Source organism: Hydrocarboniphaga sp. FW305-C-57, from assembly GCF_058783045.1.
In genome coordinates, this window is the sequence record NZ_JBYSYG010000007.1 from 225,611 (window position 1) to 281,012 (window position 55,402).

Genomic DNA, 55,402 nt, shown 5'->3' on the forward strand with positions numbered 1-55,402 from the left:
GCGAGTGGATGATCGCCACCGTGCTGTTCACGCTCGGCTCGATCGGCTTCCAGGCCGGCACGAGCTTCTACGATTCACTGATCGTCAACGTCGCGAGCGATCGGCAGATGGACCGCGTCTCAGCGCTCGGCTACGCGCTCGGTTATCTCGGCGGCGGATTGCTGTTCACGCTCAACGTGCTGATGGTCCTGCATCCGGACTGGTTCGGGCTCGCGAACGCGGCTTCGGCCACACAGGTTTCTTTCTTGCTCGTGGCGATCTGGTGGGCGCTGTTCTCCTTGCCCTTGTTCCTGAAAGTGCCCGAGCAACGTACACGCGGGCACGGCGTGCTCGGCGATGTCGCCGCCGGTGTCGCGCAACTGCGCGACACCATTCGCGCATTGTCCAAGCTCAAGCCCGTGTGGATGTTCCTGTTCGCATACTGGCTCTACATCGATGGCGTCGACACCATCGTGCGCATGGCGGTGGACTATGGGCTCGCGCTCGGCTTTCCGTCGTCGAGCCTGATCACCGCACTGCTGATGGTGCAGTTCATCGGCTTTCCGGCCGCGATCGCCTTCGGCTGGATCGCGGGCAGGATCGGCACCAAGCGCGCCTTGTATCTGGCCTTGAGCGTCTACATCGGCGTGACGGCCTGGGCCTATCTGCTGCAGACGGTCGCGCAGTTCTATCTGATGGCGGCCGCGATCGGGCTCGTGCAGGGTGGCGTGCAGGCCTTGTCGCGCTCCTACTACGCGCGGCTGATTCCGCCCGACAAATCCGGCGAGTTCTTCGGCTTCTACAACATGCTCGGCAAGTTCGCGGCCGTGCTCGGCCCGCTCGCGGTCGGCTTCACGAAGCTGCTCACGGGCGATGCGAGGCTGTCGATCCTCGTGCTCGTGGTGTTCTTCGTCGTCGGCATGCTGCTGCTGTCGCGCGTGCAGGAGCCGCGTGAGCGCAGCCTTACGGAAGGGCTCTGACCGCTACGCGCAGCTCGCCGATCAGAACCGCGTCGGCCGCGGCTTCGTAGCGCAGTCGCAGGTAAAGCTCCAGCACACGCTGCATGCGCTGCGCGAGTTCGGGTTGCTCGCGAGCGACGCGCATCGCGAAATCGCGCGGGCCTTCGGATGGGGCGCGATGCAGGCCACGCCGGGCCAGACGCGCTTCGGCCAGCTTCCATTGCTCGAGCGCCGGGTCGTCGATCGCAGCCGGGCGCGCCTTCCACAGCAGCACGCCGCCGAGTAGCGCGAGCGAGATCGTCACCGCGGCCGTCAAGGCGAGCAGCATGCGACTGAAAGAGCCGAGACCGATGCGATCGAGCAGCTGCTGCTGCAGCTCGGTTCCATAGCCGAGCACGAAGCCGTTCCACTGTGCGTCGACCCAATCCCAGGCGCTTTGCGCACGCTCGTAAGCCGAGCGCCAGTCGAGCGAGCCGAGCAGGCCTTCGCGCTGATCGCCGTTTCGCGCACTGCTTTCGGAGAGTGTCTGCTCGACCCGGCTCGGTGATACCGCCGCGGTCGGATCGACGCGTATCCAGCCGCGGCCCGCGATCCAGACCTCGGCCCAGGCGTGCGCTTCGGACTGACGCACGCTGTAGTAGTCGCCGAACAGATTCTTCTGCGCGCCGAGATAGCCGGTGACGACGCGCGCCGGAATGCCGGCCGCGCGCATCAGGAACGTGAAGCTGCTCGCGTAGTGCTCGCAGAAGCCGCGCCGCGTCGTGAACAGGAACTCGTCGATGCTGTCGCGGCCGAGCCTCGGCGGTTCGAGCGTGTAGTAGAAGGCCTGCTCGCGAAACAGGCGCAGGGCCGTATCGACGACGGCCTGGTCATTGCGCGCGACCTGTCGCCATTGCCGGGCGAGCGCCAGCGCACGCGGGTTGAACCCACTCGGCAACGCGAGCTGCACCGCGCGTTCGCGCGCGCTCAGCGATCCGACCTGCAGCTTCGCATCGGGATCGGAACGCAGCCGATAGCGAAGGCGATCGCGCAAAGGCTGCTCGTACAGCAGCTCGTAGAAACCGCTGATGCGGCTGCGCTCGGGCAGCTCGCGCGCATCGGGACGGTCGAGCGCGAGCAGCCACGGCATGCGGTGCGCTTCGAGCGTGATTTCGTAGCGGTATTCGGTGGTGCCCGCTTCGGCCGTTGGCACGTTGAACAGACGCGATGGCGAACTCCAGGTCCGTCCATCGAAGGCCCAGAGCACCGGGCCGCGCCAGTAGCGCTGCTCGGGCGGCGGCGCGGCGCCCTCGAAGCTCACGCGGAACGCGAGTTCGTCCGAGGCCGCGAGCCTGGCGATGTCGCCCGGCGCCATCGTTTCGGACAGACCCGAGCGCGCGCCGCCCGAGTCGTCGGGCATCGTCCACAGCGGCCCCGGAATGCGCGGGAACAGCACGAACATCAGCAGCATCAGCGGCAAGGACTGCGCGATGAGCTTGCCGCCGGTGGTCAGTACGAGCCGCGCGGGCAGGGCGCCTTCGGCGTGATGCGTATCCGCGAGCACGGCGGTCACCGCCACGACGCAGACGAGCAGGTACAGCAGCGTCCAGATCTCCTGCGAGAACAGAAAGTGCGTGAGCAGCAGGAAGTACGACAGGAACACGGTGACGACGACATCGCGTCGCGCACGCAATTCGGTGAGCTTGAGGGCGAGCATGATGACGAGCAGCGCGACGCCCGCATGCTGGCCCCAGATGCGGCCATAGCTCGCGTAGACGCCGATGAACGCAGCGATCGCGAGTGCGCCCTTGATCGCGCCGTGCGGCATGCGCCACTGATACAGGGTCGCGGCGATGCGCCAGACGCCGATCGCGAACACCGACGCGGTTTCCCATAGCGGCAGGCGCAGCAGATGCGGAGCGACCACGAGCAGCATCACCGCGAGCAGGCGCCAGAGGCTGCGCTGCGGCAGCGGGTCCTTGCCCTCCGGCTGCTTCATGCCGGACCTCGCTCGGGGTTGCGCGCATCGCTGCGGCCGTCGAACAGGGCCAGCGCTTCGAGGCAGAGACTGCGATGCGCGGCGCCTGCGCTCAGCGGCAGCTCGCATCCAGGCAATCGCAGGCCATAGCGCGATCCGGCGACATCGGCATCGAGTACCCAGCGCGTCAGTTGCGACAGGCGCTGCTCGGTGTCGAGGTCTGCGAGCGCCTGCCAATCGAACCAGATCTCGGTGGCGACGCCATCGTCGAAGCGCTGTACGAGCGCCCGCCCGGTGCGTGGCAGGCTTTTCCAGTGGATCAGGCGCGGCGAATCGCCCGGCACGTAATCGCGAAAGCCCGCGAAGTCCTCGCTGCCGATGCGCGGCAGCGGGCTCATGAGCTGGCCTTGCGACGACGGCGGAGGCAGGCGCCCCGCCGCTGCGGGCTTCGGATAGACCAGCAGGCGCGCGTCGACCGCGAGCCAGGTCCAGGCTTCGAACAGACCCAGCGGCGCTTGCGTGCTGAGACGCAGCATCGGCGCCTGCAGGCGACCGCGCCGCGTCGTCGGCAGGCGCAACGCGAAGCTCACGCTGTCCTGCGCGGGCAGGTCGTGCCGAATGCCGTCGGTCTGCGCAGGCCAGCGTAGTTCGAGGCTCAGTCGCGGTGCGCGCGATGGGTTGCCGGCGATGAATTGCAAGGGCGCCTCGTCACCGGCGAATACCGCGTCGCCGCTCGTTCCGCCGAGCGAGCGCAGTGAAATGCCGACCAGATTCGCATGCGTGTGATGCATGCTCACGAACCCGAGCGCGGCGAGCAGGAAGGTCAGCGCGAAAGCCATGCTGTTCGAGTAATTGATCGCGGCGACGAGCATCACCAGCGTCATCAGCGCGAAGCCGAGTCCGAATCGCGTCGGCAGGATGTAGATGCGCCGCCGCTCGACCTGCGCCTCGCGCCTGAATGCGCCGGCGCGCCTCTGACCCCAGAATTCGGCACGCGCGCGCAGACCGCGCAAAGGATTTTCGAGCCGGCCGCCGCGCATGAGTCGGCGACGCTACGGAATGGCGACCGCGGCGAGCAGCTCTTCGGCCGATGGTGGCCGGGCAGCGGCGCCACGCTCGCGCGGCTGCAGGCGATGCGCGGCGACGGCCGCGAACACCGCCTGCACGTCTTCGGGCAGCACCGATTTGCGGCCGTCGATGTAGGCCCAGGCCTGCGCCGCGTGGCGCAGGGCGAGCGCCGCGCGCGGAGACAGGCCATGCGTGAATGCGGTCTGCGTCCGCGTGTGCTGCACCAGCGCGAGGATGTAGTCGACCAGCGCGGGCGCGGTGTGCACCTGCAGGGCTTCCTGCTGCAGTTGCAGCACGCTCTCGGCCTGCAGCACCGGACGCAGATCGAACAGCAGATCGCGCCGGTCGGGCTCGACGAGCAGCGCACGCTCGGCGGCGACGCTCGGATACCCCATCGAAATGCGCATCAGGAAGCGGTCGAGCTGCGACTCCGGCAGCGGGAACACGCCGACCTGATCGGCCGGGTTCTGCGTGCCGATGACGAAGAACGGTTGCGGCAGCGCGCGCGTTTCGCCGTCGACGCTGACCTGCTGCTCGGCCATCGCCTCGAGCAAGGCGCTTTGCGTCTTCGGACTCGCGCGATTGATCTCGTCTGCGAGCAGCAGCTGCGTGAACACCGGGCCCGGGCGGAAGCGGAAGCTGCCGTCGCGCGTCTCGTAGATCGAGACGCCCAGAATGTCGGCCGGCAACAGGTCGCTGGTGAATTGAACACGCCTGTACGTCAGGCCCAGCACCTGGGCCAGCGCCAGCGCCACGGTGGTTTTGCCCATGCCTGGAATGTCCTCCACGAGCAAATGGCCGCGAGCCAGAAGACAGCTCAAGGCAAGGCGCAATTGCCGATCCTTGCCGAGGATGACGCGGGACAGGCTGGCGAGGGCCGCCTGCAGATCAGCTGGCAGATTGGAGCTCATGTGGGTCCCGGGGCTGTCATCGCCGAAGTGTCTCATGCTGTCCGTCAGGTGGAGATGCAGGTGCATCGACTTTGGTCATAGACAAGGCCCTCGACCGCGCAAGCGGTAGGGCGTGCCCGATGAGTGCACTTTTTACCGATTGCGGCTACCAGCTGAATGAACGACCATTCAGCTCGAAATGAAGCCGCCCAGAACGAGAGGACCATCCGTGAATGCCGAGCTGCGATCAGCGCAACAGGCCATGCTGGATGCCGTTGACTACAGGAGCTGGCGCGACGCTGCGGCCGAGCTCGACCGCATCGAGGGCCTCGACGAGTGGAAGCTCGAGGAAGCCAGCGAAGAGTACGACTGGCGTCTGATTCGCAGCCGCCTGCGGCAGATCCGCCAGCTGCGCAACGAGCGCGATCCGATCCGTCTCGCGCACCACCTGCGCCAGGGCCTGCACTGGAATCTCGGCAACATCGGCAACCCCGAGCTCTATCGCGTCGCCCGCATCGGCACCAAGAAGCTGATCCACGATTACGTGCAAGAGGTCTGCGACGCGCTCGAATGGCTCGTCGAGGCCGAGGGCGAAAACTGGGCGCTCAGCGACAAGCTCAAGTTCTTCCACGACGTCGCGCTGAGCTACGGCCGCTCGGCGCTGATGCTGTCGGGCGGCGCGACGCTGGGCCTGTTCCACGTCGGTGTCGTGCGCGCGCTCTATCGCGAGGGCGTGCTGCCGACGGTGATGTCGGGCAGCAGCGCGGGCTCGATCGTGGCGGGCACCGTCGGCACGCGCAAGGTCGAGGATCTCGAAGACCTGCTCGACCCGCAGAACGCGTATTACCACTTCTGGCGCGTGCTGCCGCTGCGGCAGATGTTCAAGCGCGGCTCGGTCATGGACCAGACCCAGCTGCGCCGGGCAGTGGCCAAGAACATCCGCGACCTCAACTTCGAAGACGCCTACAAGGTGTCGGGACGCGTGCTCAACATCACCGTCTCGCCCGCGGGCGTGAACCAGCAGCCCAAGCTGCTGAACTACCTGACGCTGCCGTATCTGTTCGTGCGCGAGGCCGTGCTCGCGAGCTGCGCGGTGCCGATCCTGTTTCCGCCGGTCATGCTGATGACGGCCGACGAAACCGGCTCTCGCGTTCCGTACATGCCGCTGCTGCGCTGGAACGACGGCTCGCTGAAGTCCGATCTGCCGATGCTGCGACTGCGCCGCCTGCACAACGTCAATCACTTCATCGTCAGCCAGACCAATCCTCACGTATTGCCGTTCATCAGCGAACGCGGGCCGGGCGGACGCGGGCTGTTCAATTCGGCGCGCGACTACACCTATTCGACGGTGCGTTCGCAGGCGACGAGCCTGATCAGCTTTGCGCGCGCGAACCTGCCGATCAAGCAGCTGCATCGCCCGTTCGACGTCGCCACGAGCATTCTCGACCAGGACTATCGCGGCAACATCAACATCACGCCCGAAGCGAGCCTCTGGCGCTACGCCAAGGTGACGAGCAACCCGACGATGGACAACGTCTATCGCTTCATGCTCGAAGGCGAGCGTGCGGCCTGGGCGCGCATCGAGATGATCCGTACGCAGACCGCCATCAGTCTCACGCTCGAGCGCTGCCTCGAAGCGGTGGAGCTGCAGGCGACGCAAGGCGTGGGCAATCGCCGCACGGCGACCCGGGCTCGCCTGCACGTCGTGCGTCGCGGTTAAAGGCCCCGCCGCGTTTCGCTTGCTTGCGTAGCGAATGAGCGAGCTGTCGGAACTCGAATCGATTCGCCGTCAACGCGGCTACAGCCGCGTATTTTCATCTTCGCTCGAGAGCAGTTACCGGGCCACCAAGCGACGCACCTACCGGCTCTCGCGCAGCCTGTTGTTCGCGATCCTCGGTGTCATGCTGGCCCTGTCTCCGGGCTTTCTGCCGATCTTCCGCGTCAGTGACGCGGTTTTGTCGCCGCTGCGCCTCGGTGGGGTGGCGCTCGCGGCCTTGCTGTTCGTCACCGCCTGGACGACCTACTACCAGCGCGATCGCATCGTGCTCGTGCAGGTCCTGCAAAGTGTTTCGATCGTCGCGGCGGGTCTGGCGCCGGTATTGCTGCGCGGACTCGCGCTCGCCGGGCAGATGTCGTTTCCGACGGATCTCGTGAGCTCGGTGCTGATCTCGATCGCCCTGTTCGGCGGTTTCGGCTGGAAGCGCATCGCGACCGGGCTGTCGACATGCTTCGCGCTGACGGCCTGGCTGCAGTACGCGATGGCCGAGCCAGGTTCCGAAACCTGGATGCAGCTGTACTCGCTCGGAGTACTCACGCTGATCGCGGTCGGCGGCGTCTATGTGAACGAATACATCTCGCGCGTCGCCTGGGTCGCGAGTGCGCATGCGGCCGCGATGGCGCGCACCGATCCGCTCACGGGGCTGTCGACTCGAGCGGAGTTCAACCAGGCCTTTCTGAGCCGTCTCGCGCAGGCCCGCCGCGACAGGCGCCTGGTGGCCCTGATGCTGCTCGACATCGACCACTTCAAGCAGGTCAACGACGGCCACGGACATCTGTTCGGCGACGAGGTACTGCGCGCCGTGGGCGCGCTGATCCTGTCCGAGGTGGCGCGCAGGCCGCTCGATCTGCGCGTGCGCTACGGCGGCGAGGAGATCGCGGTGCTCTGGTACGACATCGAGCTCGCGAGCCTGCCGATGGTCTGCGAGCGCCTGCTGCGCAGCATCCGCTCGCTCGAGCTGATCGATCCGGTCTCGGGCGAGCGCGTGCCGATCAGCGCCAGTGCGGGCGTGACCTGGGTCGAGCCCGGCAGCACGGCCGAGCCGATCGCGGTGCTCCAGCGCGCAGACGAGCTGCTCTACAAGGCCAAACGCGAAGGACGCGATCGCTACATTCTCGGCGCGTTCGCCGAGTAGATAGCGCTGGCAAGCCCTAGGACTTGCGACGGTACTCGCCCTCTAGCGTGACCGGCTGCTTGAGATCGGGACGCGCCTTCGCCATGCCCTCGCCGAGGCGCACCGCGAGCCGCTTGCGCAGCCCGAACAGCAGCAGCGACAGTCCGACGATGTCGGACAGAAAGCCCGGCATGATCAGCAGGATTCCGGCGATCAGCACGATGAGTCCTTCGAACACGAGCCGAGTCGGCAGTTCGCCGCGCGCCACCGAAGCCTGCAGCTCGCGGAAGGTACGCAGGCCCTGCTGTCGGATCACCAGCACGCCCACGACGGCGGCGCCGATGATCCAGGCCGCGACCGGCCAGCCGCCGATGCGCTCGACGGCCTGCGTGACGAGCCAGGCTTCGAGCGCGATCCAGACCGCCATGATCAGGAACGGCATCTGCGATCTCGATCAGAGCGCCGCGATGCGTTCGCGCTGATCGCGCAGCGCGGCGAGATCCTGCTGCTGCTTGGCGAGCAGATCGCGCGCCTGCTGCTGCACGGCCTCGGGCGCCTTGCCGAAGTTCGGATTGTCGACGCGGGCCTGCACTTTCACGACATCGCTTTCGAGCTGCGCGATGCGCTTTTCGAGGCGCGCGATCTCGGCGTCCTTGTCGATCAGGCCGGCCATCGGCACGAGCAGCTTCATCGTGCCGAGCAGCGCGGTCGCGCACTGCGGCGCGTCTTCGGCGCCGAGCACGCGCGGCGTTTCGACACGCGCGAGGAATTCGATGCTCGCGGCCAGGCGCGACAGGCGATCGGCATCGGAGTCCGACGCGTTCTGGATCAGCAGCGGCAGGACCTTGCCGGGTGGAATGTCCATCTCGCCGCGGATCTGGCGCACGCCGAGAATGAAGGCCTTGAGCCATTCGATGTCGGCTTCGGCGGCTTCGTCGATCTTATGAGCTTCCGCTTGTGGGTACCGCTGAACCATGATGCTTTCTTGTTCCAGCGTGGCCTTGAACAGCCCGGCCGGTGCCTTGACCTGCTGCCAGACCTCTTCGGTGATGAAGGGCATCAGCGGATGCAGCAGGCGCAGCCAGGCTTCGAGCACGCGCACGAGCGTGCGCCGCGTGCCGCGCTTGGCGGCCTCGTTGTCGCTCTGCAGCGCGGGCTTGGACAGCTCCAGATACCAGTCGCAGTACTCGTTCCAGACGAACTGGTACAGCGCGGTCGAGAGTAGGTCGAAGCGGTAGTTGCGGAAGTGTTCGGCCGCCTCTGCCTCGACTTTCTGCAGGCGCGAGATGATCCAGCGATCGGCGGCCGACAGTTCGACCGGCAGCGCCGCGTCGAGGCCGGTGTCCTGGCCCTCGCAGTTCATGAGCACGTAGCGCGCGGCGTTCCAGATCTTGTTGCAGAAGTTGCGATAGCCCGCCGCACGCGCGGCGTCGAAGCGCACGTCGCGGCCCTGCGTGGCGAGCGCGGCGAAGGTGAAGCGCAGCGCATCGACGCCGACCGCTTCGATGCCCTTGGGATAATCCTTGCGCGTCTTGGCTTCGATCTTCGGCGCGGTCTCGGGCTTCATGAGGCCGGTCGTGCGCTTCTTCACGAGTTCGTCGAGCGCGATGCCGTCGATCACGTCGAGCGGATCGAGCACGTTGCCCTTGGACTTCGACATCTTGTTGCCTTCGGGATCGCGCACGAGGCCGGTGATGTAGACCTCGCGAAACGGCACGTCCTTCATGAAGTACTGGCCCATCATCACCATGCGGGCGACCCAGAAGAAGATGATGTCGAAGCCCGTCACGAGCACGCTGCTCGGATAGAACTTGGCGAGCGCCTCGTTCTTCGTCGGCCAGTCGAGCGTCGCCATCGGCCAGATGTCCGACGAGAACCAGGTGTCGAACACGTCCTCGTCCTGCTTGAGGCAGAAGCGCTCGTTGCCGCTCTCGCGCAGCTTGTCGTTGATGGCGTCGGTGCTGTCGTCGCTCGCGACCTTGAGCAGCGAGAGCAGGGCGAATTCGCCTTGCGCGCCCATCGACAAATTGAAGGCGTCGAAGGCGCTGCGCGCGACGAACACTTTGCCGTCGACGTCGTACCAGGCCGGAATGCGATGGCCCCACCAGAGCTGGCGGCTGATGCACCAGTCCTGGATGTTGTTGAGCCACTGGTTGTAGGTGTTGATCCAGTTCTCGGGCACGAACTGGATGCGCCCGCTCGTGAAGGCATCGAGCGCCGGCTGCGTGATCGCGGTGTAGCCACCCGGGCGGCCGTCCGGCTGCGTCTTGCGCGTGAGATCGACGAACCACTGGTCGGTCAGGAAAGGCTCGACGACCGCGCCGCTGCGGTCGCCGCGCGGCACCTTGAGCTTGTGATCGTCGATCTTCTCGAGCAGGCCCAGCGATTCGAACTCGGCGACGATCTTCTTGCGCGCCTCGAAGCGATCGAGCCCCGCGTAGGGCAGGCGCGAGAGCTGTTCGGCGATCTGCGCGTCGTCGGTCTTGTGTACGCCGCTCGAATGGAATTCGGCGTAGTCGCGAATCTTCGCGTCCGGCGTCAGCACGTTGATCATCGGCAGCTTGTGCCGGGCACCGAGCGCGTAGTCGTTGAAGTCGTGCGCCGGCGTGATCTTGACGCAGCCGGTGCCGAATTCGCGGTCGACGTAGTCGTCGGCCACGATCGGAATTTCGCGATTCACGATCGGCAGGCGAATGCTCTTGCCGATCAGTGCGGCGTAGCGCTCGTCTTCGGGATGCACGGCCACGGCGGTGTCGCCGAGCATGGTTTCGGGGCGTGTCGTCGCGACGACGAGATGGCCAGAGCCATCGGCGAGTGGATAGCGGAAATGCCAGAGCTTGCCGTTCTCTTCCTCGCTGACGACTTCGAGATCGGAGATCGCGGTCAGCAGCACCGGATCCCAGTTCACGAGGCGCTTGCCACGATAGATCAGGCCGTCTTCATGCAGCCTCACGAAGTGTTCGACGACGGCTTTCGAATAGCCCTCGTCCATCGTGAAGCGATTGCGGCTCCAGTCCACCGAACTGCCCATGCGGCGGATCTGGCCTTCGATCGTGCCGCCCGAATAGCGCTTCCATTCCCAGACTTTCTCGAGGAATTTCTCGCGTCCGAGATCGAGTCGCGCGGGTTCGCCGGCGAGCTTCAGATTGCGCTCGACGACCATCTGCGTGGCGATGCCCGCGTGGTCGGTGCCGGGCTGCCAGAGCGTGTCGTAGCCGCGCATGCGGTGATAGCGGATCAGCGCGTCCATCACCGTGTGCTGGAACGCGTGGCCCATGTGCAGCGTGCCGGTGACGTTCGGCGGCGGGATCATGATGGAGTAGGGCGAACCAACGCCGCTCGGCGCGTAGCAGCCGTTCTGTTCCCACCACTGTGCCCAGCGCGATTCGATGGCGCCGGCTTCGAAGGTCTTGTCCATGGGGCTCGTTGCGCCGCGTCGGCGCGGTGAAAACGTCAGAGATTATGCGTGGAGAGTTCGTAGCCGCGGTCGCGGTAGAACTTGAAGCGGCTGCGCGACGAAGCGCGGTCGGCGACCGTGGCCGGCACGATCTCGAGCACGCGATCGAAGCGCGAAAAATACAGCGGCACGTCCTCGCCGAGATTCACGAGGATGCCCAGATGCGATTCGGGCGGCTCGCCATCGCCGATCAGCACGGCCGGATGCGGTTCGCCGACGCTTTCGCCGCGGTGGCGTTCGTGCGAAATGAAGCTGCCCTGGTTGAACGTCCACAGGCTGCTGTCGATTTCATCCGCCATCGCCGGCTGCGTCACGCGAACGTAGACACGCGCCCCGCCGCGCGTGGCCTTCTCGCAAAGCTTGCTGATCACGAAGGCCGGGGCGGAGGTCCCGCCTTCGCCTTCGGGAAGGATGTAGAAATCGATGCGGGTCATGGGCGTGAGGCGTGAGGCGTGAGGAGTGAAAAGCTTTTGACGCCTCACTCCTTACGCCTTACGTCATGTCAGTCGTCCTTCTTCGCCGCGACGTTGATGAGGTACTGCACGATCAGCGGCACCGGGCGGCCCGTCGAGCGCTTGCCTTTCCAGGCGGTCGCCGCGATGTCGAGGTGGGCCCATTTCATCTTCTTGGCGAACTTGTGCAGGAAGGTGGCGCCGATGATGGCTCCGCCGCCGTTGCCGCCGCTCGTCGCGATGTTGGCGATGTCCGCGAACTCGCTCTTGATGTGCTCTTCGTACTCGGGCCACAGCGGCAGCTCCCAGACGCGGTCGCCGATCTGTTCGCCGGCCTGCGTAAGCGCGCGCGAAAGACCCGCGGTGTTCGAGAACAGGCCGCTCGGATAGGCGCCGAGCGCGACCACGCAGGCGCCGGTCAGCGTCGCCATGTCGATGCAGAACGAGGGCTCGTACTGCTGCTCGACGTAGGTCAGCGCGTCGCAGAGGATCAGCCGGCCCTCGGCGTCGGTATTGAGGATTTCGATGGTGATGCCGGCCATGCTCGTGACGACGTCGCCGGGCTTGTTGGCAAGGCCGTCCGGCAGGTTCTCGCTCGCGGCGACCACGCCGACGAGGTTGATCGGCAGCCCGAGTTCGGCCACCGCCTTGAACGCGCCGAGCACCGCTGCGCCGCCGCACATGTCGAACTTCATCTCGTCCATGTTCGCGGCCGGCTTGATGCTGATGCCGCCGGCGTCGAAGGTCAGGCCCTTGCCGACCAGGGCGATGGGTTTTTCGCCCTTCGGACCCTTGAAGTACTCCATGACGATGAGCTTGGGTGGCTGGCGGCTGCCGCGCGCCACCGACAGGAACGAGCCCATGCCGAGCTTGCGCATCTCGGGCTCTTCGAGAACCTTGACCTTGAAGCCGTGCGCCGCGCCGAGCTGCTCGGCGCTCTGGGCGAGGTAGCTCGGCGTGCAGATGTTGCCGGGCAGGTTGCCGAGGTTCTTCGCCACCGCGACGCCCTTGGCGATCGCGAGCGCCTCGGCCAGGCCCTGTTCGCCGGCCGGCAGGTCGGAGCGGCGCGGCACGTCGAAGGTCAGGCGCTCGAGCTTGTAGCTCGGCAGGTCCTCGCGTGCCTTCTCGCCACGGCAGTCGTCGAAGCGGTAATAGGCGTCCTCGAAGCTCATCGCGGCCTGCAGGACGTTCCACTGGAAGTCGCGGCCCTTGAGCGGCAGGTGCGTGAGGTAGGAGACGGCGTCGATCGAGCCGGTGTTGCGCAGCGCCTTGGCGCTCGCCGCGTTGGCCTTGCGGAAGGCGTTCTCGTCGAAGCTGCGCTCGCGGCCGAGGCCGACGAGCATCACGCGATCGGCGAAGGTGCCCGGCACGTTGTGCAGCACCAGCGTCTGGCCGAGCTTGCCGTCCAGATCGCCCCGGCGCATGACCGCGCCGATGGCGCCGTCGCTGACGCCGTCGATGACCTGCGCCGCTTCGGTCGGCGAACGACGGTCGAAGATGCCCACGATCACGCAGGAGACGCGCTGCTTCTCCGGATTGCCGCTCTTGACGAAATATTCCATCGCTTCCTCGGGCTGTAACCCTGCTCTGAAAGTCGGATTATGCAAACCTGAACAATCTGGCGGGAGCCCTTGTTTTCCATGGCTTCCCGTTCTCCTCGCCCTACCTAAGTCTGGTGCCTGACCGGCTTTGGCCGTTCAGCGGGCGCAAAGTGTAGCGATAAGTGAAGAATGTCCCAAGTCCGGGTGCCCGTACGTCCTCCCGATTGCGCCAGCGTTCGCAAAAGACAGCGTTCACGTAAACCCCGCATAATCGCGCCCTCATGAATGGCACCACCCTCGATCGCTATCTGCTGCGCGACGCCGCCGCGTCGTGGCTGGCGGTCATCGTCGTGCTGCTGCTGATCATGCTGTCGACGCGCTTCGCGAGCCTGCTCGCCGACGCCGCGGCCGGCGAGCTGCCGCGCGACCTGCTGTTCAAGATCGTCGGGCTCACGAGCCTGCAGTACCTCGTGATCCTGGTGCCGGTGTCGCTGCTGCTTGGCGTCATGCTCTCGCTGGGCCGGCTCTACAAGGACAACGAGGTCGCCGCAATGACCGGCTGCGGCGTGAGCCTGCTGCGCCTGTACCGTCCGTATCTCGTGCTCGGCGGCCTGCTGGCCGTGTTCACGGGGTTGCTGGCTTTCCAGATCGGGCCCTGGGCCGGGCGCACCGCGGATTACCTCGTCAAGGACGCGCGCCGCCTGATCCAGTACCTGCCTTTCGAGTCCGGGCGCTTCAACAGCGTGGCGGATGGTCGCGGGGTGTTCTACACCGCCGAGACCGACAAGGATCGCGAGAAGCTCAACGCGGTCTTCGCCCAGATCGAGCGCGGCGAGAACGGCATTTCGATCGTCATCGCCAACGAGGGCCGGCAACGGCTCAACACGGTCACCGGCGATCGCGAGATCACGCTCTACGGCGGCTGGCGCTACGACGGCCAGCCGGGCAGCAAGATGTACGAGATCGTGCGCTTCGACGAGTTCATGACGCGCGTGACGCCGCCGCAGTTCATCTATGCGAACAACAAGCGCCGTGTGCTGAGCACCTCGGCGCTGCTGGCCTCGAGCGATCCGCAGGATCGCGCCGAGCTGCAATGGCGCATCGCGGCCCCGATCTCGGTGTTCCTGCTCACGCTGCTCGCGGTGCCGCTCTCGCACGTCGGGCCGCGCCAGGGGCGCTACGGCAAGGTGGTGCTCGGGCTGGTGGTCTACCTGTTCTATTCGAATCTGATCGGCCTGGGCCAGTCCTGGATCGGCAAGGGCAAGATTCCCGAGGCCGTCGGGCTCTGGTGGATACACGCCATCGTGCTGGTCTGGGCGCTGGTGCTGATCGGCAAGCGGCAGAACTGGTGGACTCGCAAGCCCAGCGCGCCCCGGGCGGTGGCTGCCGCTTGAACCGCATCGACCGCTATCTGGTGCGCAACATCCTGACGCTGAGCGGCATCGTCGCGCTCGCGCTGGTGACCATCTACACCTTTACGAGCTTCGTCGCCGACCTCGGCGGAACCGGCAAGGGCGACTACGGGCTCAAGGAGCTCGCGGTCTACACGCTGCTGAACATGCCGGCCGGGCTGCACGTGCTGCTGCCGATCATCGCCATGCTCGGCACGCTCATGGGCCTCGGCAACCTGGCCGGGCAGGGCGAGATCACCGCGATCCGCGCGGCCGGCGTTTCGAACCACCGCATCGGCTATGCGGCGCTGATGGCCGGCGTGGTGCTCGGCGTCATGGGCTGGGTGATCGGCGAATGGATCGCGCCAGGCAGCCAGCAGACCGCCGAGCGCTACAAGAGCCGGGCGCGCTACGGCGTCGACGTCGGCGAGGCGAAGAAACCGGTCTGGTTGCGCGACGGCAATCACATCGTCAACGTGCGCAAGCTGATCGCCGAAGATCACGTCGGCCCGTCGGTGATCTACACGCTGGCCGACAACCTGAGCCTCAAGTCGATGATGAGTGTCGAGGACGGCCGGTTCGAGAACGGACACTGGACGTTCTCGAACGTGCAGCGCACCGAGTTCGAGGCCGATCACGCCGAAGTCAGCCGGCTCGGTCGCTACGAATGGGACGGCGGCCTGCAGCCCAAGGTGCTCAGGCTGTTCGTGCTCGAGGCGCGCAGCCTGTCGACGACGGGCCTGATCGAGCTGATCGCCTACCTCGACAACAACCAGCTCGATTCGTCGGAGCAGCGGCTCACGCTGTGGCGCAAGCTCATCGAGCCGCTGACGGTGATGGCGATGATGTTCTTCGCGGTGCCGTTCGTGTTCGGCTCGCTGCGCAACAGCGGCGCCGGGCTGCGGCTCATGATCGGCGTGCTGATCGGCGTGGGCTTCTACGTCATCAACGAAGTCACCGCCAATTTCGGTCAGCTCTACGGCTGGCCGCCAGTGCTCGCCGCGAGCGCTCCGACCGTCGCGCTCGCCTCGCTGGGCTGGTGGCGGCTCAACAAGGTCGGTTGAGCGCTCAGCGATTCAAGCGGCTTTCTTCGGCAACTCGACCACTTCGGTTCCGGCCGCCCAGTCGCACAGCGCCCGCTTGCGGCCGTCGAGCACGATCATCACGGCCGCGATGGCCGCAATGATCACGGAGACCGCCGTCGCCTTGCCGGCGTGCACGTGCGAGGCGATCTGCGGACTCTGCATGAGCGCCGGAACCACCACCGCGGTCCAGGTCAGGATCATCACGCTGTAGCGCACCGCCGCGATCGGCCAGCGCAGCGGAGAGCCGTCCGGCCGGCGCACCTGCAGGCGCCAGACGCGCATGCCGAGCGTCTGGCCGCCATGAATCCAGAACCAGCCGAAGAACAGCAGGCCGATGCTGAACTCGAGCACCTGCAGGGCCGCGAAATTGCGCGCCAGCTTCACGGCGTCGCGGATCATCACGTCGAACAGCGAGGTGACCATCCACAGCGCGACCAGCAGCAGGCCGTCGTAGATCGCGGCGGCGAGCCGGCGCCAGACCGGCGCGGGCCGAACGGTTTCGGACATGGATTGTGGGGATCGGATATGAAAAAGGCGGCGCATTCTAGCGCCGCCTCCGGCCGCATCGGCGGCTTCATTCACCAGCGCGCGAGCACCGCGCCCCAGGTCATGCCGCCGCCGACGGCTTCGAAGATCACGTTCTGGCCGGCCCGGATACGGCCGTCGCGAACGGCGATGTCGAGCGCGAGCGGAATCGAGGCGGCCGAGGTGTTGCCGTGCTTCTCGACCGTGGTCACCACCTGCTCGGGCGACAGGCCGAGCTTTTCGGCGGTCGAGCGGATGATGCGGATGTTGGCCTGGTGCGGAACCATCCAGTGCAGGTCGGCGCCCGTCAGGCCATTGGCGGCGAGCGCCTCCTGCGTCACTTCGCCGAGCACGCGCACGGCGTGCTTGTAGACGGCCTGGCCGTTCATTTCGACGAACGGATTGCCGACGACCACGCCTTTCTGGACCTGGCCCGGCACGCAGAGGATGTTGTTGAGCCGGCCGTCGGAATGCAGATGGCTCGACAGGATGCCGGTCTGCTCGGACGGGCGCAGCACCACGGCGCCGGCGCCATCGCCGAACAGCACGCAGGTGCGGCGATCGTTCCAGTCGAGGATGCGCGAGAAAGTCTCCGCGCCGACCACGAGCGCGCATTTGGATTGGCCCGAGGCAACGAACTTGTCGGCCGTGGCGAGCGCGTAGACGAAGCCGCTGCAGACCGCCTGCATGTCGAAGGCCGCGCCCTGCTTGACCCCGAGCTTGGACTGCAGGATGCAGGCGGTGGCAGGAAAGATCATGTCCGGCGTCGAAGTGGCGACGATGATCAGGTCGACCTCGTCGACCGAGGCGCTGGCCGCTTCGAGCGCGCGCTGGGCGGCCATGAACGCGAGATCGCTGGTCTGCTCACCGTCGGCGGCGATGTGGCGCTGGCGAATGCCGGTGCGCTCGAAGATCCAGTCGTCGCTGGTTTCCACAACCGCTTCGAGATCGCGATTGGTAAGGACTTTCTCCGGCAGATAGCTGCCGGTGCCGACGATGCGGGAATAGGGCATGGATGCGATCGGGATGCCGGCGAAAACGGGTCGCCGAGATCATTGTGGATACGGTTCGAGGGGCGACAGTTTGGCGGTCGGCTGACCCGAACACAACTTCCGCGACGGCTGCGGGCGCGGCTCCGGGCGTGTCAACCTGGGCGCCCTGCGGGCGTTGTAAGGAGGGGAAAGGGATTTCCGGAGTGCGCGCATGAGCGTCTGGGTTTCACCGCTTTGCCTCGCGATCGGCCTGTCGTTCGTGGTGGGTTTCAGCGCCGGATCGGCGCAGGCCTCGCGCTTGGCCGTCGACGGCTTGACCCCGCGCGATGCCTGGGCATTCTCGCGGCGCGTCGGATTCGATTCGGGCGTCGTCGGTCAGCCCGCGAGTGTTTCCAGGCGCTCCTTCGTCGAGCTCGTCGATGCCGAAGTCGACGCGGCAGCCAGACACACCGTGGCGGCAACCCCGCCGCCCGACTGGGTGAACGAGCCGATCGCCGAGCGCTTTCCGGATGTGGGGCTGACGCCGGAGCAGCGCCAGGAGCGCGTCAGGCAGCTGCGCCCGCGCGTGGCCGAGCTGCAGGCCTGGTGGATGCAGGAGATGCTGGACACGCCGACGCCGCTGGCCGAGCGCATGACCTTGTTCTGGTCCAACCGTTTCACGTCGTCGTTTCAGAGCGTGCGCTGGATGCAGCTGATGTACCGGCAGAACGTCATGCTCAGGCGCAACGCGCTCGGCAACTATCGCGCGCTGCTGCACGAGGTGATTCGCGATCCGGCGATGGTCACGTACCTGAACGGCCAGCAGAATCGCAAGCAGTCCCCGAACGAGAATTTCGCCCGCGAGTTGCTGGAGCTGTTCACGCTCGGCGAAGGTCATTACAGCGAGACCGACATCCAGCAGGCGGCGCGGGCCTTCACCGGCTGGAAAGTGGTGCCGCCCGGGATCGCCGAACTCAATCCGCGCCAGTTCGACGAGGGCCGCAAGAGCTTTCTCGGCCGGAGCGGCAATTTCGATGGCGACGATATCGTCGACCTCATCCTCGAGCAGCCGCGAGCGGCCGAATTCGTGGTCGAGAATCTCTGGCGCGAGTTCGTTTCGCCGACGCCGGATGCGCGGGCGGTCGCCGGGCTCGCCCGGGATTTTCGCCGCGACTGGGAGATCGCCCCGCTGCTCAAGGCCCTGTTCAAGCAGCCGGCTTTCATCGAGCAGGCGCGCGTCGGCTCGCTCGTGAAGTCGCCGGTCGAACTCGTCGTCGGCACCGCTCGCGGCCTGCGGTTGCCGATCCCGCCGAGGCAGCTCGCCCGCGCGGCCGATCGCATGGGCCAGCGCTTGTTCGGGCCACCGAACGTGAAGGGCTGGCCGGGCGGCGAAGAGTGGATCACGAGCAACTGGCTGTTGGAACGGCGCAACTTCGTGCTGATGATCACGGGCGATGTGCCGACGCCCGGCGAGCGCGAAACCGCCGGACCGTCGACCGCCCCGGACGACGACGGGATGGTGATGGCCGAAAAGCCTGCAGAGCGTCCCAGGCGCCCGCAGATGCTCCAGTTGCAACGCCAGTTCGGTGCGATCGCCGAAGAGCTGCCGCCGCGTGGACCCGAAACCCAGCTGCTCGCGCTCGCGCCCGTACAGCCGCCCGTCGAAGGCGCCAAGCCGCCGGATCGCCTGCAGGCCTGGCTGCTCGATCCGGTCTATCAGCTGAAATAGGAGCGCGCCATGAACCGCCGCGACTGTCTCAAGAGCGCTTTGCTTGCCCCATTGCTCAGCCTGCCATCGGCCGGATTCGCCGCCGAGACCGGCCCGGATATCCGCCGCCTGCTGCTGATCGAACTCAACGGCGGCAACGACGGGCTCAACACCGTGATCCCGTATGCCGATCCGCTCTACGCCCAGCTGCGACCGAAGATTGCGATCCCGCGCGATTCGGTGCTGCAGCTCGACGAGCGCACCGGGCTGCATCCGGAGCTGGAAAACCTCATGCCGATGTTCAGGGGCGGCGAGCTCGCGATCGTCCAGGGCGTCGGCTATACGCCGGCCAATCGCTCGCATTTCCGTTCGATCGAAATCTGGGACACGGCGACCGACCCGAACGTGCTCGGCGACGAGGGCTGGCTGTCGCGGCTCGACGTCAGGCGCCAGTTCGGCCGCCCGTTCGCGGCCGATGCGATCGTGATCGGCCGCAATCCGAAGCCGGTCAGCGGGCCGGGCATGCAGCCGGTGGTGATGGCCGATTCGGCGAGCTTCGTTTCCGAATCCGCCGGCGTGCAGGCCCTGCAAAGCCGGAGCGGAAACGCGGCGCTCAGGCGCATCCTGAGCGTGCAGCGCGACATCGAATCGGCGAGTCACGGCCTGACCGCAAACCGCCCGCATCCAGCTGGCGAATTCCCGCAAGGCGCTTTCGGCCGCGACGCACGCGAAGCCGCGCGCCTGCTGATCGGCGATCCGGCCACGCCGATCGTGAAGATCGCGCTGACCGGCTTCGATACGCACGTGAACCAGCCGCAGCGCCAACAGGCTCTGCTGCGCCAGCTCGGCGACACGCTCGCCGCGCTCAAGCAGGCTTTCACTGCGGCCGGCATCTGGGATCAGGTGCTGATCGTGACCTACTCGGAATTCGGACGGCGCGCGCAGCAGAACGCGAGCAATGGCACCGATCACGGCAAGGCGGCTCCGCATTTCGTGCTCGGTGGGCGCGTCAAAGGCGGTTTGCTCGGTGAGCGGCCGAATTTGGCGGCGCTGGACGAAGGCGATGTTCCGGCGACGACGGATTTCCGCTCGCTCTACAACGGCGTGCTCGGAGGCTGGTGGAGCGTCGGCAGCAGCAGCCTGTTCGAACCGCAGGCGCACAAGCCGCTCGCGATCGTTTGAGGCTCGTCGCTCAATCCGTGTCAACGCGGTTCGGGTTTCCACGTTGTAGGTCGCATGGAGAGTGTTTCACTTGCAATGAACAGGAGAGTTCTCATGATGATCCGAACCGCAGCTCGCTCGATACTGATCGCCGCCCTGGCCGCCACGTCGAGTCTTTCCGTTTCGCCGGCTTTCGCCGAGGACGCGGGCGACCGCGTCGACCAGCGACTCGATCAGCGCGGAGAGCGCATCGATCGGCGCCTCGATGCCCGCGGCGAACGCCAGGACGATCGGCTGGACCGCAGGGGTGACGTCGCGGAGAACCGGCTCGATCGCGCGGCCGACCGCTCCGAGGATCGCGGCAACGAAGTCCGCGCCGATCGCCTGGAGAACAAGGGCGATCGCATCGACCAGCGGCTCGACGCTCGCGGCGACCGCCGCGAGCAGAAGCTCGACCATCGTGGCGACGTCGCCGAGCGGCGTCTCGACAACAAGGGCGATCGCGTCGAGGACCGCTATGACCGCCGCAACGAGCGCCGTCAGCGCTGAGTCGCTCAGCGCCGGGCCGAGGCCGGCCTACACTGCGCAGGTGCAGAACCGCTCGCAGACCCTCGACGCCTTTCTCGCCGGAGTGGAGCGGCGTGCCTTCCGCATGGCCGAAATCGCCACGCGCGATCGCGACGAGGCGCTCGACATCGTGCAGGACTCGATGATGCAGCTGGCCCGGCGCTACGCCGACAAGCCGGCTCAGGATTGGCCGCCGCTGTTCTATCGCATCCTCGAAAACCGCATTCGCGACTGGCAGCGCCGTCAGGCGATTCACCGTCGCCTGTTTTTCTGGCGCGATTCCGCGATCGACACGGACGATGACGGGCGCGAGGCGCTGATCGAACGCATCGCCGACGAAACACGGCCCGATCAGGCCGAGCATTTGCAACAGCGCGAGTCGATGCAGGTGCTCGAATCGGCCTTGCGCGCGCTGCCGACGCGCCAGCGCGAAGCCTTCGAGCTGCGCATCTGGCAGGGTTTGTCGGTGGAACAGACCGCGCAGGCGATGGGCTGCACGGATGGCAGCGTGAAGACGCATCTGTCGCGCGCCTTGCAGGCGCTGCGGGCTCGTTTGGATGGAGTGTGGCGATGAGTGAGGAAACGCAGGGCAAGGATCGGCAGGCGGGCGGCGAGGGTGCTTTCGCCGATGCGCTGCGCGATCGGCTACGCGACTCCGAAGCACTCGATTACGTCACCGCGTCGAAGCTTGCGGCGGCGCGCAAGCGGGCGCTCGAGCCGGCTTTCACGTCCTGGCGCTGGTGGCTCGCGAGCGGTGGCAGTGTCGCGGCTGCGGCGCTCGTCGCGATGCTGATGTTCGGGGCGCCCAGGCAGCAGGCGATGCACGAGCCGGTCGAAGTTTCAGCGGCCGATGCGCTCGACCTCATGACCGACGAGGAGGACGCGGATTTCTACGAAGACCTCGATCTCTATCGCTGGCTTTCCGAAGCGCCGGCCGGCGACCCCGACGCCCATGTTTGAGGCGCTGATTTTCGTCGTCGGCGCGCAGGCCGCTGCTCAGTCGGCGCAGGCGCCTTCGCCGCCGGCGGAATTGCTCGAATTCCTCGGCGACTGGTCCGAGCAGGATGCCGAACTGCTCGACGAAGACCCCAGCCATGTTCCCGCCACACCACGCCCGCAGCGCCGTCGCTTGCGGCTGGAAGAGACGCAAGATGAAGCCCATTCCGATGCGCAAACCGATCGTTGAAACCTGCATCGCCGTGGCCCTGCTGCTGTTTGCGCCCGCGCTGTGGGCGGCTCCGGCCTGGAATGAGCTCGATCCGAAGCAGAAAGAACTGCTCGCGCCGGTGCAATCGAACTGGGATTCAATGCCCGAAGCCCGGCGCGAACGCCTGCTCAAGGGCGCGGATCGCTGGGAAAAGATGGACCCGGAGCAGCGCGAACGCGCCAGGACGCGCCTGCAGCGCTGGCAGAAGATGACGCCCGAGCAGCGCCGCTTCGTCATCGAGCGGCGCGAGCAGTTTCGCCAGATGAGCCCGCAGGAGCGCGAGCGCGTCCGCTCGCGCTATGCACAGATCAAGACGCTGCCCAAAGAGGATCGGCAGCGCATCCGCCAGCGTTTCCAGGAGCTCAGCAGGCAACCCGGTGGAATCGACAATGCCTGCCCGGGTGACGCGGATCAGCGGCTCGATTGCCTGGGGGTGCCGAAAGCGCCTTGAGGTGAGGCGTGGCGTCGTTTGTTACTGTATCGGCCGCGTCCGCTCGAGGAATCGAGCCGGCCGATCAACTGCAGACGATGCGCAGGCCTTTCCGGCAAGCGGAGACCCTTTCCAATGTTGCAACGAGTGGCCAGACTTTTGGCCGTGGTCGCGATTCTTTTCGCCGGCGCTCCGGTGGCTTGCGCGGCCGATGCGCTGTACGGCCCGGTGCGCCCGGGCGAGAGCTTCTGGGCGATCGCCGACGCCCTGCGCGACAAGCCGCGCGTGAGCCAGGAGCAGGAGATGCTCGCGCTCTACCTGTACAACACCGAGGCCTTCGTCGGCGGCCTCGACGGACTGCAGAAGGGTGCGACGCTGCGCGTACCGACGGCCGAGCAGGCGCTCGAGATTTCGCAGCAGGACGCCGGGCGCTACATCGCCAATCTGCATCGCTACAAGGGCGTGCCGCCGTCGATGCGGCATCTGGTGCGCAAGGCCGGCGCGGCGGCTCCGGCGAGCCCGGCTGAAGAAAGCGCGGTCGCACCGCAGCCCGAGCCGGCTTTGCCTGCGGTCGCGCCGGCTTCGGAGACCCGGCCCGAGCCCACGGTGGCGGCCGCGACGCCCGCTCGGCCCGAAGAAAATCAGAGCCCGGCCGCGACGGGCGGAGCGACGCCGGCAGCCGAGACGGCCGCAGCTGCCCCCGCGTCCGAAGACGCGAGCGCCGTCGAAGCGCTGCCCGCAGCCGAGGCGGTCGGTCAGCAGGCCGCCGCCGAGCCCGAAGCTGCGCCCGCCTCGGCCAGTCCCGCGATCATCGAGTCAGCCGCACCGCGGCCCGAGCCGGAAGCCGAGGGCGGCACCGACATTTTCGGCGTCCACGTTCCGCTGCCGGCGGACCAGCTGGTCATGGCCGGCTTCGGCGCCGTATTTCTGTTGCTCGTGCTCGCGCAGATCCTGCGTGTCGCTCGCTCGCCGCGCGAAGACCCGCAGCCGGCTCCGTCCGCGCCGCCGCGTCGGGCTCCCGTCGAACCGCTCATCGCGCCGGTCGCCGCGGCCAGGCCCGAGCCGGTCGAGGAGCCCGCTCCGGAGCCGGTACGCGAACCCGATCCGGTTTTCGTCACCCCGGAATCCGAAGCCGCCACCCCGATCATCGAAACGCCCGAGCCGTTGCCCGAGGAGCCGCCGGCGCTGAACGATGCGATCGCCGACGCCGACTTCCAGCTCGGCTACGGCCATTTCGACGAAGCGATCGCCGGGCTCGAAGAGGCGCTGCTGATCACGCCGATGAGCCGCGACGTGATCATGAAGCTCGCCGAAACCTACGCCGAAGCCGGCCGCGCGGCCGAATTCGAGCAGCTCGTCGCGCGTTACAACGGCAGCTTCAGCGATTCCGACTGGATGCGCGTGCAAAGCCTCGGCCGGCAGTTGCGGCCGGAGTCGCAGCTGTTCGGCGGCTGGGTGCCGGTGCCGCTTGCGCCGGCCGGCTGGCTGCAGCCCGTGCCGGACGATGCGCTCGACCTCAGCACGCCGGCGGCTTCGCTCGGGCAGGCGATTCCGGCCGACCAGCTGCCGCCCGAATTCGGCGACTTCGATCTCGGCAGCCTGGAGTCCGAGGACGGCCCGTTCACGACCGACGATGTCGGCACCAAGCTCGATCTCGCGCGTGCCTATCTCGACATGGACGACCAGGAGATGGCGCGCAGCCTGCTCGACGAGGTGATCGAGCAGGGCAACGACGCGCAGAAGCAGGAGGCGCAGGTCTTGCGCGATCAGCTGCCCGCGCAAAGTCCGAATCCCGGCGCATGACGCGCTGGGCGGCGGCGGTCGAATACCTCGGGACCGCGTACTCAGGCTGGCAGTCGCAGTCGCACGCGCCTTCGGTGCAGGGCGCGCTCGAAGCCGCCTTGAGCAAGGTGGCCGCGCATCCGGTGGCGGTGTCGGCGGCCGGTCGCACCGACACCGGCGTGCATGCCTTCTCGCAGATCGTGCACTTCGACAGCGAGGCCAGACGCAGTGACTATGCCTGGCTGCTCGGCACCAATTCGAACCTGCCCGAAGACGTTTCTCTGCGCTGGGTGCAGCCCGTGCGCGCGGATTTTCATGCGCGGCACAGCGCGATCGCGCGGCGCTATCGCTACGTGATCCACAACAGCCGCTCGCGCTCCGCGCTGCTCGAAAAGCGCGCGACCTGGATCAACTGGACGCTCGACGCCGAGGCCATGCATCGGGCCGCGCAGGCGCTGGTCGGCGAGCTCGATTTCTCGGCCTTTCGCGGCTCCGAATGCCAGTCGACCACGCCGATGCGCTGCGTGACCGACATCGGTGTGCGCCGCGAGGGCGATTTCGTGCTGCTGTCGATTCGCGCGAACGCCTTTTTGCATCACATGGTCCGCAACATCGCCGGCACGCTGATCGAGGTCGGGCAGGGCAAGCGGCCCGAGGCCTGGGTGGCCGAGGTGCTCGCGAGCCGCGATCGCACGCTTGCCGGCGTGAACGCGCCGGCCGCGGGTCTATACTTCGTCGCCGCCGATTACCCCGACGAGTTCGGGCTGCCGGCGACACCCGATTTCTGGTTGCCCTGACTCCAAGATTCCCGTGCGTACCCGCATCAAATTCTGCGGCCTGACCCGCCCCGACGATCTCGATCTCGCCGTCTCGCTCGGCGTGGACGCGATCGGCCTGGTGTTCGATGGGCGCAGCGAGCGTGCGCTGTCCGCCGAACAGGGGCGAGCCTTGCGCGACCGCGTGCCGGCCTTCGTCTCCTGCGTGGCCTTGTTCCGCGATGCCGAGGCCGGCTGGGTCGAGCGCATCGTCGACGAGGTGCAGCCCGACCTGCTGCAGTTCCACGGCAGCGAGACGCCCGACTTCTGCCGGCGATGGCGACGCTCCTATGTCAAGGCCGTGCCGATGGGTTCGCCGCAGGATCTCGAGGACTGGCGCCGCCAGTTCGCCGATGCCCGTGGCCTGCTGCTCGACAGCCACGCGCCCGGAGAACTCGGCGGCACCGGCCAGCGCTTCGACTGGTCGCAGGCGCCGAAGCGCTTCGGCCACTTCTGGGTGCTAGCCGGCGGCCTGTCGCCGGGCAACGTGGCCTCGGCGGTTACAATGGCGCGGCCCGATGCGGTGGACGTTTCCAGCGGAATCGAATCCGCTCCCGGACTCAAGGACGCGCACAAGATGCGCGCCTTCGTCGAGGCGGTGCGCAGCGCCGACTCGCAACTCGAACGATCATGACCAAAGAAACTGAACAGCAGTACTTCGAGCAGTACCCCGATGCCCGCGGCCACTTCGGCCCCTATGGCGGCCGCTTCGTCGCCGAAACCCTCATGGAGCCGCTGCGCCAGCTCGAGGAAGCCTACGCCAAGCTCAAGCACGATCCGGCCTTCCTGGCCGAACTCGACAAGGATCTGAAGCACTACGTCGGCCGGCCGTCGCCGCTGTACCACGCCGAGCGCCTGAGCGCGGCCTGGGGCGGAGCGCAGATCTGGCTCAAGCGCGAGGACCTCAATCACACCGGCGCGCACAAGGTGAACAACACGGTCGGCCAGGCCCTGCTCGCCAAGCACCTCGGCAAGACCCGCATCATCGCCGAGACCGGCGCCGGCCAGCACGGCGTGGCGAGCGCGACGATCGCCGCCCGCCTGGGCCTCAAGTGCGTGGTCTACATGGGCGCCGACGACGTCGAGCGCCAGTCGCCGAACGTCTACCGCATGAAGCTGCTCGGCGCCGAAGTGGTGCCGGTCACTTCGGGCACGCGCACGCTCAAGGACGCGCTCAACGAGGCGATGCGCGACTGGGTCACCAACGTCGACGACACCTTCTACGTGATCGGCACGGTCGCCGGCCCGCATCCGTATCCGATGCTCGTGCGCGACTTCAATTCGGTGGTCGGCCGCGAAGTGCTGGTGCAGGCACCGGCGCAGATCGGCCGCCTGCCCGATGCACTGGTCGCCTGCGTCGGCGGCGGTTCGAACGCGATCGGCCTGTTCCACCCGTTCATCCCGCACACCGAGGTCAGGATGATCGGCGTCGAGGCGGGTGGCGACGGTGTCGAGACCGGCCGTCATGCGGCCCCGCTGTCCGCCGGCAAACCTGGAGTCCTGCACGGCAACCGCACCTACATCATGGCCGACGACAACGGCCAGATCCTCGGCACGCATTCGATCTCGGCGGGTCTCGATTATCCGGGCGTCGGTCCCGAGCATTCCTGGCTCAAGGACATCGGCCGCGTGCAGTACACGGCGATCAACGACGATGAGGCGCTGGCCGCTTTCCACGAGCTCACGCGCCGCGAAGGCATCATCCCGGCGCTCGAGTCCTCGCACGCCGTGGCCCAGGCCAAGAAGATGGCCCCGACCATGAGCGCCGATCAGCACATCGTGGTGAACCTGTCGGGCCGCGGCGACAAGGACATCTTCACGATCGCCAAGCGCGAGGGCATTTCGCTGAGCTAGCGCCGCAGCCTGTCAAAACAAGAAGCCCCGCACTGCGGGGCTTCTTGTTTTGCAGCGGGTGACCGACGTGGGCGACTAGGGCGTACCGGCCTTGGGCGCGGCCTCGGTTTCCCACTTCGGCCGTTCCGGCTTCGTCGTCTGGCCTTCGGCCTCGGGCGTATCGACCACCGCGACGGTGGCCGGCAGGTTCTGCATGTCGATCGTCGAGCGCTCGATCTTGAGCGCCACGCGCTGGACCTCGCCCGGAGCGAAGCTGCCGCCGATCGTCGAGCCGAAGTTCTTGTCCTTGTTGCAGTCGTCGATGCCGGTGCGCCCGAGATCGAGCTTCTGCTTGCCTGCGGGCAGGTGCAGTTCGGCGGTCTCGGCTTCGGCGAGCACCGCAGCCGGCCTGCCGCCGACGCTGACGATGATGAAGCATTCCGAATCGCGATCACCGGGCTGGCGCACGAGCACGAGCGTCGCGCCGCCTTCGATCGGCTCCTGGTAGGCCAGCAGGCGCTCGGCCGGTGCCGGATGGGCATTCAACGGCGGCGTCGGGGCGCTCGCGCAGGCGCTGAGCAGGACGGCGCCGCAGGCAGGGGCGAGGCGGTTTTTCATTGGGTTGAAGGTCTCTTCCATGATGGGTGATGGCTCCGTCAGTAGCAAAACTCGGCCCAGGTCGGCGGCCTTTGCGCGTGGCCTACTAATAAGGAGTGCGCGTGTTACAATTTAGCGCATAAAATTTCTCCTCCCTCAGTACCGCGCGCGGTGTCCGGACCCCCATCCGTCACGCCGCCGAGCCTGCTCATGACCGAATTCGCCAAGGAAGTCCTTTCCGTCAATCTCGAAGACGAGATGCGGCGCTCTTATCTCGATTACGCGATGAGCGTGATCGTGGGAAGAGCGCTCCCCGACGCGAGGGACGGCCTCAAGCCGGTGCATCGCCGCATCCTCTATGCGATGAGCCAGCTCAACAACGTCTGGAACCGCCCGTACATCAAGTGCGCGCGCGTGGTCGGCGACGTCATCGGCAAGTATCACCCGCACGGCGACTCGGCCGCCTACGACGCCCTCGTGCGCATGGCGCAGGATTTCTCGATGCGCCACGTGCTCGTCGACGGCCAGGGCAACTTCGGCTCGGTCGACGGCGACCCGGCCGCGGCGATGCGGTATACCGAATGCCGCATGGCGCGGCTGACCTCGGAGATGCTTGCCGACATCGATTCCGAGACCGTCGATTTCGTCCCGAACTACGACGAAAAGGACGAAGAGCCCGTCGTGCTGCCGACGCGCGTGCCGCAACTGCTCGTCAACGGCAGCGCGGGCATCGCGGTCGGCCTGGCCACCAACATCCCGCCGCACAATCTCTCGGAAGTCATCGACGGCTGCATCGCCGTGATCGACAACCCCGAAATCGACATTGCCGGGCTCATGCAGCTGATTCCGGCGCCGGACTTCCCGACCGCCGGCCTGATCCTCGACGCGCATGGCCTCGCCGAGGCCTATGCGACCGGTCGCGGCCGCATCGTCATTCGCGCGCGCACGAGCTTCGAGACGGTCGGCAACGACAAGCAGGCGATCATCGTCACCGAGCTGCCGTACCAGGTGAACAAGGCGCGCCTGCAGGAGCGCATCGCCGAGCTCGTCAAAGAGAAGAAGATCGAGGGCATCTCGGAGATTCGCGACGAGTCCGACAAGGACGGCATGCGCGTTTACATCGAGCTCAAGCGCGGCGAGAACGCCGACGTGGTGCTCAACAACCTGTTCCAGCAGACCCAGCTGCAGGTGACTTTCGGCATCAACATGGTCGCGCTCGACGGCGGCCAGCCGAAGACGTTGTCGCTCAAGGCCTTGCTCGAAATCTTCGTGCGCCATCGCCGCGAAGTGGTGACGCGCCGCACGCGCTACCTGCTGCGCAAGGCGCGCGAACGCGCCCACATCCTCGAAGGCCTGGCGGTCGCGCTCGCCAACATCGACGAGATGATCGAGCTGATCCGCAGCTCGCCGAATTCCGCCGAAGCCAAGGTCCGCATGATGGCGCGCACCTGGGATGCCGGCATGGTGACGGCGCTGCTCGCGGCGGCCGACTCCTCGGTGTCACGCCCCGAAGATCTGTCGCTCGAATTCGGCATCATCGACGGCGACGGCAAGGCCGCATACCGGCTGTCGGACGCGCAGGCTTCGGCGATCCTCGAAATGCGCCTGTCCCGCCTGACCGGCCTGGAACAGGACAAGATCCACGACGAGTTCAAGGAGCTGCTCGCCGCTATCCTCGATTACCTCGACATCCTGGCCTCGGAAACGCGCCTGCTCGGCGTGATCCGCGGCGAGCTGCTCGCGATCAAGGAGCAGTACGGCGAGGAGCGTCGCACCGAGATCACCACGGCCGCGCTGAACATGGCGCAGGAAGATCTCATCGCGCCGATGGACATGGTCGTCACGCTCTCGCACGAGGGCTACGTGAAGTCGGTTCCGCTGGCCGAATACCAGGCGCAGAAGCGCGGCGGCCGCGGCAAGCTCGCGACGGCCAACAAGCAGGAAGACTTCGTCGACCGCCTGTGGGTCGCACACACGCACGACTGGCTGCTCTGCTTCGGCTCGACCGGCAAGGTCTATAAGCTGCGCGTGTTCGAGCTGCCGACGGGTTCGCGCGGCTCGCGCGGCAAGCCCTTCGTCAACCTGCTGCCGCTCGAAGCGGGCGAGAAGATCAGCGCCGTGCTGCCGATCAAGAAGTTCGAGGACGAGCCCGAGCAGACTGAAAGCAGCAAACGATTCATCTTCATGGCGACGCGCCTCGGCACGGTCAAGAAGACCGAGCTCGGCGCCTTCGCCAATATCCGCAGCAACGGCATCATCGCGCTCGACCTGCGCGTCGACGATTCGCTGGTCGGCGTCGCGCTGACGACGGGCAACAACGACGTGCTGATGTTCAGCGACGCCGGCCGCGTGATCCGCTTCAATGAAAACGATGTGCGCAGCATGGGCCGCACCGCGACCGGCGTGCGCGGCATGCGTCTCGTGCGCCGCGACGAATCGTCCGATGAATCCAGCGAGGCACCGGTGATCGATGGCGAGGCCGAAGCCGCCGAGTCCGCGGACGATCCCGCGCAGGCGCAGATCATCGCGCTGATCGTGGTTTCGCCCGAGACCGAAGGGCAGGCGGCGCCGGACATCCTGACGGTGTCCGAGAACGGCTACGGCAAGCGCACGCCGATCGAACAGTTCCCGCTGCGCGGGCGCGGCGGCATGGGCGTGATCGCGCAGGCGCTGACCGACAAGACCGGCAACCTGATCGGCGCGGTCGAAGTCGGCGACGAGCATCAGGTCATGCTGATCTCCGAGTCGGCCAACCTGATCCGCTTCAAGACCACCGACGTGCGCAGCATGGGCCGCAATACGCAGGGCGTTCGGCTGATGAAGCCGAACGCGGGCGATCGCCTCGTGAGCGTCGATCGCATCGCCATCGAGGCCGATGACGATGCGGCTGCCGACGACACCACGGCTCCGCTCGAAGGCCCGGCCGACGACACCGGCGAATAAGCGCTTTGCCTTCCTCTCCCTCCCGGAGAGGAAGGTATGGGGCGTCGTCATCAAACTGCCGCGTCGCCGTGGGCATGATGGCGGTTTGGTCGCCGACGAACGCGTCAGGGGCCTGCAACTCCAGGGAGTCTGTCGATGTCATCGATGTCCGTCGCGGCCGGCGTTTTGAACGCCGAGTCGAACCGCCGCCGTTTCCTCAAGGCTCTGTTCTTCAGCGCCGGCTCGGCGAGCCTGCCGGCCTGGCTGGTGGCCTGTGGTGGCGGCGGGGATGGCGACGGTGAGTCCGATGGCCGCGGCGTCGAGGGCCTGCAAGGCCGTTTCGCCTCGCTCGGCCCGCTGCGCCCCGAGCCCGACGCCAACGGCGTGCGCACGCCCGAAGGCTTTTCGACGCGCGTCGTCGCGATCGCCGGCGAACTGCCGCGGGCGGCCGGCATGTCGGCTTCCGGGCCTCAGTTGACGGGCGGCGTCGGCTCGCGCCCCTGGCACATCCTCAACGACGGTGGCGGTGTCATCGCGCGGCCGGGCGGCGGCTGGATCTACGTTTCGAATTCCGAAGTGCCCGGTACCGGCAACCTGTCGCAGCTCGGCTCGCAGTTCTCGGTGCTCGGCAACCTGCTCGAATCGCTGGTTCCGGGGCTCGGCGGCGTTGGCGTGCTGGTGTTCGACGCGGACGGCACGATCGTCGATTCGTACTCGATCCTGCGCGGCACCACGTTCAACTGCTCGGGCTGCATCACGCCCTGGGGCACCTGGCTGTCCTGCGAGGAATTCTCAGGCGGGCGGGTCTGGGAATGCGATCCGTTCACGCCGGGGCAGGGCGTGCCGAAGCCGGCGCTCGGCTTCTTCGATCACGAGGCCATCGCAATCGATGCCTCGCGTCGCATCCTCTACCAGACCGAAGACCGCCGCGACGGCCGTTTCTACCGCTTCGTTCCGAGCGCGAGCGACTGGCCGGCTTCGGCCGCGCGTCCAGTGCTGGAGAGCGGCCAGCTGCAGGCGATGGTCGTCGGCGGCGCCGGTGTCGTGGGCGCCTTGACGTCTCCGCAACCCGTGAGCTGGAAGAACGTCACCGACCCGCAGCGCGCCCAGGATCAGGTTCGCGATCCCGAAACCGCGGTGTTCGATGGCGGCGAGGGCATCTGGCTGTTCCGCAACGTGGTCTATTTCACGACCAAGAACGACGAGCGCGTCTGGGCCTACGACAGCGTGGCCGAAACCATCGAGGTAATCTACGACCTCGCCACGGCCGAGCCGCCGAACGACATCCTGTCGGGCGTCGACAACCTGATCGTGACCCCGCAGGGCGACATCCTCGTGGCCGAGGACGGCGGCGACATGCAGGTGGTCGCGATCCTGCCGAGTGGCGAGCTCAAGCCGCTGCTGCAGATCGTCGGGCAGGACATTTCCGAGATCGCGGGCATTTCGTTCACGCCGGATGGCAAGCGCATGTATTTCACCTCGGATCGCGGTGGCCGCAACGGCAGTGGCGGCTACGGTCCGGGCCTGGGCATGCTCTACGAGCTGACGCTACCGGACAATCTCTGAGGTTCGCGGGCTTCAAGCAAAAGCGGCGGGTCATGATCCGCCGCTTTTTTTGCATCAGGATGGTTTCATAACATGTCCTGTTATGTTTTAATCCGCGCCCATGAATTTCAGCCTCCATCTCGATGACGACACGCTCGAGCGTCTGAACCGGGCGGTCGAGCGCAGCGGGCAGACGCGCAACCGGCTCATCGGCCTGGCCGTGCGAGAGTGGCTCAATCGCTTCGAATCGGCCGACTGGCCGCCGTCGCTGCGTGAGCACTTCCGCAACCCGGCGCCCGAGCTGCAGGCCGGGGTCGTCGACTTCCAGGTGTGGAAGCCGGGCGAGGATCGCTAGCGATGGGCGTGCTGCTCGATGCCGCGACGCTCGCCGCGGTCGCCAAGGGGCGGCTGCCGGTGGTGCTCGAACTCGCCAAGCTCAAGCCCGGCGAGGTGAATCTGTCGGTCGTGAGCCAGCTACAGGCCGAGACCGGGCTGCGGCTGGAGCCTCGGGCGCAGGCGCGCTACGGCGGCCTGCTCAAGGATTTCATCGGTGCCGTGCGCGTGATCGACTTCGGTCGCGTCGAGGCCCAGCAGGCGAGCCAGCTGGCCGGTTATCTGGCCCAGCAGGGCGAAACCCTGAGCGGTTTCGAGCTGATCCTGGCCGCCACCGCGCTCGCCCACGGGCTCACGCTGATCACCGAGGACACCCAGCGCTATCTGTCGGTGCCGGGGCTCAACGTCGACAACTGGCTGCGGCCGGGTCGGGCGACGAGCCAGTCCGGGCCGCTGCCCTGACCTTCAAAGCTTTCACCGTTGTTCCAACACCCTAGAAACATCCACAAAACGGAGCTTCCCATGAGCCGTATCTTCAACTTCAGTGCCGGTCCCGCCACCCTGCCGCTGCCCGTGCTCGAACAGGTGCAGGCCGAGCTGCTCGACTGGCATGGCTCCGGCATGGGCGTCATGGAGATGAGCCATCGGGACAAGGAATTCACCTCGATCGCCCAGGCCTGCGAGCGCGATCTGCGCGAAGTGCTCGGCGTGCCGGCCAACTACAAGGTGCTGTTCCTGCAGGGCGGCGCGACCGCGCAGTTCTCGGTGGTTCCGCAGAACCTGCTGCGCGGCAAGACCTCGGCCGATTACATCGTCACGGGCGACTGGGGCAAGAAGGCTTACAAGGAGGCCGGGCGCTACGCCAGGGCCAACCTCGTCGCGAGCGGCGAGGCCGAGAAGTTCACGACGATTCCCGATCGCGCGAGCTGGAAGCTCGATCCGGATGCGGCCTACGTGCACATCACTTCGAACGAGACCATCCACGGCGTCGAATTCCCGGATGCGCCGGATGTTGGCGGCGTTCCGCTGGTCAGCGACATGTCGTCGAGCTTCGCCTCGCGCCCGCTCGACGTCAGCAAGTACGGCCTGATCTATGCCGGAGCGCAGAAGAACGTCGGCCCGTCGGGCATCACCCTCGTGATCGTGCGCGACGATTTGATCGGCCAGGTGCTGCCGGGCACCTTCGCGATCCACGACTACAAGGTCGTGGCCGAGAACGATTCGATGCTCAACACCCCGCCGACCTTCGCCTGGTACGTCTGCGGCCTGGTGTTCCAGTGGATGAAGAACGAGGGCGGCCTCGCCGCGATCGGCGAGCGCAATGCGCGCAAGGCCGCGCTGCTCTACGACTACCTCGATGCGCAGGACTTCTACCGCAACCCGGTCGCCAAGCCGTATCGCTCGAAGATGAACGTGCCGTTCGTGCTCGCCAACGCCGAGCTCGACGCCGAATTCCTCAAGGGCAGCAAGGCCGCGGGCCTGATCGGGCTCAAGGGACACCGCTCGGTCGGCGGCATGCGCGCCTCGATCTACAACGCGATGCCGGAGGCGGGTGTGGCGGCGCTCGTGGATTACATGAAGGAGTTCGTCAGAACCAAGGGCTGATGCTGACGCCGTTCCTCTCTCCCGCTTGCGGGAGAGAGTCCCGCGTAGCGGGGAGAGAGGGGCTGTCTGCACGAGGCGCTCACTTTCCCTGGCAGCCCCTCTCCCGGTCCTTCGGACCACCCTCTCCCGCCAGCGGGAGAGGGGAACATCAGGACGGCATGATGACCACCTTCCGCATCCAAACCCTCAACAACATCTCCCAGCAAGGCCTCGACCGCCTGCCGCGCCCGCGCTTCGAAACCGGTGCTGAAATCGCCCAGCCCGACGCCTTGCTCGTGCGCTCGGCCGATCTGCACAAGGCCGAGATTCCGGCTTCGGTGAAGGCCATCGGCCGTGCCGGCGCCGGCACCAACAACATTCCGGTCGCGGCGATGACCAAGCGCGGCGTGCCGGTGTTCAATGCGCCGGGCGCCAACGCCAATGCGGTAAAGGAACTCGTGCTCGCCGGCCTGCTGATCGCGGCGCGCAATCTCGCGCCGGCGCTCGATTTCGTGCGCAAGCTCGATGGCGACGACAAGGCCATGCACGAGACCGTCGAAGCCGGCAAGAAGAAGTTCGTCGGCATGGAGTTGCCGGGCCGCTCGCTCGGCGTGATCGGGCTCGGCGCCATCGGCGTGAAGGTCGCCAACGCCGCCGTGGAACTCGGCATGGAAGTCTGGGGCTTCGACCCGGCGATGACGGTGCAGAACGCCTGGAAGCTCGATGCGCGCGTGAATCAGGCGCTGTCGGTCGACGAGGTGATTTCGCGCTCGCAGTTCCTGAGCCTGCATGTGCCGCTGATCGAGGCTACGCGCGCGCTCGTCAATGCCGATCGCATCAGGCGCCTCAAGCCCAAGGGCGTGGTGCTGAATTTCGCGCGCGAGGGCATCGTCGACGAAGCCGCCGTCATCGAGGCGCTCAACGAAGGCCGCCTGCAGGCCTACGTCTGCGACTTCCCGTCGAACGCGCTCAAGGGCCATCCGCGCGTGGTCGCGCTGCCGCACCTGGGCGCCTCGACCAACGAAGCCGAGGACAACTGCGCGGTCATGGTCGCCGACCAGCTGCGCGATTTCCTCGACACCGGCAACGTGACCAACTCGGTGAATTTCCCCGAGGCGGTGCTCGGCCTGCTGCCCGGCAAGCACCGGCTCTGCATCGTCAACGAGAATGTGCCGAACATGGTCGGCCAGATTTCGACCGCGCTGGCCCGGCGCAACCTCAACATCGCCGACCTGCTCAACAAGTCGCGCGGCGACCTGGCGTACACGCTCGTCGACGTCGATACGGCGATTCCGGCGGCGGCGGTCGACGAGATCGCCTCGATTCCGGGCGTGATTTCGACGCGGGTGATTTCCGCCCGCTAGGGGCAGGCGAGGCCGCCGGCGAGTCCCCAGCCCGGCCGGCTTGGCGTATCCTTCGCGTCCTTTTTGTGATCCCGACCATGAAACCGACGACGCTTCCCGAAGCCCGAGTCCGCATCGACGCTCTCGACGAGCAGATTCAGGGACTCATCAACGAGCGCGCCCGGGTGGCCGAGGCGATTCGCGACATCAAGGCCCAGGCTGGCGACGTCGGCGACCATTACCGCCCGGCCCGCGAGGCCGAAGTGCTGCGCAAGGCGATGGAACGCAACGCCGGCCCGATCTCGAACGAGACCATGGCCAAGCTCGTGCGCGAGATCATGTCGGCCTGCCTCGCGCTCGAATCGCCGCTGACCGTCGCCTACCTGGGCCCGGAAGGTACCTACACGCAGGAAGCGGTCTACAAGCACTTCGGCCATGCGGTCGAGGCGCGCGCCAAGCGGGCGATCGACGAGATCTTCCGCGACGTCGACGCCGGGCAGACCGCCTATGGCGTGGTGCCGGTCGAGAATTCGATCGGCGGTGTCGTCACCCACACGCTCGACGAGCTCGCCTCGGCGACGCTGACGATCTGCGGCGAAGTGCTGCTGCCCGTGCATCATCACCTGATGGCCAAGGTCGAGCGTCTCGATCAGGTCAAGGTGGTGTTCTCGCATGCGCAGTCGCTCACGCAGTGCCGCAACTGGCTGCATCAGACCTTGCCGCATGCCACGCAGGCGGTGGTCGCGAGCAACGGCGCGGCGGCCCAGCAGGTCGCCGAAACCGGGCAGGGCGCCGCCATCGCGAGCAAGGCCGCGGCCGAGCGCTACGGGCTCAACGTGCTGGCCAGCAACATCGAGGACGATCCGTCCAACACCACGCGCTTTCTGATCATCGGCCGCAAGCTGTCCGACCCGACTGGCCGCGACAAGACCTCGCTGGTGTTCTCGGCGCAGAAGGGCGCGCCCGGAGCCTTGTTCGAGCTGCTGCAGCCGTTCGCCAAGGCCGGTATCAACCTGACCAAGCTCGAATCGCGCCCGTCGCGCCGCGCAGCCTGGGACTACAACTTCTACGTCGACATCGACGGCCATTGCGAGGACGCGCAGATCAAGCCCGTGCTCGACGAAATCCGCGCGCGCGCGGCGCTGTTCCGCGTGCTCGGCTCTTACCCTCAAGCGGTCATCTGACATGTCGGAAAATCCGATCTCCGAAAACCTGTTCCGCAACGCGCTGCCCGGCATCCTGTCGCTGCACGCCTACACGCCGGGCATGCCGATCGAAGAGCTGCAGCGCAAGCTCGGCATCGCCGACGTCATCAAGCTCGCATCGAACGAAAACCCGCTCGGGCCTAGCCCCAAGGTCAGCGCCGCGATCGCCGAAGCCGCCAAGGGCAACCTCGGCCTGTATCCGGACGGCAGCGGCCACAAGCTCAAGAACAAGATCGCCGAATACCACGGCATCGCGGCCGATCGCATCACGCTCGGCAACGGCTCCAACGACATCCTCGAATTCCTCGCCCGTATCTACGCCGGCCCGGGCCGCGCGGTGATGTTCTCGGATTACGCGTTCGCGGTGTATCCGCTCGCCACGCTCGCGCAGAACGCCGAGGCCGTGGTCGTTCCGAGCTATGGCGCCGATCACCCGACGATGCCGTTCGGCCACGATCTTGCCGCGTTCACGCGCGTACTCAAGACGCGCCCGGACGTGAGCCTGGTGTTCATCGCCAACCCGAACAATCCGACCGGCACCTGGAACACGCCGCAGGAAATCGAAGCCTTCCTCGACAGCGTGCCGCCGCACGTGATCGTCGCGCTCGACGAGGCCTACTTCGACTACCAGGACGTGGAACTGCGCTCCGATGCGCGCGTCTGGCTCGATCGCTATCCGAACCTGCTGGTCTGCCGCACCTTCTCGAAGGTCTACGGCATCGCCGGCCTGCGTGCGGGTTATGCGCTGTCGGACGCCAAGGTCGCCGACCTGCTCAATCGCGTGCGCCAGCCGTTCAACAACAACTCGCTCGCGCTCGTCGCGGCCGAAGCGGCATTGGCCGATCAGGAGCATGTCCGTAAATCGGTCGAACTCAACTCGAGCGAGCGCATCCGCGTCGGTGCCGAGCTGCAGAAGCTCGGCCTGCGCGTGCTGCCTTCGCAGGCGAACTTCCTGACCGTCGACTTCGGCCGCGATGCGGCGCCGATCCACAAGGGCCTGCTCGAACGCGGCGTGATCGTGCGCCCGATGGGTTCCTACGGCATGCCGAACTTCCTGCGCGTGAGCATGGGCACCGTGCGCGAGGACGATCGCTTCCTGTCTGCGCTGCGCGAGGTGCTCGCCGAGGGCTCGCGCTAAATGCTGGCGAAGCGGCTCGCAGTCATCGGCCTCGGGCTGATCGGCGGATCGGTCGCCCGCTCGCTGCGCGCTTCGGGCGCGGTCGGCAGCATCGTCGGCTTCGATCCGGATGCGCGCCAGTGCACCGCGGCGGTCGAACTCGGCGTGATCGATGTCGCGACCGACAGCGCGCAGTCCGCGGTCGCCGAGGCCGATCTGGTCGTCGTCGCGGTGCCGGTGCTGCACACGGCCGAAGCCTTCGCGGCGATCGCCTCCGCGCTGCCGGCCAACTGCGTCGTCACCGACGTTGGCAGCACCAAGCAGTCGGTGCTCGCCGACGTGCGGCGCGTGTTCGGCGAACTGCCGGGCTGGTACGTGCCGGGTCATCCGATCGCGGGCACCGAGAAAAGCGGTGTCGCCAATTCGCTCGAGGGCCTGTTCCGCAAGCACCGCGTGATCCTGACGCCGCACGCGCAGCAATCGCCCGAGGCGCTCGCCAAGGTGCGCACGCTCTGGGAGCTTTGCGGTGCGCGCGTCGTCGAGATGGAGCCGGCGCTGCACGACGAGATCTTCGCCGCGACTTCGCATCTGCCGCATCTGCTCGCCTACAGCTTCGTCGACACGCTCGCGGGCATCGATCGCAGCGGGCAGATCTTCTCGAACGCCGGCGGCGGGTTTCGCGATTTCACGCGCATCGCCAGCAGTTCGCCGCAGATGTGGCACGACATCGTGCGCGCGAACGCGGCATCGGTATCGACGATCCTCGCCAGGCAGATCGCCGAACTGCAATCGATGCAGGCGATGATCGACGGCGACCGCTGGGACGAACTCAAGGCCGTTTTCGAACGCGCGCGCAACGCGCGCGAGCACTACCTGACGCAGATCGAATGAGCGCTTCGCTTCAAACCGAATTCCTCGATCTGGCGCCGATTCGCGCCGCACGCGGTGAGCTGAAACTTCCGGGTTCCAAGAGCGTTTCGATACGCGCGCTGCTGCTCGCCGCGCTGTCTGAAGGCGAGACGCTGCTGACCGGCCTGCTCGATTCCGACGACACGCGCGTGATGCGCGAGGCCCTGAAAGCCTGCGGCGTATCGCTCGAGCAGATCGGCGACGCCTGGCGGGTCGGCGGTGCAGGGCGCTTTCCGCTGCGCGAGGCCGACATCTTCGTCGGCAATTCCGGGCTCTCGGTACGCACGCTGGTGGCCGTGCTCGCGTTCATGGAGGGCCGTTACCGGCTGTCCGGCGTGTCGCGCATGCACGAGCGTCCGATCGGCGATCTGGTCGACGCGCTGCGGCCGCTCGGGGCGCGGATCGCCTACGAGCAGAACGAAGGTTTTCCGCCGCTGCTGATCACACCGGCGCAGGCGCGCGCGACGCAGCCCGTGCGTGTGCGTGGCGATGCCTCGAGCCAGTTCCTGACCGGCATCCTGCAGTCCGCGCCGCTGCTCGCGCGCGAGCACGAACTTGTCATCGAAGTCGAAGGCGAGCTGATTTCCAAGCCCTACATCGAGCTCAGCATCGCGCTGATGCAGCGCTTCGGCGTCGAAGTGCAGCGCTCGCAGACGGCGGCCGGCACGCCGCGATTCACGGTCGCGGCGGGCTCGCGCTATTCGGCCCCGGGCAGCTTCGCGGTCGAGGGCGATGCCTCGTCGGCATCGTACTTTCTTGCGCTCGGCGCGCTCGCGGGTGGGCCGATCCGCATACTCGGCATGGGCCTCGCGACGCTGCAGGGCGATGTGCGCTTCGTCAATGTCGTCGCCGCGATGGGCGCGAGCGTGACGCAGGGCGACGACTGGACCGAAGTGCGTTCGGCAGGCCTGGCTTCGGGCTTTCGTCCGAAGGCTTTCGACACCGATTTCAACCACATTCCGGATGCCGCGATGACCGCGGCCGTGCTCGCGCTGTTCGCCGACGGCCCCTGCGTGCTGCGCAACATCGGCAGCTGGCGCGTCAAGGAAACCGATCGCATCGCGGCGATGGCGACCGAACTCGCCAAGCTCGGCGCGCAGGTCGAAGCGGGGGCTGATTTCCTGCGCGTCGTGCCGCCCGCGGTACTCGAGCCGGCGACCATCGATACCTACGACGACCATCGCATGGCGATGTGCTTTTCGCTCGCGGCCTGCGGCGGCGTGCCGGTGCGCATCAACGATCCGGGCTGCGTGGCGAAGACCTTCCCGGAGTACTTCTTGCAGCTCGCTGCATTGACCTCCCACTGAGCCGAGTCGCAGATGACGCCTCACGCCTCAACCCCTGCGCCTGACACGAACGTTCCCGTCATCACCGTCGACGGGCCTTCGGGCGTCGGCAAGGGCACGGTCTCGCGCGGGCTCGCGGCCCGGCTCGGCTGGCAGAGGCTCGACAGCGGGGCGCTCTACCGGATCCTCGCACTGTCGGCGGTCGAGGCCGGCATCGCCTTGAGCGACACCGATGCGGTCGCCGCGCTCGCGGGCGGGCTCGATATCCGTTTCACGGGCGATCACGAAGACAACGAGGCGATCTGGGTCAACGGCCGCGACATCAAGTCCGCCGTGCGCGCCGAGGCCACCGGCGGCCTGGCTTCGCAGATCGCGGCCGCGCCGGCGGTCCGGGCGGCGCTGCTGCAGCGCCAGAAGGATTTCCGCGTCGCTCCGGGCCTGATCGGCGATGGCCGCGACATGGGCACGGTGGTGTTTCCGGATGCGGCGCTCAAGCTGTTCCTGACCGCTTCGGCCGAGGAGCGGGCCCGTCGCCGGCTGCTGCAGTTGAGGGCGGCCGGGCAAGACGCTATATTGGCAGACCTCTGCACCGAAATTAGCACCCGCGATGAGCGGGACCGCACTCGCACCGTGGCGCCATTGGTGCCTGCCAGTGACGCGATCCTGATCGACACCACGCACCTGAATCCCACGCAAGTGGCTGAGCGTGTTGAAGGTTTAGTCAAGGATCGTGGTTTCCTCTGAAGCGTTCCTTCGAGGTTTTCTCTTTTCGTGAAGCGGTATCGCAGAGCCTGGGCCACAAGCGGAGGTGGCCTTCGATCATTTGACTGACTGCCTTTCTCCGTCGCGGGCAGGATTACCGAGACACCATGAGCGAATCGTTTGCTGAACTTTTTGAAGCCAGTCTGACCGGCGGCCAATCGATGCAGCCGGGCACCATCGTCCGTGCCATCGTGCTGGAGCTGAAACCCGACGTCGTCATCGTCGACGCGGGCCTGAAGTCCGAAGGCGTGATCCCGATCGCAGAGTTCCTCGTCGATGGCGAGCTGAACCTCAATGTCGGCGACGAAGTGGAAGTGGCGCTGGAAACCGTCGAAGACGGCTTCGGCGAAACCAAGTTCAGCAAGGAAAAGGCCGAACGCATCAAGACCTGGGAGCGCCTCACGAAGGCCTTCGAGGGCAAGGAAACCGTCATCGGCATCATCACCGGCAAGGTCAAGGGCGGCTTCACGGTCGACATCGGTACCGTCCGCGCCTTCCTCCCGGGTTCGCTCGTCGACGTTCGCCCGGTTCGCGATACGTCGTATCTGGAAGGCAAGCCGCTCGAGTTCAAGGTCATCAAGCTCGACCGCCTGCGCAACAACGTCGTCGTCAGCCGCCGCGAAGTGCTCGAAGCCGAGTACAGCGCCGAGCGTGACAGCCTGCTGGCCAACCTGCAGGAAGGCATCGTGCTCAAGGGCGTGGTCAAGAACCTCGTCGAGTACGGCGCGTTCGTCGACCTGGGCGGCATCGACGGCCTGCTCCACATCACCGACATGACCTGGAAGCGCATCAAGGATCCGGCGGAAGTCGTGACCGTGGGCCAGGAAATCGAAGTCAAGGTGCTCAAGTACGACCGCGAGCGTCGCCGCGTGTCGCTGGGCCTCAAGCAGCTGGGCGCCGATCCGTGGGTCGACATCGCCCGCCGCTATCCGGAAAAGACCCGCCTGTTCGGCAAGGTCACCAACATCACCGACTACGGCGCGTTCGTCGAAATCGAGCCGGGCGTCGAAGGTCTGGTCCACGTGTCCGAAATGGACTGGACCAACAAGAACATCAACCCGAACAAGGCCGTCACCATCGGCCAGGAAGTCGAGGTCATGATCCTCGACATCGACGGCGAGCGCCGTCGTATCTCCCTGGGCATGAAGCAGTGCGTGCCGAATCCGTGGGAAGAGTTCAGCCAGAACTACCAGAAGGGCGACAAGGTCAGCGGCCAGATCAAGTCGATCACCGACTTCGGCGTGTTCATCGGCCTCAATGGCGGCATCGATGGCCTCGTCCACCTGTCCGACCTCGACTGGAACGACGACGGCACCAACGCCGTTCGCAAGTACAGCAAGGGCATGGAAGTCAACGCCGTGGTGCTGGCGATCGACTCCGCCCGTGAGCGCATCAGCCTGGGCGTCAAGCAGGTTGCGCAGGATCCGCTCACCCAGTTCATGGCCGAGAACACCAAGGGCCAGATCGTCAAGGGCACCGTCAAGGCCGTCGAGGCGCGTGGCGCCCAGATCGAACTCGCCGGTGGCGTCGAGGGCTACATCAAGGCCAACGACCTGTCGCGCGAGCGCGTCGAAGACGCGACCAAGGTGCTCAAGGTCGGCGATACGCTCGAAGCGCGCTTCATCGGCGTGGACCGCAAGAGCCGCATCGTGACCCTTTCGGTCCGCGAGAAGGAGATCCAGGAAGAAGCCGAAGTCGTCGCGGAATACAGCCGCAACGCCTCCACCGGCAAGACCTCCCTGGGCGACCTGCTCAAGGATCAGCTGGGCGGCAGCGGCGAATAAGCTGTCAGCTGTATCTACCCAGAAAGATTGGGAAAAATCGAAGGGCCGCGCTTGCGCGGCCCTTCTTTTTTAACTATCGTTCATGAAGGGGCGGCCATTTATTAACCTTTATGACGAAGTCTGAGCTGATCGAACGTCTGGCTGCGCGACAGACGCATTTGATGCACAAGGATGTGGAGTTGGCGGTCAAGCTCATTCTCGATCGAATCAGCATGGCTCTGGCGCGGCAGGATCGCGCCGAGATCCGCGGCTTCGGCAGCTTTGCCCTGCATCATCGCCCGAGCCGGATCGGCCGCAATCCCAAGACGGGGGAGTCGGTGACGATTCCCGCCAAACACGTGCCGCATTTCAAGCCGGGCAAGGAAATGCGCGAGCGCGTCAACGAAAACGCCGCAGCAGAAGACGCCAAACGCTCCTGAACGGCCTCAACGGCCTTTGACGGGCCCCGGCAGCTCTTCCATCCGGTGATGCGTCGCCGGGCGGTTCGGAACAACGCTGCTCAGACACAAAGGACAGCCCTCATGTACCGAGTCCTGCTCACCGTCCTGCTGCTGGTCGTGCTGTGTGTCGGCGCGGCGGTCGGTTATTTCAATGCCCAGACGATTCGCTTCGACTATCTGGCCGGGCAGGTCGAATTGCCCTTGATCGCCCTCGTGGTCGTCGAGTTCATCCTGGCCGTCCTGCTGACGCTGGTCGTCTGCTCGACGCGCATCGTCTCGCTCAAGTCCGAAGCCCGGCGCCTGCGCCGGCAGCTCGCGGACGCGGAGGCCGAGCTCAAGACCTTGCGCGCCATTCCGATCAACGAATCGCCGCTCAAGGATGGTTGACAGCCTGTCGGTCTGGCTGGTCCTGCCGCTGGGCATCGCCCTGGGCTGGTATCTGCGCGCCCGCGGTCCGGCCGATCCGGCGCAGCCCGCGAGCACCTCGGGCGCTTCGGGGGTTTCGCCGGATGCGCTCGCGGGCATGAGCCATCTGGTCAACGACGATCCGGACCAGGCGGTCGCCTCGCTGCTGCGGGCGACCGAGCTCGACACCCAGGCCGTGGAACTGCATCTGACGCTCGGCAGCCTGTTCCGCAAGCGTGGCGAGCTCGACCGTGCGCTGCGCGTGCACGAGGCCCTGGCCGAACGGGCCCAGCTGACCAGCGAGCAGATGGAGCGCACGCGCTTCGAGCTGGCCCAGGACTACTTCAAGGCCGGCATGATCGATCGCGCCGAGGAGCTGTTCGAGCAGCTCAGCCATCGCGGGCTGTATGCCACGGCGGCGCTCGAGGCGCTGATCTCCGTGCACGAGCAAAGCCGCGAATGGCGGCGCGCGATCGAGGCAAGCCGGCGCCTGCAGGCCGTCGGCGCCCAGCCTCGGCAGCCGGTCATCGCCCAGTACTACTGCGAGCTTGCCGAGCAGGCGCGCATGGGCAAGGACATCGACGAAGCCATTCGTCTCGCCAACCGGGCGCTCGAAGAAGACGGCGGTTGCGTGCGCGCCAACCTGATCCTCGGCCGCATGCAGGAAGAGGCGAAGGATTTTCGCGCCGCGGTCAAGTCGCTGCGCCAGGTGCCCGAGCAGGATTTGCGCTACACGCCTGAAATCGTCGAGCCGCTCATGCGCTGCTCGAAGGAGCTCGGCGAGCTGCCGGCGTTCCTGGACTTCCTGCGCGAGATCGACAGCGAAACCTCGGCGAGCGCGAGCGCTCTGGCCCAAGCTCAGCTCATGCGCGAAACCGGCATGAATCCCGCGCGTTTCCTGGCCGAAACCTTCTCGGCCTCGCCGAATTGGGCATTGCTCGAACAGCTGCTGTCTTCGATCGAGCCGCCGGCCGATGAGACCTCCGCCGTGGCGATGAACAACCTGCGCGAAGCGCTCAAGACCGCGGCAGCCGCTCGCAACCGCTACCGCTGCACGAGTTGCGGGCTCGCGCCGGGCCTGCTGTTCTGGCAGTGCCCCTCGTGCAAGCAGTGGGGAAGCGTCATTCCGGCTGACGATCGGCTGATTCCGAAAGCAGGCTAGGCCGCCCGCTCACACTCAGTACGCGCCAGCAATCTCGCCGCCGCCCAGGCATTCCTGGCCGTCGTAAAGCACGCAGAACTGCCCCGCTGCGATCGCGCGCTGGTCCTGTTCGAAGCTCACCTGCACGCCGCCGTCCTCGTTGATTCGGACCGAGCAGGCCTGCAGAACCTGCCGATGGCGGATGCGCGCATGCAGGCGCTCGGGCAGCGGCGAGGGCTGGCGTATCCATTCGAACGGCAAGGTCGTGAGCCGCTTCGACATCAGCAGCGGATGCGCCCCATCCTGCGAGACGCGCAGCACGTTGTTCGGCTGGTCCTTGGCGACGACGAACCATGGCGCTTCGCGCGCCCCGCGCACCCCGCCGATCGCCAGGCCCTTGCGCTGGCCGAGCGTGTAGTACATGAGCCCCTGATGCTGGCCGACGACGGTGCCGGTGTCGTCGATCATCGGGCCCGGATTCGGCTTCAAATAGTTCTGCAGGAAACTGCGGAACTCGCGCTCGCCGATGAAGCAGATGCCGGTCGAATCCTTCTTGCGATGGTTCGGCAGCCCGGCCCTGGCGGCCAGCGCACGCACCTCGGGCTTGGTGAGCCCGCCGAGCGGGAACAGCACTTTCTCGAACTGCCGGCGCGCGACGAGGGCCAGGAAATAGGTCTGGTCCTTGTCTTCGGTGACCGAGCGCAGCAGGCGAGGGCCGTCGGCCGCGTGATCGAGCTGCGCGTAATGGCCGGTGGCGACGAAGTCGGCTCCGAGCCTCAGCGCGTGCTCGCGAAACGGCTGGAACTTGACCTCGCGATTGCACAGCAGATCGGGGTTCGGGGTCTTGCCGGCCGCGTAATCGGCGAGGAAGCGATCGAACACGCGCTGGCGGTATTCGGCCGAAAAATCGACGCGGTGCAGCGGAATCTCGAGTTCCTCGCAGACCGCCCGCGCATCCTGGAAATCGTCGGCCGAGCTGCAATAGCCCTCTTCGTCCTCGGTCCAGTTGACCATGAACAGGCCCGAGACGCGGTAGCCCTGCTGCTTGAGCAGCCAGGCCGAGACGGCCGAATCGACGCCTCCGGACAAGCCCACGACCACATGCGGTGCTGCGCTCACGAGCGGCTCAGCGTGGCGAAAGGTGCCGGATCAGCGACAGCGGGTAGAGCTGGCCGGCCCGGTAGTCGTCGATGCAGGTCAGCACCGACGGGCTGCGCAGGTGCGGCGTCTGCTGCACGACTTCGTCGTAGCTGAGCCAGACGGCGCGCTCGATGCCGGAATCGAGCGCCCGCTCGGGGTGATGCCGGAGCGCGGTCGCCGCGAACGCGAAGCGCACGAACGGGTAGGCAAGGCCTTCGGGCTGCCATTCGTAGATGCCGAGAAACGCGGTCGGTTCGACGTCCCAGCCCGATTCCTCCACGGTCTCGCGAATCGCGCCTTCGATGAGCGTCTCACCGGGCTCCCAATGCCCGGCCGGCTGGTTCAGCACGAGCTCGCCGGCGATGCGTTCTTCGACGAGCAGGAAGCGGCCTTCGCGCTCGACGATGGTCGCGACGACGATGTGTGGCATCCAGTCCGGATTCGTGGCCGGCATTACTGCGAAACCTCCTGCACGGCCTCGACGGCGGGCGATTCCATCTGGCCCTTGCGGCGGATGTGGTAGTAGCCCTGGTTGTCCGCGGCGCCGAGCGTGCGCAGCATGTTCACGAGCTGGGGCGGCGCATCGGCCTTGGCGCGGATCTGCAGGTGCAGGTCGTAGCTGCGGTCGGCGTGCAGCGCCGCTTCGCCTGAGGCATCGAGCGGGCCGCCGAGCGTCTTGATCCTGGCGGCCAGGCCTTCGTCGGACGGCACCACCTCGGCCTGGAAGTCGCCGATCATCAGGGGCTCGCGGCCGAGCTTCCACGACAGCCGGTTGAGCGTCAGCGAGCCCTGTGCCTGGGTCGGAAAACCGTCGTCGAGCACGAGCTTCTGCGCGTCGAGGCCGAGCTGGCCGTCGATCGGCAAAAACAGCTTGAGGGCCGCCAGCAGCGGTTTGACCGAACCGCTCGCGCGCAGGTCCGACAGGCGCACGCCGCCGGTGATCGGCAGCGCCGCGTGGCCTTCGAGCACCAGGCCGTCGCCGCTGCCCGAAAAATCGAAGGCGGCGCGGCCGATCAGCAGCTGCCAGGCGCTCATCGTCCAGCGCAGGTCGCGCACCGCGGTTTCGCCGCGCACGACGACACCGGCCGCCGAACCCTGCTTGGGCGTTCCCGCGATGCCGAGCAATTCGACCGGCGAGCCTTCGGGCCTGAGGTAGCCGTAGACCACCGCCAGCGGGGCGTACATCACCAGCGCGTAGAGAAAGACCAGCACGCCCAGCAGAATCGGCCAGCGCTTCTTCATCCGTTGTTCCGGGTCAGCGACAGGCGGGCGTCGACGAGGCCGACGCTGGGCTGGGCTTCGATGTCGAGCGATTGCACGGCGATGCCGTAGCGCGTCTGCAGGTCGGCGAGCCAGCGCACGAGGTTGTCGAACGGCACGTCGTCGAACCAGATCTTCACTTCGCGATCGCCTTCGGGCTGCAGGCGTTCGGGCGCCTTGCCGAGCGAGCCGGTCTTGGTCGACTGATCGACCGCCGCGAGCAGCGACATGCTGCGGCCCAGCTGCGCGCCGCCGGCCTTGCGTGCGGCACCACTGACGGCGACCGCCGCCGCCTCGAGGCGCGTGGCGAGTGCGCGCGAGGAATCGAGCGCCTCGATCCGGTTGCGATGGGCCTTGGCGAGCGGCTCGACGATGCCCAGATAGATGACGGTGAGCAGCAGGGCGATGCCGCCGGCGACGACGATCCAGCGTTCGCGCGCCGTCAGCGCCTCGAAGCGCGTGCGTCCCTGCAGCAGCAGATCCTGGAGTTGTTGATTGGCCATGCGCGCTCGGGAAGTCTCTCAGACCGGGGTGAGCTTGACGCGCACCTGCACGCCTTCGGCGCCCGCGTCGGCGGACTGCACTTCGAGTGTCGCCGCGCGCTGCGAGGCGAACCACTCGCGCAGCCGCTCGACGACCTGAAGATCGGACGCCTTCATCGCCACGAACAGGGCGCCGTCGCGGAACTGCACATTCTGCAGCTTGAGTCCCTGGTTCGCGCCGACCGCCTGCGTCATCACTTCCATGAGCGGGAAGACGCCCGTATCCTGGCCCGCGCCCTTGAGCGCGCGCATCTGCTGGTCGAGCTGCACCTGAAGATCGACGATGCGGGTTTCGCTCGGGAACAGCGCCTGGAAGCGGGCGAGGTTGGCTTGGTCCTGCGCGGCGAGCTGCTGGCCGAGCCGCCAGGTTTCGATGCCGTAGATCGTCGCCGACAGCGCGATGGCGACGACCGCGAGAATCGCGGCGGCGCGCCAGGGTTTCCAGTAGCGATCCAGATCCTGCCGCTGCGAATACGCGCCCTGCAGCAGATTGACCGTCTGCGACAGCTGCAGATGCTGGGCGAAAGCTTCGAGCGGCCAGTGATAGCCCGGCAGCAGTTCGAGCGGCCAGTCGATGCGGCTGTAGTCGAGGCCGGTGCTGCTGAGCGTGAGCAGGCGCAAGGAGCGGCTCTTGTCCGGATCGCCCATCAGCAGGTAGCTCGTGAGGTCGTCCGGCGCGCAATAAAAGCCCGAGTACGGCGCATTGCGCACGACGACCTGCTCGGCCTCGCACAGCGCGCTCCAGCGGTGCTGGTCGTTGTCCCAGGGCAGCGCCAGCGTGTCCGGCACCAGCGCTTCGAGACGCAGGCCGCGCTCGCGAAACGGAGCGGTCCAGGCCTGCATGAGATCGTTGGCGACCACGGCCACCGGATGACTGCCATCGGCCTGACGCGGGCCGAGCGCGAAGTGCAGGGTGTCGATGTCTTCCGCGAGCTGTTCTTCGAGCTGGTACGGCGCGGCCTGCAGCACCTTGGACGCCTGCCGGGTGGGCACCGTAACCGAGGTCAGGCGCACGTCGGCGCCCGGCACGAACACGATGAGCCGGCGATTGGCGGCCTGCTGCAAGGCGGCTTCGAGCGTGCCGTGCTCCACGCCGTTCAGACCCGGACGGTCGGCGGCGGCGACGGCGAACTCCACCGGAGCCGCGATCAGCGCGTCGAGCGGCACGCCCGAGGGCAGGCGAATATAGAGAATCTCTCGCACGCGGCTGAGTCGGTAGGGTTGATCGATGGACGTGAGGTTCTGCAGCTGCACTACTCGCTGTCCGTGCTGCGCATCAGCACCAGCGGGGCGCCTTGGGTTGGGCGATAGTACAGGCTGTATATTGCCACATGAGAATTACCGATATTCACGTTGGCGCGGAGCTGGAAAAACTGGCTTCCGGTGCCGAGCATGCCGATATCCACGTCGTTGCCGGTGAGTGCCCCGCTGTTGGTCAGCTCGCCGATATTCTCGACCGGCTTTTCGGTGCGGCTACGAATGAATTCCTCGAGCAGCGGGCTGGGCTGGGCGGCGAGCGCACGCAGCACCGGCTCCGGCGCGGTGTTGACGTTGATCGTCGTTCTGACCGGCAAGGCTGAAACATAAGGCAGCAGCGCCTGATAGATCTCGGGCGTCACGCCCTTGACGGCCATCAGCTCGGTGACGCTCGTCATCGGCCGGTTCGCGGCCCGGTACGGGGGCTGTCCGCTCTGGCGGTTGTTGCCGAGGTACTCGTTGTCCTCGGCGCCATCGTAGGGCGTCGGATTCTGATCGCGGTCGACCCAATCCTTGATCGCTTCGGAGATCGGGCGGGCCTGGGCCGGTTCGATCTCGAGCTGCTCGAACAGCCGGATGAAGACGGTCTGCCATTTCTTGAACGCCGCCTCGTTGTCCTGGCCCGCCGCGTCGGCGAAGCCGAAGTTGTTGAGGTTGAAGCGTCCCTGCATGTCGACGATCTGCCCGGCCAGGAAGCCGTTCTCGATCGGCAGGCCGGCGACTGGCTGCGCCCAGATATCGCTCAGGGCATCGAACTTGTTCATGCGCGCATCGCGCTGGAGGATGCCCTTGACCCAGGCCTCGACGCCGGTCGCGTACCACCAGGCTTTTTCGGTCTCCTGCAGTGTCGAGGTGCGCTGGATGCTCATGCTGCCGGCCGACAGGATCGCGGTCGCCGCGATCACGGCGAGCGAGACGATCAGGATCGCGGTGATCAGCGCGATGCCGCGTTGGCGATCGGGACTATTCACCGCCGCCTCCGTTGCCCGTATCGCCGTCACCCGGCCTGCTACCGCTGCCGCCACCGCCTTCGCCTCCGCCGTCTCCCGAGTCGTTTCCACCGGGGGGAGGCGGTGGCGGTTGTCCCTGCGGGTTGGCGTTCGCCGGTAGAGGCTCGGCGCCCGGCTTGAACAGGAAGCGCAGCTCGCCGAGGTCGGCGGTCACGAGCGTGATCTCGATCGCCAGCGGCGGCGGGGTGTCGCGCTGCGATTGCGAGCCATCGGCGGATTGCGGCGATGGCTGCTGCAAATCCTGCTGCGGCCACTGGTCGACCCATTCGCGCCCCTGGTCCATGTAGCGCAGCCGCAGTTCCTTGACCTTGTCGAGCAGCACCGTGCGCACCGGCTCGCTGTCCTGCGCGCGATCGAGCACGCGATAGCTCGCGCGCTGCAGCTTGTCGCCGTCGAGCGCGTAGGTGACCCGCTCCAGGCTGCCGCGCTTGAGGAACAGCGGGTTGCGCCAGCCTCCGCGCGTGAGTTCGACGACCTGCTCGCGCGCCCCGCGGATCGACGGCTGCACGTCACCGAAGTTGTCGCGGATCGGGCGCGGGACGTAGTTCTGGAAGTCCGAGCGCATGCGCATGTAGGCCTTCTGCAGGTCGGCCGTACGCTGCATCGAGGCCTCGATCGAGACGCGCGTCTTGAGCACGCTGTTGAGTCCGCCGTACGCCATCGCCGCCATGATGCTGAAGATCAGCACCACCAGAATGACTTCGATCAGCGTGAAGCCGCGGCTGCGCGAACGGCGCATCGAAGCGTTCATCGGGTGACGAAGCTCGTCAGCGAGGCGAGCACCGCGTTGCCCTTGGGATCGTCGGGCGCGATCACGTCGACATCGATGCGGCGCAGGTTGTCGTCCTGCGTCGGCGTCACCGTGGCCCGCCACTTCCATTCGATGCCGGCCATTTTGGCCTTGCCGTCGGTCTTGCCGACCGAAGGCCAGGCCTGATCGAGCGCGAACTCGGTGAGCCGGTTGTGCGCCACCCACAAGGCGACGGTCTTCTGCCGCAGATAGCCTGCATTGGACGCGTAGCGCGACATGCCCGATATCACCGCGCTGAGCGCCAGCGCGAGCACCGCGACGGCGACCAGCACCTCGACGAGCGTGAAGCCCCGGTCGCGCGCGGCGGCAGGCGGACGGAGGCGCTTCAAGAGCGCGCCTGCTGCCGTTCGAGCTTGCAACGGCTCAGGACGTCGCATTCGAGACGGTAGTACGCCGGATAGTTCTTGAGCTTGAGATCGATGGCGAACTCCGAGGCGTCGCCGCTCGACAGCAGGAACACCTGCGGCTTGGGCCGGTTCTTCGGAGAGGCGTTCAAGTCGAGCTCGGCGTCGCTCTTTTCCTTCTCCTTCCGGTCCTGCTCGGCCAGCTCGCGCTCTTTGGCACGGTCGACCTCGATCGGCTTGACCTTCTGCCCCTCGACCCAGAGTTCGAGATAGAACGGCTCGGCGATCTGCCGCGGGCGCAGAATCCCTTCGCCGATCGGCTGCCAGAGACCCTGGTTGTCCTGCGCGAGGAATTCGAAGCCTTCGGTGGTCGAGCGGATGCCGATCTCCACGCCTTGCACCTGCGCGGTTTCGGCCGCGTAGGCGACGAGCTGTTCGAGGCGCTTGGATTCGTTCTGCAGCCGATCGTCGACCGAGCGATTGCCGATCGACAGGCTCGCGAAGGTGGCGAGGATGCCGATGATCAGCACCACCACCATGACTTCGATCAGCGTGAAGCCGCGCTGTTTGTGGAACGGCGCGATGGAAACGATCCGCTCACGATCAGCTGACGAGTCGAGCGCCATCCCTGGCGCGGCTTCGGTCTGTTTTACTGGCCCCGGCCCGGCCATCCGTGGCCGGGCTTTCGACGACGCTGAAACCTTCGGTTTCAAAGCGCGTCGTCTCAACCACCGAGATCCCAGTTGCCGATGTCGGCCGCAGCCCCTTCGCCGCCCGGACGGTTGTCGGAGCCGAGCGAGAAGATGTCGACCTCGCCCTTCACGCCGGGCGAGAGGTACTGATAGGCATTGCCCCAGGGGTCGTTCGGCAGCTTGGCGACGTAGCCGCCTTGCTTCCAGTTCTTGGCGGCCGGCTCGCCGGAGGGCGGGGCGACCAGGGCTTCGAGGCCTTGCTGCGTGGTCGGATAGACGAAGTTGTCGAGCTTGTAGAGGTTCAGCGAGGACTCGAGCACGCGAATGTCCTGCTTTGCCTTGGCGATGCGGGCGTCATCGGGCCTGTTCATAATGCGGGGCACCACGACGGCCGCCAGAATGCCCAGGATGACCACGACGACCATGATCTCGATGAGCGTGAAGCCCCGCGAGAACGCGGCAGCGGTAGCGGACGGGCGAAGCGCGGCGGGCGCTCTGGAAAGGGTTCGCATGATCGGTAAGGCCTTGTGAGGTTGCGGGAAAAGTCGCAACAAAGACGCGGGATGATAGCAAACGCATCTGACAGCGCTGAGACCGCTTCGTTCGCGCCTCAGAACTGGTTCGCTCCCTTGATTCTGATGTTGATTCTGCTCGGCACCGAATGCCTCGGCGACTTCGGGCGGCAGTGGCTTTCGTACGATCGCGCCGAGCTCGCCCAGGGACAATGGTGGCGCCTGCTGACCGGCAATTTCGTTCACCTGGGCTGGTATCACTGGATGCTCAACGAGATCGGCCTGGCCGTGCTCGTGCTGCTGTGTCCGCAGCCCCTTTCGATCGCCGTGCTGGCCCGGCGCGTCGCCTTCATCGGCATCGTGATGTCCGGGTGCCTTTACGTTTTCTCCCGTACGCTGGAAAACTATGTCGGTATGTCGGGCGTGATCCACGGCCTGTTCGTGCTGGGCCTGCTGCCCCAGGTATTCAGGCGCGACCTGATCAGCCTCGGGTGCCTAGTGTTCCTGCTCGGCAAGCTGGGCTACGAGCAGATCGCGGGCGCGCCGCTTTCGGACGAGGCCGCGATCGGAGGTTTCGTGGCGACGGATTCGCATTTTTTCGGGGCGCTCGCGGCATTTGCGTATGCGCTGATTTTCCGCACCTGGAACCGCATCGAACGCATCGGTTCGTAACGAGCCGAAACTTTGAAGCACCAAGCAACCGGGCGACGCCGCCCGCACATGGAGAGAAGTCCGCAATGAAGTACGCCTTGCTGTTTCCGGGCCAGGGCTCGCAAGCGGTCGGCATGCTCGGCAAGCATCCGCTCGCCGATCTGGAGCCGACGTATCGCGAAGCCTCCGAAATCCTGGGCTGGGATCTGCTCAAGCTCGTGCAGGAAGGCCCTGCCGAAGAGCTCAACCGCACCGAGCGCACGCAGCCCGCGCTGCTCGCCGCGAGCATCGCGTTGTTTCGCGTCTGGCAGCGCCAGGAGCCGCCGTCCGCGAGCGCCTACGCGGGCCACAGCCTCGGCGAGTACACGGCTCTGGTGGCGGCCGGCAGCCTCAAGTTCGCCGACGCGCTCAAGCTCGTCGAACTGCGCGGCCAGCTCATGCAGGCCGCGGTTCCGGCCGGCACCGGCGGCATGGCGGCCGTGCTGGGCCTCGACGACGACAAGATCGAAGCGCTCTGCAAGCGCTATCCGGGTTCCGAAGTGCTCGAGCCGGTCAACTACAACTCGCCGGGCCAGGTCGTGGTCGCCGGCGAGACCGCCGCGCTCGACTGGCTGCAGGCCAACGGCAAGGCCAATGGCGCCAAGCTCATCAAGCGCCTGCCGGTGTCGGTGCCTTCGCATTGCTCGCTGATGCGCGAGGCCGCCGACAAGCTCGCCGAACGGCTCGCCAGCACCGATATCCAGGCGCCGGCGATTCCGGTCTATCACAACCTCGACGCGGCGCCGCGCAGCACGGCGGACGAGATTCGCGTGGCCCTTCGCGAGCAGCTGTTCAAGCCGGTGCGCTGGACGCAGACGATCCTCGCGCTGCACGCGGCCGGCATCGGCGCGTACTTCGAGTGCGGCCCGGGTTCGGTGCTCGCGGGCCTGAACAAGCGCATCGTCGATGGCCTGCAGTCGCAGGCGCTCGAAGATCCGGCCGCGCTGGTCGCCGCACTGTCACTGGCCCGCAGTTGAGCGCAACCCTGAAAAATCCCAAGGAAGCACGATGAAATTCGAAGGAAACGTGGCGCTCGTGACGGGCGCCAGCCGCGGTATCGGCAAGGCCATCGCTGAACGCCTGGCCCAGGGCGGCGCGAAGGTGATCGGCACCGCGACGAGCGAAGCCGGTGCGGCCGCGATCGACGCCTGGCTCAAGCCGCTCGGCGGTCAAGGGCGCCTGCTCAACGTGAAAGACGGCGCCGCCGCCGCGGCGCTCGTCGGCGACATCGAAAAGACCGTCGGGCCGATCGCGATCCTCGTCAACAACGCCGGCATCACGCGCGACACGCTCGCGCTGCGGCTCAAGGACGAAGACTGGAACGACGTCGTCGAGACCAATCTTTCCGCCGTGTTCCGCATGAGCAAGCTCGTCATGCGCAGCATGATGAAGGCACGCTACGGCCGCATCATCAGCATCGGTTCGGTGGTCGGCGCGACCGGCAACGCGGGGCAGGCGAACTACGCCGCGGCCAAGGCCGGGCTCGTCGGCATGTCGAAGGCGCTCGCGGCGGAACTCGGCTCGCGCAACGTTACCGTCAACGTGGTCGCGCCGGGTTTCATCGAGACCGACATGACCCACAGCCTGCCCGAAGACGTCAAAACCAAGCTGCTCGAGCGCATCACGCTTCAGCGCCTCGGATCGGCGGAAGAGGTGGCATCCGCCGTCGCATTTCTTGCATCATCGGAAGCCGGCTACATCACCGGCCATACGCTACACGTCAACGGCGGAATGTTCATGGGGTAGAATGGCCGCGCACCGCGGTTGGCTATTCGGCCAGTCGGTGGTTGCGCCGCAATGCTTCCCGTACACTAGTTCATCGTTGTCTCTTAATTTCGTCAGACCCCAGAGAGGGAGTTTTCATGAGCAGCTTGGAAGAAAAGGTCAAGAAAATCATTGCGGAGCAGCTGTCCGTGGCTGAAGATCAGATCACGCCGACGGCTTCTTTCGTCGAAGATCTGGGGGCCGATTCGCTCGACACCGTCGAACTCGTCATGGCCCTCGAAGAAGAGTTCGAAATCGATATCCCGGATGAAGAAGCCGAGAAGATCGTGACGTTCCAGGACGTCCTCACGTACATCAAAACGCACACCAACCAGCAGGCCTGATCGGGCTTCGCTGCACAAACCCACTTCCCTCGAATCTTACGAATGAGCCGCAGACGCGTCGTCGTCACCGGCATGGGCATCGTTTCGCCCGTCGGTTCTACAGTCGAGTCTGCCTGGGCCACGATTCTGGCCGGGCAGTCCGGTATCCGTCCGATCAAGGGCTACGATACGTCCGCTTTCACCACCCGCTTCGCCGGGCAGGTGGCGGACGATTTCGTCGCCACCGACTGGATGGGGCCCAAAGAGCTTCGCAAGACCGATCCGTTCATCCATTACGGTGTCGCCGCCTCCAAGATGGCGGTGCGCGATGCCGGACTGGAAATCACCGATGAAAACCGCGAGCGCATCGGCGTTCTGGTCGGCTCAGGCATCGGTGGCATCGGGTTCATCGAGGAAGAAGTGAAGAAGATGGCGGAGAAGGGGCCGGGACGCGTCTCGCCCTTCTTCGTTCCGGCTTCGATCATCAACATGGTGGCCGGCTACGTCTCGATCGATCTCGGTCTGACGGGTCCGAGCTTCGCCACCGTGTCGGCCTGCACCACGGCCGCACATTCCATCGGCATTGCCATGCGCCTGATCCAGGCCGGCGATGCCGACGTCATCATCGCCGGTGGCGCCGAGGCGGGTTCCGCTCCCGCCGGCATGGCCGGTTTCTGTCAGGCGCGTGCATTGTCCACGCGTAACGACGATCCGCAGCGCGCTTCGCGCCCCTGGGACAAGGATCGCGACGGTTTCGTGCTCGGCGACGGCGCCGGCGTGCTCGTGCTCGAAGATTACGAGTTCGCCAAGGCGCGCGGCGCCCGCATCCACGCGGAACTCGTCGGCTTCGGCATGTCGTCGGACGCCTCGCACATCACGCTGCCGCCGGATGACGGCAATGGCGCGCGCCGTGCGATGCAGAACGCGATGCGTGACGCCAAGCTCAATCCCGAGCAGATCGACTACATCAACGCCCACGGCACCTCGACGCCGGCGGGCGACATCGCCGAGACCA

56 protein-coding genes (2 of these 56 cut by a window edge) are annotated in these 55,402 nt (G+C 66.5%); 36 read left to right on the forward strand and 20 right to left on the reverse strand.

Annotated features, from left to right (window positions below; genetic code table 11):
- A protein-coding gene (locus AC3WUM_RS15830) for an MFS transporter (protein WP_492411269.1) crosses the window boundary here: on the forward strand, positions 1-959 show its 3' portion. 307 nt of this gene lie to the left of the window's left edge; only the last 959 of its 1,266 coding nucleotides appear in the window; its start codon lies off the left edge, out of view; its stop codon occupies positions 957-959.
- On the opposite strand, the gene AC3WUM_RS15835 is transcribed toward AC3WUM_RS15830, so the two are convergent.
- The 3 genes from AC3WUM_RS15835 to AC3WUM_RS15845 are packed head-to-tail and all read right to left on the reverse strand — an operon-like array spanning position 943 to position 4,874.
- On the reverse strand, positions 943-2,916 hold the full coding sequence (locus AC3WUM_RS15835) for a transglutaminase TgpA family protein (protein ID WP_492411270.1): 1,974 nt from the start codon (positions 2,914-2,916) through the stop codon (positions 943-945). The two genes, AC3WUM_RS15830 and AC3WUM_RS15835, sit on opposite strands and share 17 nt — an antisense overlap.
- Entirely contained in the window at positions 2,913-3,908 is a 996-nt protein-coding gene (locus AC3WUM_RS15840; RefSeq protein ID WP_492411271.1) for a DUF58 domain-containing protein, read from the reverse strand. The genes AC3WUM_RS15835 and AC3WUM_RS15840 overlap by 4 nt, the downstream gene beginning before the upstream one ends.
- A 39-nt stretch (positions 3,909-3,947) precedes the next feature.
- Positions 3,948-4,874: an AAA family ATPase gene (locus tag AC3WUM_RS15845; RefSeq protein ID WP_492411272.1), complete on the reverse strand. Its 927-nt coding sequence runs from the start codon at positions 4,872-4,874 to the stop codon at positions 3,948-3,950.
- A gap of 178 nt (positions 4,875-5,052) precedes the next feature.
- On the opposite strand from AC3WUM_RS15845, the gene AC3WUM_RS15850 reads away from it, so the two are divergent.
- A complete protein-coding gene (locus AC3WUM_RS15850; RefSeq protein ID WP_492411273.1) occupies positions 5,053-6,573 on the forward strand; it encodes a DUF3336 domain-containing protein in 1,521 nt (506 codons plus the stop codon).
- Positions 6,574-6,607: 34 nt separating this feature from the next.
- Positions 6,608-7,765 carry a GGDEF domain-containing protein gene (locus AC3WUM_RS15855; protein WP_492411274.1) on the forward strand — a complete coding sequence of 386 codons (1,158 nt, stop codon included), beginning with the start codon at positions 6,608-6,610 and terminating at the stop codon, positions 7,763-7,765.
- 16 nt (positions 7,766-7,781) lie between these two features.
- On the opposite strand, the gene AC3WUM_RS15860 is transcribed toward AC3WUM_RS15855, so the two are convergent.
- From AC3WUM_RS15860 to AC3WUM_RS15875, 4 genes are all read right to left on the reverse strand, one after another.
- Positions 7,782-8,186, reverse strand: coding sequence for an FxsA family protein (locus AC3WUM_RS15860; RefSeq protein ID WP_492411275.1), 405 nt, complete (start codon positions 8,184-8,186; stop codon positions 7,782-7,784).
- 12 nt (positions 8,187-8,198) lie between these two features.
- Positions 8,199-11,162 (reverse strand): valine--tRNA ligase, encoded by a 2,964-nt coding sequence (locus AC3WUM_RS15865; protein ID WP_492411276.1) that lies wholly within the window; start codon positions 11,160-11,162, stop codon positions 8,199-8,201.
- Positions 11,163-11,197: 35 nt separating this feature from the next.
- A complete protein-coding gene (locus AC3WUM_RS15870; RefSeq protein ID WP_492411277.1) occupies positions 11,198-11,635 on the reverse strand; it encodes a DNA polymerase III subunit chi in 438 nt (145 codons plus the stop codon).
- Between the two features lie 68 nt (positions 11,636-11,703).
- Complete coding sequence (locus AC3WUM_RS15875; protein WP_492411278.1) at positions 11,704-13,215, reverse strand: leucyl aminopeptidase; 1,512 nt, start codon at positions 13,213-13,215, stop codon at positions 11,704-11,706.
- A gap of 260 nt (positions 13,216-13,475) precedes the next feature.
- Here AC3WUM_RS15875 and lptF point away from each other — a divergent pair, with 260 nt between their 5' ends.
- Together lptF and lptG are read left to right on the forward strand one after the other, a co-directional pair.
- The gene (gene lptF, locus AC3WUM_RS15880) at positions 13,476-14,588 is read left to right on the forward strand and encodes an LPS export ABC transporter permease LptF (RefSeq protein ID WP_492411279.1); all 1,113 of its coding nucleotides are present in this window, start codon (positions 13,476-13,478) and stop codon (positions 14,586-14,588) included.
- Positions 14,585-15,649, forward strand: coding sequence for an LPS export ABC transporter permease LptG (lptG, locus tag AC3WUM_RS15885; protein ID WP_492411280.1), 1,065 nt, complete (start codon positions 14,585-14,587; stop codon positions 15,647-15,649). The genes lptF and lptG overlap by 4 nt, the downstream gene beginning before the upstream one ends.
- A gap of 12 nt (positions 15,650-15,661) precedes the next feature.
- Here lptG and AC3WUM_RS15890 read toward each other — a convergent pair whose 3' ends face one another.
- A complete protein-coding gene (locus AC3WUM_RS15890; protein ID WP_492411281.1) occupies positions 15,662-16,177 on the reverse strand; it encodes an RDD family protein in 516 nt (171 codons plus the stop codon).
- A gap of 71 nt (positions 16,178-16,248) precedes the next feature.
- Positions 16,249-17,208: a beta-ketoacyl-ACP synthase III gene (locus AC3WUM_RS15895; protein ID WP_492411282.1), complete on the reverse strand. Its 960-nt coding sequence runs from the start codon at positions 17,206-17,208 to the stop codon at positions 16,249-16,251.
- A gap of 190 nt (positions 17,209-17,398) precedes the next feature.
- On the opposite strand from AC3WUM_RS15895, the gene AC3WUM_RS15900 reads away from it, so the two are divergent.
- The 11 genes from AC3WUM_RS15900 to trpB all read left to right on the forward strand — a co-directional run bounded on the left by AC3WUM_RS15900 (position 17,399) and on the right by trpB (position 26,690).
- Positions 17,399-18,895, forward strand: a complete 1,497-nt coding sequence (locus AC3WUM_RS15900) for a DUF1800 domain-containing protein (protein WP_492411283.1) — start codon at positions 17,399-17,401, stop codon at positions 18,893-18,895.
- Positions 18,896-18,904: 9 nt separating this feature from the next.
- Complete coding sequence (locus AC3WUM_RS15905; RefSeq protein WP_492411284.1) at positions 18,905-20,056, forward strand: DUF1501 domain-containing protein; 1,152 nt, start codon at positions 18,905-18,907, stop codon at positions 20,054-20,056.
- A gap of 93 nt (positions 20,057-20,149) precedes the next feature.
- Positions 20,150-20,584 (forward strand): hypothetical protein, encoded by a 435-nt coding sequence (locus AC3WUM_RS15910; protein ID WP_492411285.1) that lies wholly within the window; start codon positions 20,150-20,152, stop codon positions 20,582-20,584.
- Complete coding sequence (locus AC3WUM_RS15915) at positions 20,553-21,176, forward strand: RNA polymerase sigma factor (RefSeq protein ID WP_492411286.1); 624 nt, start codon at positions 20,553-20,555, stop codon at positions 21,174-21,176. Before AC3WUM_RS15910 ends, AC3WUM_RS15915 begins: the two co-directional genes overlap by 32 nt.
- On the forward strand, positions 21,173-21,562 hold the full coding sequence (locus AC3WUM_RS15920; RefSeq protein WP_492411287.1) for a hypothetical protein: 390 nt from the start codon (positions 21,173-21,175) through the stop codon (positions 21,560-21,562). The genes AC3WUM_RS15915 and AC3WUM_RS15920 overlap by 4 nt, the downstream gene beginning before the upstream one ends.
- The gene (locus tag AC3WUM_RS15925) at positions 21,555-21,788 is read left to right on the forward strand and encodes a hypothetical protein (protein ID WP_492411288.1); all 234 of its coding nucleotides are present in this window, start codon (positions 21,555-21,557) and stop codon (positions 21,786-21,788) included. Before AC3WUM_RS15920 ends, AC3WUM_RS15925 begins: the two co-directional genes overlap by 8 nt.
- The gene (locus tag AC3WUM_RS15930) at positions 21,754-22,260 is read left to right on the forward strand and encodes a DUF3106 domain-containing protein (RefSeq protein WP_492411289.1); all 507 of its coding nucleotides are present in this window, start codon (positions 21,754-21,756) and stop codon (positions 22,258-22,260) included. The genes AC3WUM_RS15925 and AC3WUM_RS15930 overlap by 35 nt, the downstream gene beginning before the upstream one ends.
- Before the next feature lie 144 nt (positions 22,261-22,404).
- Entirely contained in the window at positions 22,405-24,042 is a 1,638-nt protein-coding gene (locus AC3WUM_RS15935; protein WP_492411290.1) for a FimV/HubP family polar landmark protein, read from the forward strand.
- Positions 24,039-24,818 (forward strand): tRNA pseudouridine(38-40) synthase TruA, encoded by a 780-nt coding sequence (gene truA / locus AC3WUM_RS15940; protein WP_492411291.1) that lies wholly within the window; start codon positions 24,039-24,041, stop codon positions 24,816-24,818. Before AC3WUM_RS15935 ends, truA begins: the two co-directional genes overlap by 4 nt.
- A 13-nt stretch (positions 24,819-24,831) precedes the next feature.
- Positions 24,832-25,470 (forward strand): phosphoribosylanthranilate isomerase, encoded by a 639-nt coding sequence (locus AC3WUM_RS15945; protein WP_492411292.1) that lies wholly within the window; start codon positions 24,832-24,834, stop codon positions 25,468-25,470.
- Entirely contained in the window at positions 25,467-26,690 is a 1,224-nt protein-coding gene (gene trpB / locus AC3WUM_RS15950) for a tryptophan synthase subunit beta (protein WP_492411293.1), read from the forward strand. The genes AC3WUM_RS15945 and trpB overlap by 4 nt, the downstream gene beginning before the upstream one ends.
- A gap of 75 nt (positions 26,691-26,765) precedes the next feature.
- On the opposite strand, the gene AC3WUM_RS15955 is transcribed toward trpB, so the two are convergent.
- Entirely contained in the window at positions 26,766-27,287 is a 522-nt protein-coding gene (locus tag AC3WUM_RS15955; protein ID WP_492411294.1) for a hypothetical protein, read from the reverse strand.
- A 189-nt stretch (positions 27,288-27,476) separates the two neighbouring features.
- On the opposite strand from AC3WUM_RS15955, the gene gyrA reads away from it, so the two are divergent.
- From gyrA to lapB, 15 genes are all read left to right on the forward strand, one after another.
- A complete protein-coding gene (gene gyrA, locus AC3WUM_RS15960; protein WP_492411295.1) occupies positions 27,477-30,209 on the forward strand; it encodes a DNA gyrase subunit A in 2,733 nt (910 codons plus the stop codon).
- 135 nt (positions 30,210-30,344) lie between these two features.
- Positions 30,345-31,754, forward strand: coding sequence for an alkaline phosphatase PhoX (locus AC3WUM_RS15965; RefSeq protein WP_492411296.1), 1,410 nt, complete (start codon positions 30,345-30,347; stop codon positions 31,752-31,754).
- A gap of 100 nt (positions 31,755-31,854) precedes the next feature.
- Positions 31,855-32,088, forward strand: a complete 234-nt coding sequence (locus tag AC3WUM_RS15970) for a ribbon-helix-helix domain-containing protein (protein ID WP_492411297.1) — start codon at positions 31,855-31,857, stop codon at positions 32,086-32,088.
- 2 nt (positions 32,089-32,090) lie between these two features.
- Positions 32,091-32,528 carry a PIN domain-containing protein gene (locus AC3WUM_RS15975; RefSeq protein ID WP_492411298.1) on the forward strand — a complete coding sequence of 146 codons (438 nt, stop codon included), beginning with the start codon at positions 32,091-32,093 and terminating at the stop codon, positions 32,526-32,528.
- A gap of 60 nt (positions 32,529-32,588) precedes the next feature.
- The gene (gene serC, locus AC3WUM_RS15980; protein ID WP_492411299.1) at positions 32,589-33,671 is read left to right on the forward strand and encodes a 3-phosphoserine/phosphohydroxythreonine transaminase; all 1,083 of its coding nucleotides are present in this window, start codon (positions 32,589-32,591) and stop codon (positions 33,669-33,671) included.
- Between the two features lie 161 nt (positions 33,672-33,832).
- Positions 33,833-35,014 (forward strand): phosphoglycerate dehydrogenase, encoded by a 1,182-nt coding sequence (locus AC3WUM_RS15985; protein ID WP_492411300.1) that lies wholly within the window; start codon positions 33,833-33,835, stop codon positions 35,012-35,014.
- A gap of 77 nt (positions 35,015-35,091) precedes the next feature.
- Positions 35,092-36,177, forward strand: coding sequence for a prephenate dehydratase (gene pheA, locus AC3WUM_RS15990; RefSeq protein ID WP_492411301.1), 1,086 nt, complete (start codon positions 35,092-35,094; stop codon positions 36,175-36,177).
- 1 nt (position 36,178) lies between these two features.
- Positions 36,179-37,336: a histidinol-phosphate transaminase gene (hisC, locus tag AC3WUM_RS15995; protein ID WP_492411302.1), complete on the forward strand. Its 1,158-nt coding sequence runs from the start codon at positions 36,179-36,181 to the stop codon at positions 37,334-37,336.
- Complete coding sequence (locus tag AC3WUM_RS16000) at positions 37,337-38,206, forward strand: prephenate dehydrogenase (protein WP_492411303.1); 870 nt, start codon at positions 37,337-37,339, stop codon at positions 38,204-38,206.
- Positions 38,203-39,531, forward strand: a complete 1,329-nt coding sequence (gene aroA, locus AC3WUM_RS16005) for a 3-phosphoshikimate 1-carboxyvinyltransferase (protein WP_492411304.1) — start codon at positions 38,203-38,205, stop codon at positions 39,529-39,531. Before AC3WUM_RS16000 ends, aroA begins: the two co-directional genes overlap by 4 nt.
- A 12-nt stretch (positions 39,532-39,543) precedes the next feature.
- Positions 39,544-40,254, forward strand: a complete 711-nt coding sequence (gene cmk / locus AC3WUM_RS16010) for a (d)CMP kinase (protein ID WP_492411305.1) — start codon at positions 39,544-39,546, stop codon at positions 40,252-40,254.
- Between the two features lie 125 nt (positions 40,255-40,379).
- The gene (gene rpsA, locus AC3WUM_RS16015; RefSeq protein WP_492411306.1) at positions 40,380-42,056 is read left to right on the forward strand and encodes a 30S ribosomal protein S1; all 1,677 of its coding nucleotides are present in this window, start codon (positions 40,380-40,382) and stop codon (positions 42,054-42,056) included.
- 110 nt (positions 42,057-42,166) lie between these two features.
- Positions 42,167-42,475, forward strand: a complete 309-nt coding sequence (locus AC3WUM_RS16020) for an integration host factor subunit beta (protein WP_492411307.1) — start codon at positions 42,167-42,169, stop codon at positions 42,473-42,475.
- Between the two features lie 102 nt (positions 42,476-42,577).
- Entirely contained in the window at positions 42,578-42,883 is a 306-nt protein-coding gene (locus AC3WUM_RS16025) for a LapA family protein (RefSeq protein ID WP_492411308.1), read from the forward strand.
- Complete coding sequence (gene lapB, locus AC3WUM_RS16030) at positions 42,876-44,063, forward strand: lipopolysaccharide assembly protein LapB (protein WP_492411309.1); 1,188 nt, start codon at positions 42,876-42,878, stop codon at positions 44,061-44,063. The genes AC3WUM_RS16025 and lapB overlap by 8 nt, the downstream gene beginning before the upstream one ends.
- Before the next feature lie 15 nt (positions 44,064-44,078).
- Here lapB and mnmA read toward each other — a convergent pair whose 3' ends face one another.
- The 10 genes from mnmA to gspG form a co-directional block, all read right to left on the reverse strand.
- Positions 44,079-45,161, reverse strand: a complete 1,083-nt coding sequence (mnmA, locus tag AC3WUM_RS16035) for a tRNA 2-thiouridine(34) synthase MnmA (RefSeq protein ID WP_492411310.1) — start codon at positions 45,159-45,161, stop codon at positions 44,079-44,081.
- A 7-nt stretch (positions 45,162-45,168) separates the two neighbouring features.
- A complete protein-coding gene (locus AC3WUM_RS16040; protein ID WP_492411311.1) occupies positions 45,169-45,636 on the reverse strand; it encodes an NUDIX hydrolase in 468 nt (155 codons plus the stop codon).
- Entirely contained in the window at positions 45,636-46,424 is a 789-nt protein-coding gene (locus tag AC3WUM_RS16045) for a type II secretion system protein N (protein ID WP_492411312.1), read from the reverse strand. Before AC3WUM_RS16045 ends, AC3WUM_RS16040 begins: the two co-directional genes overlap by 1 nt.
- Positions 46,421-46,945, reverse strand: a complete 525-nt coding sequence (locus AC3WUM_RS16050; protein ID WP_492411313.1) for a type II secretion system protein M — start codon at positions 46,943-46,945, stop codon at positions 46,421-46,423. Before AC3WUM_RS16050 ends, AC3WUM_RS16045 begins: the two co-directional genes overlap by 4 nt.
- Before the next feature lie 18 nt (positions 46,946-46,963).
- Positions 46,964-48,238 carry a type II secretion system protein GspL gene (gene gspL, locus AC3WUM_RS16055; RefSeq protein ID WP_492411314.1) on the reverse strand — a complete coding sequence of 425 codons (1,275 nt, stop codon included), beginning with the start codon at positions 48,236-48,238 and terminating at the stop codon, positions 46,964-46,966.
- Complete coding sequence (gspK, locus tag AC3WUM_RS16060) at positions 48,238-49,212, reverse strand: type II secretion system minor pseudopilin GspK (RefSeq protein WP_492411315.1); 975 nt, start codon at positions 49,210-49,212, stop codon at positions 48,238-48,240. Before gspK ends, gspL begins: the two co-directional genes overlap by 1 nt.
- Positions 49,205-50,002: a type II secretion system minor pseudopilin GspJ gene (gene gspJ / locus AC3WUM_RS16065; protein WP_492411316.1), complete on the reverse strand. Its 798-nt coding sequence runs from the start codon at positions 50,000-50,002 to the stop codon at positions 49,205-49,207. Before gspJ ends, gspK begins: the two co-directional genes overlap by 8 nt.
- Entirely contained in the window at positions 49,999-50,391 is a 393-nt protein-coding gene (gene gspI, locus AC3WUM_RS16070) for a type II secretion system minor pseudopilin GspI (RefSeq protein ID WP_492411317.1), read from the reverse strand. Before gspI ends, gspJ begins: the two co-directional genes overlap by 4 nt.
- Positions 50,388-51,032 carry a type II secretion system minor pseudopilin GspH gene (gspH, locus tag AC3WUM_RS16075; RefSeq protein WP_492411318.1) on the reverse strand — a complete coding sequence of 215 codons (645 nt, stop codon included), beginning with the start codon at positions 51,030-51,032 and terminating at the stop codon, positions 50,388-50,390. The genes gspI and gspH overlap by 4 nt, the downstream gene beginning before the upstream one ends.
- Before the next feature lie 98 nt (positions 51,033-51,130).
- The gene (gene gspG, locus AC3WUM_RS16080; RefSeq protein WP_492411319.1) at positions 51,131-51,610 is read right to left on the reverse strand and encodes a type II secretion system major pseudopilin GspG; all 480 of its coding nucleotides are present in this window, start codon (positions 51,608-51,610) and stop codon (positions 51,131-51,133) included.
- 21 nt (positions 51,611-51,631) lie between these two features.
- On the opposite strand from gspG, the gene rrtA reads away from it, so the two are divergent.
- The 5 genes from rrtA to fabF form a co-directional block, all read left to right on the forward strand.
- Positions 51,632-52,282: a rhombosortase gene (gene rrtA / locus AC3WUM_RS16085; protein ID WP_492411320.1), complete on the forward strand. Its 651-nt coding sequence runs from the start codon at positions 51,632-51,634 to the stop codon at positions 52,280-52,282.
- Positions 52,283-52,347: 65 nt separating this feature from the next.
- Entirely contained in the window at positions 52,348-53,277 is a 930-nt protein-coding gene (fabD, locus tag AC3WUM_RS16090; RefSeq protein WP_492411321.1) for an ACP S-malonyltransferase, read from the forward strand.
- 31 nt (positions 53,278-53,308) lie between these two features.
- Positions 53,309-54,046, forward strand: coding sequence for a 3-oxoacyl-ACP reductase FabG (gene fabG, locus AC3WUM_RS16095; protein WP_492411322.1), 738 nt, complete (start codon positions 53,309-53,311; stop codon positions 54,044-54,046).
- 116 nt (positions 54,047-54,162) lie between these two features.
- A complete protein-coding gene (acpP, locus tag AC3WUM_RS16100; RefSeq protein ID WP_007187010.1) occupies positions 54,163-54,408 on the forward strand; it encodes an acyl carrier protein in 246 nt (81 codons plus the stop codon).
- Positions 54,409-54,450: 42 nt separating this feature from the next.
- A protein-coding gene (gene fabF, locus AC3WUM_RS16105) for a beta-ketoacyl-ACP synthase II (protein WP_492411324.1) crosses the window boundary here: on the forward strand, positions 54,451-55,402 show its 5' portion. 293 nt of this gene lie beyond the right edge of the window; 952 of the gene's 1,245 nt are visible here — the first part of the coding sequence; its start codon is at positions 54,451-54,453; its stop codon lies beyond the right edge, outside the window.

Excerpts from the sequence above, each read along its gene's own strand:
- AC3WUM_RS15835 (WP_492411270.1), bottom strand. The coding sequence starts at position 2,916 with ATGAAGCAGCCGGAGGGCAAGGACCCGCTGCCGCAGCGCAGCCTCTGG.
- AC3WUM_RS15845 (WP_492411272.1), bottom strand. The coding sequence starts at position 4,874 with ATGAGCTCCAATCTGCCAGCTGATCTGCAGGCGGCCCTCGCCAGCCTG.
- AC3WUM_RS15850 (WP_492411273.1), top strand. The coding sequence starts at position 5,053 with ATGAAGCCGCCCAGAACGAGAGGACCATCCGTGAATGCCGAGCTGCGA.
- AC3WUM_RS15855 (WP_492411274.1), top strand. The coding sequence starts at position 6,608 with ATGAGCGAGCTGTCGGAACTCGAATCGATTCGCCGTCAACGCGGCTAC.
- AC3WUM_RS15860 (WP_492411275.1), bottom strand. The coding sequence starts at position 8,186 with ATGCCGTTCCTGATCATGGCGGTCTGGATCGCGCTCGAAGCCTGGCTC.
- AC3WUM_RS15865 (WP_492411276.1), bottom strand. The coding sequence starts at position 11,162 with ATGGACAAGACCTTCGAAGCCGGCGCCATCGAATCGCGCTGGGCACAG.
- AC3WUM_RS15870 (WP_492411277.1), bottom strand. The coding sequence starts at position 11,635 with ATGACCCGCATCGATTTCTACATCCTTCCCGAAGGCGAAGGCGGGACC.
- AC3WUM_RS15875 (WP_492411278.1), bottom strand. The coding sequence starts at position 13,215 with ATGGAATATTTCGTCAAGAGCGGCAATCCGGAGAAGCAGCGCGTCTCC.
- lptF (WP_492411279.1), top strand. The coding sequence starts at position 13,476 with ATGAATGGCACCACCCTCGATCGCTATCTGCTGCGCGACGCCGCCGCG.
- AC3WUM_RS15890 (WP_492411281.1), bottom strand. The coding sequence starts at position 16,177 with ATGTCCGAAACCGTTCGGCCCGCGCCGGTCTGGCGCCGGCTCGCCGCC.
- AC3WUM_RS15895 (WP_492411282.1), bottom strand. The coding sequence starts at position 17,208 with ATGCCCTATTCCCGCATCGTCGGCACCGGCAGCTATCTGCCGGAGAAA.
- AC3WUM_RS15900 (WP_492411283.1), top strand. The coding sequence starts at position 17,399 with ATGAGCGTCTGGGTTTCACCGCTTTGCCTCGCGATCGGCCTGTCGTTC.
- AC3WUM_RS15905 (WP_492411284.1), top strand. The coding sequence starts at position 18,905 with ATGAACCGCCGCGACTGTCTCAAGAGCGCTTTGCTTGCCCCATTGCTC.
- AC3WUM_RS15910 (WP_492411285.1), top strand. The coding sequence starts at position 20,150 with ATGATGATCCGAACCGCAGCTCGCTCGATACTGATCGCCGCCCTGGCC.
- AC3WUM_RS15915 (WP_492411286.1), top strand. The coding sequence starts at position 20,553 with ATGACCGCCGCAACGAGCGCCGTCAGCGCTGAGTCGCTCAGCGCCGGG.
- AC3WUM_RS15920 (WP_492411287.1), top strand. The coding sequence starts at position 21,173 with ATGAGTGAGGAAACGCAGGGCAAGGATCGGCAGGCGGGCGGCGAGGGT.
- AC3WUM_RS15925 (WP_492411288.1), top strand. The coding sequence starts at position 21,555 with ATGTTTGAGGCGCTGATTTTCGTCGTCGGCGCGCAGGCCGCTGCTCAG.
- AC3WUM_RS15930 (WP_492411289.1), top strand. The coding sequence starts at position 21,754 with ATGAAGCCCATTCCGATGCGCAAACCGATCGTTGAAACCTGCATCGCC.
- truA (WP_492411291.1), top strand. The coding sequence starts at position 24,039 with ATGACGCGCTGGGCGGCGGCGGTCGAATACCTCGGGACCGCGTACTCA.
- trpB (WP_492411293.1), top strand. The coding sequence starts at position 25,467 with ATGACCAAAGAAACTGAACAGCAGTACTTCGAGCAGTACCCCGATGCC.
- AC3WUM_RS15955 (WP_492411294.1), bottom strand. The coding sequence starts at position 27,287 with ATGAAAAACCGCCTCGCCCCTGCCTGCGGCGCCGTCCTGCTCAGCGCC.
- gyrA (WP_492411295.1), top strand. The coding sequence starts at position 27,477 with ATGACCGAATTCGCCAAGGAAGTCCTTTCCGTCAATCTCGAAGACGAG.
- AC3WUM_RS15965 (WP_492411296.1), top strand. The coding sequence starts at position 30,345 with ATGTCATCGATGTCCGTCGCGGCCGGCGTTTTGAACGCCGAGTCGAAC.
- AC3WUM_RS15970 (WP_492411297.1), top strand. The coding sequence starts at position 31,855 with ATGAATTTCAGCCTCCATCTCGATGACGACACGCTCGAGCGTCTGAAC.
- AC3WUM_RS15975 (WP_492411298.1), top strand. The coding sequence starts at position 32,091 with ATGGGCGTGCTGCTCGATGCCGCGACGCTCGCCGCGGTCGCCAAGGGG.
- serC (WP_492411299.1), top strand. The coding sequence starts at position 32,589 with ATGAGCCGTATCTTCAACTTCAGTGCCGGTCCCGCCACCCTGCCGCTG.
- AC3WUM_RS15985 (WP_492411300.1), top strand. The coding sequence starts at position 33,833 with ATGACCACCTTCCGCATCCAAACCCTCAACAACATCTCCCAGCAAGGC.
- pheA (WP_492411301.1), top strand. The coding sequence starts at position 35,092 with ATGAAACCGACGACGCTTCCCGAAGCCCGAGTCCGCATCGACGCTCTC.
- hisC (WP_492411302.1), top strand. The coding sequence starts at position 36,179 with ATGTCGGAAAATCCGATCTCCGAAAACCTGTTCCGCAACGCGCTGCCC.
- AC3WUM_RS16000 (WP_492411303.1), top strand. The coding sequence starts at position 37,337 with ATGCTGGCGAAGCGGCTCGCAGTCATCGGCCTCGGGCTGATCGGCGGA.
- aroA (WP_492411304.1), top strand. The coding sequence starts at position 38,203 with ATGAGCGCTTCGCTTCAAACCGAATTCCTCGATCTGGCGCCGATTCGC.
- cmk (WP_492411305.1), top strand. The coding sequence starts at position 39,544 with ATGACGCCTCACGCCTCAACCCCTGCGCCTGACACGAACGTTCCCGTC.
- rpsA (WP_492411306.1), top strand. The coding sequence starts at position 40,380 with ATGAGCGAATCGTTTGCTGAACTTTTTGAAGCCAGTCTGACCGGCGGC.
- AC3WUM_RS16020 (WP_492411307.1), top strand. The coding sequence starts at position 42,167 with ATGACGAAGTCTGAGCTGATCGAACGTCTGGCTGCGCGACAGACGCAT.
- AC3WUM_RS16025 (WP_492411308.1), top strand. The coding sequence starts at position 42,578 with ATGTACCGAGTCCTGCTCACCGTCCTGCTGCTGGTCGTGCTGTGTGTC.
- lapB (WP_492411309.1), top strand. The coding sequence starts at position 42,876 with ATGGTTGACAGCCTGTCGGTCTGGCTGGTCCTGCCGCTGGGCATCGCC.
- AC3WUM_RS16040 (WP_492411311.1), bottom strand. The coding sequence starts at position 45,636 with ATGCCGGCCACGAATCCGGACTGGATGCCACACATCGTCGTCGCGACC.
- AC3WUM_RS16045 (WP_492411312.1), bottom strand. The coding sequence starts at position 46,424 with ATGAAGAAGCGCTGGCCGATTCTGCTGGGCGTGCTGGTCTTTCTCTAC.
- AC3WUM_RS16050 (WP_492411313.1), bottom strand. The coding sequence starts at position 46,945 with ATGGCCAATCAACAACTCCAGGATCTGCTGCTGCAGGGACGCACGCGC.
- gspJ (WP_492411316.1), bottom strand. The coding sequence starts at position 50,002 with ATGAACGCTTCGATGCGCCGTTCGCGCAGCCGCGGCTTCACGCTGATC.
- gspH (WP_492411318.1), bottom strand. The coding sequence starts at position 51,032 with ATGGCGCTCGACTCGTCAGCTGATCGTGAGCGGATCGTTTCCATCGCG.
- gspG (WP_492411319.1), bottom strand. The coding sequence starts at position 51,610 with ATGCGAACCCTTTCCAGAGCGCCCGCCGCGCTTCGCCCGTCCGCTACC.
- fabD (WP_492411321.1), top strand. The coding sequence starts at position 52,348 with ATGAAGTACGCCTTGCTGTTTCCGGGCCAGGGCTCGCAAGCGGTCGGC.
- fabG (WP_492411322.1), top strand. The coding sequence starts at position 53,309 with ATGAAATTCGAAGGAAACGTGGCGCTCGTGACGGGCGCCAGCCGCGGT.
- acpP (WP_007187010.1), top strand. The coding sequence starts at position 54,163 with ATGAGCAGCTTGGAAGAAAAGGTCAAGAAAATCATTGCGGAGCAGCTG.